Raw genomic sequence first — 56,717 nt, 5'->3', positions numbered from 1 at the left:
GCCGCCGGTGGAAGAACAGCCCCGCGCGCGACAGCGCTATGCCGGGCCGCGCGAGGCTGCTCCGCAATATGGCTACCGGCAGCAGCAGCAACAGCTATATTACTATGACGGCTACCGGTGGCAGCCCCATCAGGGGCAGACTTATTATCGCCCCCAACCGCAGCCCTATGCCGGTGGCTATGCGCCGCCTCAATATTATTATCAGCCGCGCTATTATTACGATTGAGCGCGCCTGACGGTCCCGCCGCCGTTGCGTCTTGATCGCATGGTGGCGATGCCGCAGGCTGCTGCCCTGGCCGGGAGAGACCCATGAACATTCTGGATATTCTGTTGGGCGGCGGCGCCGCGCGTGGTGGCGGACGCGGCGGCGCGTCGAGCGGCGGCGGCAACATGACGAAGATCGGCATGGCGCTGATCGCGTATATGCTGTGGCGCTGGTACCAGAATTCACGCGGCGGCGCCGAGCCCGCTCCGATGCCTTCACCCGGGGGAGGCGCACGCCTGCCGCGTCAGGAACTGCCGCCGGCCGAACTGCCGCATGGCGACCCGATGCAAATTCCCCAGCCGCGGTCCGGCTCTCCCGACGACAGTGACTTCGGTCCGCTGGTCGAATCCACGCGCCGCATGCCCGAGGCTCCCCGCAGCGGCCGGCGCGGCCGCCCCATGGATGACGACGAAGACATGGATAGCGGGGGAATGGGCGGTGGAGGAATGGGTGGCGGCCTTGGCGATATCCTTGGCGAGATCCTGCGGGGCGGCCGCGGCGGACCGGACGGCGACCCGCGTGGCGGTGGCTTCCCGCGCGATCCACGCGGCGGGGGCCGTGGCGGCGGACTGGAGGATATCCTGGGCGACATCCTGGGCGGCGGGCGCGGTGGCGCCTTTCCCGGTTCGCGCGTCGCGGGTCCGCAGGGCGACCCGCTCAGCGCGCTTCTGCAAGGCGCCGGCATCGGCGGACTTGGCGGACTGCTCGCCGGAGGCGCCGGCGGCGGCATGCTCGGCGACCTGATGCGGCAATTCGATCAAAGCGGTGCGGGCGACGCCGCACGTTCCTGGATCTCCCAGGGCGACAACATGCCGGTGACACCGGGTCAGATCGAACGCACCTTCGGCCCCGACATCATCAACCAGCTCGCGGACCAGTTCGGCCTCGGCAAGAACGAATTGCTGCAGGGCTTGAGCGAAACACTGCCGGACGTGGTCAATCAGCTTACGCCGGACGGGCGGCTTCCGACCGAAGAAGACATTTCACGCTGGAAGTGACGCGAACGAAAAAGGCCCGGCGCGAAGCCGGGCCAGTTGCGCATGCGGAGCGACACGACGTGACCCGGGTCCTCCGCCACGGGAAACCGCCACGGATGGCGATCCCATCAAGGCTAGGCCAAACCCGGTCGCTGCCACTTGATCCGGATCAAACAGGACGCCGGCGCTATTTCGGTCCTTGCGGCGCTGCCGGCCACCTGCGTTCGATCCAGCGCAGCATGCGCGCGAGCGGCGGTTGCAGAGCGGGCAGGTCTACCGCGAGCAGCACAAGGCCGAGCGGCACCATCCAGAATCCGAGGATGGGGAGAAAGCCGAGGAAGCCCCCGAAAATCAGCAGACCGGCCGCGGGGATGCGCCACATGCGCGCGTGAGGTTCGCGCAGGGCTCGCGACTTGCGCGCAATCCACTCCGGCAACCGCTGCTCGAAGCGATGCAGAAGTGTTTCGAAATCAGCCCGATGCGGCATCACGATGGTCCGAGTGTGGCATGGTGGCCCGTTGTCGATGTCCGGGTCAATGCCCAACCCCCAGAGCCGGTTCACCTCGATCGAGAATGAGCGGCACGATCAGGTCTTCCTCGTCGTCGAGATGGCGGGTCAGGCTGCGCAGCAGCACGTCCCCCGACTGCAGATGCGCCGTCGCGGCCGGCGCGATATTGCCGGATGGTCCGTGAATCGCGCGCAGGAAATCGTTGGCCGTTGTCACCGAATTCTCGATCGCGGCGGCCAGCGCCTCATGGTCGCTCTCCAGCATGTCGAACCCGCGCACCAAACGCGCGTCGGCCCTTCGAAAGATCGGGAAATAGTAATCGTCCTCGATGTGATGATGCGCGTGCAATTGCTGCAGGAAGAATTGCAGGCGCGGGGCGAACAATCCGGCAAACTGGTGCGCGTCGATTCCGCCGTCGCGGAAGCGCGTGGCAACCTCGTCGAGCATTGCTCCGAGTTCACGGAACATCGCGTGTCGCGAGAGCCAGAAGCGCGCCATGTCGCCGAGATTGGAATGGCCGTCCCAGATCTCTCGCGGATAGCGAGCAACCAGAAACGTAAGGTCGTCGGGTAGCCTCGCCCGGGTCGCAAGCGCAAGGTCGGCCGCGGGCATCGCCGCAACCGCCGGCTTCGTAAAGCTGGTCATTTCTTTTCCAGAAGCAGCTTGCCGTTCTTCTGGAGAAATCCCTGCACGTTGTCCGCAAATTTCTGCAGCAGCCAGGGAAGCGTGATCTCGATGCGGACCGAGTCGTCCGCCACGTCGACACTGCCGGCCACGGTCTGCGCGAGAGCACGCACTCGGAACGTCATGCGGTCACCGGACCATATTTCCTCGTCGACTTTGATCACGGGAATCGCCTTTGCGGCACCCGTCAGACCCGGCTTCAGGCGGCGCAGCGCCTCCTCCTTGCCGAGGGAATGCGGAATGGAAACGGTGACTGGCTTCGACATGGCATCTCTCAGCTACAAGCCCGCCCAGGCAGGACCGGCGCAGTTTGGAGCCCCGAATGTAGGTATCCCTTCTTCGTCGGCCAATCCTTGATTGGCGCTCGGCTTGTCAAACCTGGCCGGTCCGTATCCCGGCTGGCGGCGGACGAAAGGTCCGCCTCACAGCGCGCTACGCGGCGCTGTGGAAAAATGCGGGGAAAACGACGGCGCTACGCGCCCGGATCGGCGTTCCGAGCCCCTTGCCACCTCCTGAGAGTGGTGCAAAGCGTGTGCATCACGGCCAATGGACGCCCCGCACGGGCGTCCGCGCCGGCTGTGAGTTCCCGCCTGTGAAGTGCGGGTCCTTTGGCTTGCCGAGCACCGACATGTCCGCATCTGCCCCGCGTTTTGAGACACGGCTCGCACGGATTTCAATGGAGCGGCCGGCCGCGCACCGGCTGGCGGATGCGCTTGCCGCGCGGCTCGATCCCGAAACCTGCGCCGTGTCGATGTTCGAAAGCGGCGAACGCTGGACCGTCGAGGCGGCCTATTGCGACGAGGCGGACCGCACGCTGATTTCGCAGACCGTCGTGCACATGGCCGGCGCGGATGCGGCGAACGAACTGGCTTTCACGGCCGTCGGCACCCGCGACTGGGTAGCGGCCAGTCTTGAGGGCCTTGCCCCGGTGCGCGCTGGCCGCTTCGTCGTTCACGGCGCACATGACCGCGCTGAGGTCCGGCTCAACCAGATCGGGATCGAGATCGAGGCCGCGCTGGCCTTCGGCACCGGACATCACGGCACCACGCGCGGCTGTCTGCTCGCCTTCGAGACACTGTGCAAGTCCACGCCTGCGGCGCGGCACCGGCGCATCCTGGATGTCGGAACCGGTACGGGCCTGCTTGCGATCGCCGCGGCCCGCCGGCTGCGGGTGCCGGTTCTGGCAAGCGATATCGACCCAATGGCGGTCGCCGTCGCTCGCGACAATGCAAGCCTCAACCATGTGACGCCGTGGTTTCGTGCATTGGCGGCGGACGGCGTCAGTGCCGGCTGGATCCGCCGCGGCGGTCCCTACGACCTGATCTTCGCCAATATCCTGGAAACGCCGCTGCGAAGAATGTCGGCGCCGCTCTCCGCCGTGCTCGCACCCGGCGGCCGGCTGGTCCTTTCGGGATTGCTACTTGCTCACGCGCCCGGCGTTATCGCCGCCTACCGGCGTCAGGGATTGCGCCTGCAAGCACGGCTGACGCTGGATGGCTGGGTCACGCTCACGATGCGACGTTGACAGCGGGACAAAAGCAAAGCGCCCCGAAATCCGGGGCGCTCGGCAATCCAGTCCGCTGCTCGCCTAGCGAACGAACGGCAGTTCCTTTTCGCTGCGCGGCGCAAGGCGCTCCCCGGCGGCCTGAAACTGGCCGGGCAGCAGGTGGCGATGAAGCGCAATCTCGCGCTCGGCCTGACGCATACGCGCTTCGACGAATGCGGCCCACAGGCGCGCAAACAGGCCGTTGCCCGCCAGATTGGCCTTCGCGACAGGCGCCTTCGCGACGGGGACCTTGGCGGAAAGAGTGGCGGCGGAGGAGCCGACGGTGATGGCGCTCATGGTGTCTCCTTACGATCCAACGGACACCCGGGATGATCCGGAATTTCTGCAACGCAACATAATGCAAGTTCCGCATTGTTGCAGTGCGAAGAATTCATGGCCGCCCCTCTAAGTATGCATAAACGCTTCATATTTCAGTAACGAATGGCGCGTTTCACAGCGATTGATAAAGGCTTCGGCAAGCTTGTTTGCGGCATTGCACAAATTTCCGCGCCGAGGCTTTTGACGATAGATAATGTCCGTCCGCGTACTCCCGCCGACCGATCGTTCGGCGGACGCGTCCTGGCGCAAAACCGGTACCCAATGTTCCGGCATGCAGGCTAAAATCGACGCGATGTTTTCAGCTAAATTCCAGACCTTCGACGAGACGGCCGACCCCGCCGCAAGTGCCCGGCGATTGGCCAGCCTTCGCCACAATTTGAAATGGGACGGGGTCGATGGCTTTGTGCTGCCACGCGCCGACCGCCATCAGAATGAATATGTGCCGGCGGGCGAGGAACGTCTGGCTTTCCTGACAGGCTTTACCGGTTCGGCAGGGTTTCTTCTTGTGCTCCCTGACAAAGCCGTCCTGTTCACCGACGGCCGCTATACGTTGCAGGCGCGCGAGCAGACCGATCCCACGCTCTTCACCCTCGTCAACAGCGTCGAAATCTCTCCCGCCAAGTGGTTTGAGCAGCAGACCGACCATCCCGGAACCCGCATCGGATACGATCCCTGGCTGCACACGGCTGAATCGATCGAACGTCTCGCCAAGGCGCTCGAAAAGCCGCGATGGGAACTGGTGCCGCTGACGGAGAACCCCGTCGACGAAATCTGGGCCGACCGGCCTGCAGCTCCGCTCGGGCCGGTCGTGCTGCATGACGTGCGCTTCGCCGGCGAAACCGCGGACGACAAGCTGAAGCGGATCGCGGCCGAGATCGGCAAGCAGCGCGCCGATGCGTTGGTCATCTCCGATCCGCACAATGTGGCCTGGACTTTCAACATCCGTGGCTCGGACGTGGCGCATACGCCGCTGCCGCTCGCCTTCGCGGTGGTCCCGAAGAACGGACGGCCCGCGCTTTATATCGATGGCCGCAAGCTCAGCAATGACGTACGCGACCGGTTGAGCGACCTCGTCGATATCCGCGAACCCGATGCGCTGACGAAGGACCTGTCGAAGCTAGCCGCCACGCAGGCAACCGTGCTGCTGGATCAGGCGACGGCGGCCGATGCGCTCGGAAAGGTCGTGGCGGAAGCCGGCGGTAAGGTGGTGCGCGTGGCCGATCCGGTCACCGCACTGAAGGCGATCAAGAACCCAACCGAAATCGCAGGGGCCCACGCGGCACAAGCACGGGACGGCGCCGCGATGGCGCGCTTCCTCGCCTGGTTCGACCGCGAGGCACCGCGCGGGCATCTCGACGAGATCGCAGCGGTCGAGGCGCTCGAAAGCTTTCGGCGCGAGAGCGGCCTGTTGAAGGATATCTCGTTTCCGAGCATCTCCGGCGCCGGTCCGAACGGCGCCATTGTGCATTACCGCGTGACGCAGCGCACCAACCGGCCGATCCGGCCGGGCGAATTGTTCCTGATCGATTCCGGCGGACAATACGAGGACGGCACCACCGACATCACCCGCACCATTGCGGTGGGAACCCCGACCGACGAAATGCGGAGCCGTTTCACGCAAGTGCTGAGAGGTCACATCGCTCTCGCGCGCGCGCTTTTTCCGGACGGAATTTCGGGCGCCCAGCTCGACACGCTGGCGCGGCAATATCTGTGGCAGGCCGGAGTCGATTTCGATCATGGAACCGGACACGGCGTCGGCAGCTATCTGTCGGTGCACGAAGGCCCGGCGCGCATATCAAAGCTTGGTACGGCGCCGCTGAAACGCGGCATGATCCTGTCCAACGAACCCGGCTATTACAAGGAAGGCGCGTTCGGCATCCGGATCGAAAATCTGGTGCTGGTGGTGGAGGCGCCGCACATTACGGGCGCAGAAAAGCCGATGAACGCGTTCGAGACCATCACGCTCGCACCAATCGACGCCCGTCTGATCGATGTCAGCCAGATGACGACGGACGAGATCGCCTGGCTCGATAGCTACCATGCGCGGGTTGCAGAGACGGTGGGCCCGCTTGTTGATAAGGACACGGCGAACTGGCTCGCGGCTGCGACCCGTCCGCTCCTGAACTCCTAGAGTCTTTCGTTCCGTGGATGCGCAAGCGCTCAAACCGCAGGCGGCTTCCGATCAGCGTACGGCGCCGATCGGCCTGATCGTCCTGCTGATGGCAATGAGCGCCATCGGCCCGGTTTCGCTCAATATCCTGGTGCCGGCGACGCCCGGCCTGGCGGTATTGTTCGACACCAAGGTCGAGACGGTTCAGCTCACACTGTCGCTCTATCTGTTCGGGCTTGCGCTTTCTCAACTCGTGCTCGGTCCGCTGTCCGACCGCTTCGGCCGCAAGCCGGTTCTGCTGGCCGGACTGTTCATCACGGCGGCTGCAAGTGTTGCGGCAATCTTCTCGACTTCGATCGGCATGCTGATTGTGTTCCGCACGCTGCAAGCGCTCGGCGCCTCGTCCGGCCTCGTGATCGGGCGCGCGATCATCCGCGATCTCTATTCGCGCGACCGCGCCGCCGCCATGATCGGCCTTGTCACCACTGTCATGGTGCTGGCGCCGATGGCGGCTCCCTTGATCGGAGGACTGCTCGATACCCATTTCGGCTGGGAATACACCTTCGTGCTGACCGGGGTGATGGCCGCCGCGGTGATGGCCTGGTCCTTTCTTGCATTGCCGGAAACCCGGCCCGATCACATCACCGGCGGCGGCGTGCGGTTCATCCTGCGCGAGAGCCGCGAATTGCTGTCCGACCGGAAATTCGTCGGCTATGTGCTGGTCTGCGCGATCGGAACCGCGACATTCTTTGCCTTTCTCGGCGGCGGCCCGCATGTCGTGGTCAGCATCATGGCGCGCACCTCAGCCGAATACGGCGTGTGGTTCATCGCGACGTCCGGCGGCTTCATGCTGGGCAACTTCATCACCTCCCGCAGTTCGCAGCGCTACGGCATTGATCGCATGATCGCCGTCGGGCTTTTGCTGCTGCTGATCGGCTCGGTGCTGACGGTCGCAACCGTCGCAGGCTTTCCGGATGGCGGCCCCTGGACGATATTTCTCCCGCAACTCGCGATCTCGGTCGGCAACGGAATATTCCTGCCGAACTGCGTCGCGGGCGCGGTGAGCGTGCGGCCGCAAGCGGCCGGTACCGCGTCCGGCATCACCGGCTTCGTGCAGATGTCGACCGGCGCGGTGGCCGCGCAGGCGATGAGCCACATCATCGCGACCGCGGACACGGCCATGCCGCTTGCGATCGCGATGGGAATATTGTCGACGGCGGCGGCGCTGGCGTTCTACGTCTTTCTCGGCAGACGCCGTTGAAGGTCCCGCTACTCTGCCTGGCCGTGCCGCGCCATGCAGGCACGATAGATTTCGAATTCCAGTGAACTCCAGGTCGTCTCCGGATAGCGGCCGGCTGCGACGCTGCATTCATGGATGGCGGCGGCACGCGTCCCACTCACGTGTTCCTGAGCCTGCGACGGGACCGCCGACGCCAGCATGGCGGCGCCGACAAGCATTGCGGTGAGGTAATGTTTCAGCATGATACTGCTCCTGTTCGGCCACCCCGTGCAGCCGGACATAGGAACGGCCCGCGCGCCGGTCGCCCGCGCCATCGGGAACGCAGCCATGCAGATTTGGACTCGCGGCGCTACTGCCCCACCATCGCCAGCCACTCGTCCTCGGTCAGCACCGTCACGCCAAGCGCCTGCGCCTCCGCGAGCTTGGAGCCCGCACCGGGACCGGCGACGACGTAATCGGTCTTTTTCGATACCGAGCCCGCGACCTTGGCGCCGAGCCGCTCCGCCTGCGCCTTCGCTTCGTTGCGGGTCATTTTCTCCAGCGAACCGGTGAACACAACGGTCTTTCCGGCGATGGCGGAGTCGGACTTTACCCTCTCCATCGGCTCAACGGTGATCTGCGCGAGCAACCGCTCGAGTGCTTCGCGGTTCTTCTCCTCCTTGAAAAATTCAACGACGGCGTCAGCCACCACCTCGCCGATGCCGCCGATATTGTTGAGTTCCTGATAAGCCTCGCTGTCCGGCCCCTTGCCGGCGGCCTTCATGCCGTCCAGGAAAGCGTCGACGTCGTGATAATGACGCGCGATCAGCCTCGCATTGGTCTCGCCGATATGACGGATGCCGAGCGCGTAGATCAGCTTGTTGAGCGGGATCATGCGCCGCTCCTCGATCGCGGCGAACAGGTTGCGCACCGACGTCTCGCCATAGCCCTCTCTGTCGGCGAGCTTCTTCGTCTCCCGCCGGTCGCGCGCAGCCAGCGTGAAGATGTCGGCCGGCTCCATCACGATGCCGTCGGCGTAGAAAGCCTGCACCTGCTTTTCGCCCAATCCCTCGATGTCGAACGCGTCGCGCGACACGAAATGGCGCAGCCGTTCGACCTGCTGGGCGGGACAAATGAGACCGCCGGTGCAACGCCGCACCGCCTCCCCCTCCTCGCGCACGGCATGGCTGCCGCAGACCGGGCAGGTTTCTGGAAACTTGTACGGCCTGGCGCTTCTCGGCCGCTTATCCAGCACGACATCCAGCACCTGCGGGATCACGTCGCCCGCGCGCTGGATCACCACGGTATCGCCGATCCGGATATCCATCCCGCCGCGGATCGGATTGCCGTCGTTGCCGATGCCCTTGATGTAATCCTCGTTATGCAGCGTGGCATTCTGCACCACGACGCCACCGACGGTAACCGGCTCGAGCTTCGCCACCGGAGTCAGCGCGCCGGTGCGGCCGACCTGGATGTCGATATCATTGACCACCGTGGTCGCCTTCTCGGCGGGAAATTTATGCGCGATGGCCCAGCGAGGCGAGCGCGACACGAAGCCCAGCCGCTGCTGCCAGTCCAGCCGGTTCAGCTTGTAGACGACGCCGTCGATGTCGTAACCAAGCTTTGCGCGCTTCAGTTCGATGTCGCGGTACATCGCAATCATCGCATCCACCGACTTGCATAGCCGGAACAGCGGGTTGACCGTGAAACCGCGTTCGCCGATCCATTCCACCATGCCGGCCTGCGTATCCGCCGGCATCGCGCTCATCTCGCCCCATGCATAGGCGAAGAATTTCAGCTTGCGGGATGCCGTGATCGTTGCGTCCTTCTGGCGAAGCGATCCGGCCGCGGAATTGCGCGGATTGGCATAAACCGGCTCTTCCGCCGCGGCCTGCCGCTTGTTGAGTGCCAAAAAATCGTCGTGGGTCATGTAGACTTCGCCACGGATTTCGACGACTTCGGGGACATTGCGGCCCTTCAGCTTCTCCGGAATGTCGTCCAGCGTCCTGACATTGGCGGTGACGTCCTCGCCTTCGGCGCCGTCGCCGCGGGTCGCGCCGGTGACCAGCGTGCCACCCTCATAACGCAGCGATAATGACAAGCCATCGATCTTGGGCTCTGCGGTGAAGGCGGGCGCCTCGTCGAGCTTCAGAAAACGGACCACGCGATCGATGAATTCGGTCACATCCGCGTCGCTGAACGCATTATCGAGCGAGAGCATCGGCACCGCATGCCGCACCTTCCTGAAGCGGCCGGTCGGCGTGGCGCCAACTTTCTGAGAGGGCGAATCCTTGCGGATCAGTTCCGGAAAACGCGCCTCGATCTCGTTGTTGCGCTGGCGCAGCGCATCGTATTCCGCATCCGAAATGGTCGGCGCGTCTTTCTGGTAGTAGCGCGCGTCATGCTCGGCGATAAGCTTTGCCAGCCGCGCGAGTTCGCCCGCGGCCTGTTCCTCGGTCAGCTTGTCGGTCGGGGTGAGCGGTGATCCGGTCGCGCGTCTGGCCATGGTATTGTCTGTGGCAATTATTCCCGGTCATTCCGGGGCGCACGCGAAGCGTGCGAACCCGGAATCCAGCCCCGTTCGAGGCGGTCAAGTTTTACGTCTATCTGATGGCATCGCGCAAACAGGGCACTCTGCATCTTGGCGTCACCAACAATCTTGTTCGTCGGGCATACGAGCACAAGAACAGGGTGACGAAAGGATTCACAGCCAATACGGCGTCGACCGGCTGGTGTGGTTCGAATGCTACGATGATCCAACAAAATGCAATCGAGCGCGAAATGGAGATCAAGAAATGGCGGCGCGCATGGAAGTTCCAACTGATTGAAACCGGCAACCCGGACTGGACGGACTTATATCCGGAGATCACATGCTGAGCTTGCCGCTGGATTCCGGGTTCGCGCCTTCGGCACGCCCCGGAATGACGGGGAAAAAGAGCGCCCCGGAATGACCAGGACAGTGCAGGCCCCGGACCAAAATGGAGACTGCCCGCGAATGACGCGGATTACCCTGCCGCCTTGATCAGCCGCTCGGCAGCGGCGCGCGCTTCGTCGGTGATTTCCGCTCCCGCCAGCATGCGTGCGATCTCCTCGCGGCGGCGCTCGGCGGCAACCTCACTCACTCGTGTCGCCACTCGCCTGCCCTTGTCGAGCGCATCCTTGGCAATGACATAATGGCGGTCGGCGCGGGCTGCGACCTGCGGCGCATGGGTGACGGCAATCGCCTGCACCCGCGTTGCAAGTTTCGCGAGCCGCACTCCGATCGCGTCGGCAACCGCGCCGCCGACGCCGGTGTCGATCTCGTCGAACACCAGCGTCGGCGCCGAGCCCTTGTCCGCCAGCACCACCTTGAGCGCCAGCAGGAAGCGCGCAAGCTCGCCACCCGACGCGACCTTCATCAGCGGGCCCGGCCGCGTGCCGGGATTGGTCTGTACCCAGAATTCCACACGGTCGAATCCATGCGGGCCGGCCGCTTCAGCGTCGGCCGCGATCGCGGTGGAGAATACCGCGCGATCAAGCTTGAGCGGCTTGATCTCGGCATTCACCGCCTTGTCGAGCTTCAGGGCGGCCTTCTTGCGCGCTTCGGCAAGCGCGCTCGCGGACTTGCGGAAACGAGCCTCTGTTTCGGCCGCTGTCTTTTCCAGCCTGGCAAGCTGTTCCGCGCCGGCATCGATCAGCGCGAGATCGCCGGCATAGCGCGCGGCAAGCGCAGCGAGGCTGTCGACCGGTGTATTGTATTTTCGGGCCGCTGCGCGGAGCGAAAACAGCCGCTCTTCGATGCGCTCCAGCTCGGCCGGATCGTAATTGGCCGCCCGCAACGCGCTCTCCAGATGCGCCCGCGCTTCCTCGATGGCAGTCAGCGCGATGTCAAGCGCTTTGATCGCAGGATCCGCCAGGCCCGGGGCCTGCGTCGCGCGACGCTCAAGCCTGCGGACTGCCGACGCAAAGCCCGGTACCGGAGATGCATTGCCGGCCACGACCTCATAGGCATCGCTGAGGTCGCCCGCGATCTTTTCCGCCTGCATCATGGCCGTGCGGCGCTCCGCAAGCACGGTCTCCTCGCCGGCTTCAGGGCGAAGCTTCTCGAGTTCCTCGACGGCGTGGCGAAGGTAGCCTGCCTCGCGCTCCGCGCGCTCGACCTCAACGCGATGCCGCTCGACCGCCTGAGCGGCCTCGCGGCGCGCCTCCCACAATTGCGCGACGGCGGCGGCCGCCTCTTCGAGGCCGGCATAGGCGTCGAGCAGCGTGCGATGGGTCGCCGCATCGACGAGAGCGCGGTCGTCATGCTGGCCGTGTATCTCGACCAGCGCCGCCCCGAGACTCTTCAGCATCTGCACCGAAACCGGCTGATCGTTGACAAAAGCCCGGGTCTTGCCATCGACCGACTGAATGCGGCGCAGGATCAGGTCATCCTCCACCTCGATTCCCTGCGCCTTCAGGACCGCGCGCGCAGGGTGCCGCGCGGGCATGTCGAACACCGCAGTGACCTGCCCCTGTTCGGTCCCTTGACGCACAAGCCCGGCGTCGCCCCGCGCGCCCAGCGCGAGCGCGAAGGCATCAAGCAGAATCGACTTGCCGGCGCCGGTTTCGCCGGTCAGCACGGCGAGCCCCTCGGCAAACTCCAGATCAAGTTTGTCGATCAGCACGATGTCGCGAATGGACAGACGGACCAGCATGGAGAAGCGCTCAACCTCAATCGACCTCATCCTGAGGAGGCGGCCATCAGCGCGTTTACGCGCGTCTTCGACGCGCTATGGCCGCCGTCTCGAAGGATGGGCCGCCCTCGCTCCTTCGAGACGCCCGCTTCGCGGGCTCCTCAGGATGAGCGCGGATTTAATTCCGAGCAAGTACGCAATGTAGCGACCGACTCAGCCTCGATGGAAAGAAATATTTGATTCGGAACCGGACTGAAGGGGCGTGGTCAGGCGGTGGTCACCGCACGACCGGCGTGCCGATCTGCACCTCGCCCGCCGGCTTGCGCTGGAACAGCTTGCTGATCCAGGATTGCTTGTTCTCGGCCGGTTCCAGCCCGCCGCCCTGCACAAGCTTGTACGCGTTCTGGTACCACTGGCTGTCCGGGAAATTGTGCCCAAGCACGGCTGCCGCAGTCTGCGCCTCCTGCACGATGCCAAGCGCCATATAGGCCTCGGTGAGCCGCATCAGCGCCTCCTCGACATGGCGGGTGGTCTGATATTGCGTCACCACCACCTTGAAGCGGTTGATGGCGCCGGAAAAGTCCTTCTTGTTCAGATAGAATCGCCCGATCATCATTTCCTTGCCGGCCAGCTGGTCGCGCGCGATATCGAGCTTCTTCTTGGCGCTCGACGCATATTCCGTGTTCGGATAGCGTCGCATCACCTGTTCCAGCTCCTGCATGGCCTTTTCGGTCCGCTGCTGGTCGCGCGTGACGTCCGGGATCACCTCGTAATAGGACGAGCCGATCAGGTATTGCGCATAGGCGGCATCCGGACTGCCGGGATGCAGAGCGACATAACGCTTGGCCGCGCTGATCGTGTCGTCGTATTCCCGCGCCTCGTAATAAGAATAGGCCTGCATCAGCAGCGCCTTGCGGGCCCAGTCCGAATACGGGTGCTGGCGGTCGACCTCCTCGAATTTCTTGGCGGCTTCCTTGTATTCGCGCTTCTGCTGCAGAAGATAGAGACCTTCATTGTAGAGCTTGTCGGCCGGCTCGTCGGGGATCACCAGATCCTTGTCGCTCGTGCATGCGGCGATCGCCAGCCCGGCGACCACAAGAACCAGAACACGGGACAGCAAGCCGCCCGCCCGCCCGACACCCGGCAGACGTTTCGCGATTGCCGCGACGATGCCGAAGCCCGCTGTCATGCTCGCGCAACGATCCTTCCAACGGGGGATTGTGTGGCCATCGACCGCAAGGCCCGTTCCCGCCCTTGTAGCGAGAAAGGTGCGGCTCCCCCAAGTCATCCACCTCGGGTTTCTTACGATATTGGGCCGGGATTAAGGCGACGGTTAACGCGTCTGACGCGCTGCGCCGTCACCCACGGGTCAGGACACGTCCGGGCCGTAAGCCGGCGCAACCATGCCGGCAGCCTCGGCGTGACCGCGCACCCGGCGGGGCTCGCCAGCCTCCACCACCGCATAAGCCGATGGATCCGACATCAGCGCGACCAGCACGGCATGGTTCAGCCGATGGCCGCCGCGGATCGAGCGATAGGCACCGATGATCGGCGCGCCAGCCAAGGCGAGATCGCCAACGGCGTCGAGCGCCTTGTGGCGCACGAATTCGTCCGGATAGCGTAGGCCTTCGCTGTTGAGAATGCGGTTCTCGCTCAGCACCAGAGTGTTTTCGAACGAGGCGCCAAGCGCCTTGCCCGCGCTCCAGAGCGCCGAAACGTCCTTCATGAAGCCAAAGGTGCGGGCGCGCGACAATTCGCGGCGGAAGGTTTCGGCGGTGACATCGAGGGCGATCGACTGGCGGCCGATCAGCACGGAATCGAACTTGATTTCGATATCGAGGCGGAAGCCAGTGTCGGCCGGGCGCAATTCGCCGAAGGATTCACCCTTGGCGACCGAGACCGGCTTCAACACCTTGATGTAACGGCGGGCCTTGGACAGGGTCTTGATGCCGACCTGGTCGATCGCTGCGACGAAAGGTGCGGCGCTCCCATCCATGATCGGCACTTCCGGGCCGTCGATTTCGACCAGCGCGTTGTCGACGCCAAGCCCACGGAGCGCGGCGAGAATATGCTCGGCGGTCGAGCACAGGACGCCCGATTCATCGCCCAGAACGGTTGCAAGGTCGGTAGCGGTCACAGCGCGGAAGTCAGCGCGTACTTCGCGCTCTGCGCCTTCCGCGTCGGTGCGGGAGAACACGATCCCGGTATCTGCATCCGCAGGATTGAGTGTAAGATTTACGGGTAACCCGGAATGGACCCCAATCCCGGAAACCGTAACCTGTTCACGCAGCGTGGTCTGCCTTGCGGCTCTCATACGCTCGCTTCCGTCCGTTTTTCGGCTGAACGCCGCGCGATATGGTGCGCAGCGCAATCCCCCGAAGTGACCCCACACGACAGATTTCTGCCTCGAACTCTTCCGGCAGGTAGTCTCTTGGACTATCCCCCCTGCCCGAATCTGCTGAGACGAAAACCTTCGTCGCATTCAGAGCTTAGCCCCAGGTCCTCAGTGTCCAAAGTCACGCTTTTTTACGCTTTGTTACCTTGATCCGGCCGTATTCGAGCCAGTGACCTGCCTTATTTTTCGAGCGAGCGTTGTAGTTTTGCAACATTGTTGGCATGCAAGCAACGGCTCGACCTATAGCCGCTTTTTGCAACGCACAAACTTTTATGAAAAATCAGTAAGTTAGCGATCTCACAGACGATTTTGGCCGAGATGCAGGGAGCCCCGGCCGAGGCGACCGGGGCTCCCTGAAGATCGATCCGAGGTCGTTCAGTTGGCCTGGCGACGAAGGAACGCCGGGATTTCGAGTTGATCGTCCTCGGAAGAATTATTCACAGGGGCCTGTCGGCCATGCATGTCGAGACCTTGCGGGGCCTGCGGCGCGCGGCGCGCATATTCGGATACCGGATCGCCGGCCGGACGCGACGGCGGCCGCTGGGGCATGCGTGGCGGCATCGGGGGAGCCAACATGTGACGCGGTTCCTGCCGCATCTCCGGCTCTTCGGTTTCCTGCTTCAGACCAAGGCCTGCGGATGCCAACCGCTTGAGTAGCGACATGCGCTGCTTTTCCGGTTCCGGCGACCCGAGTTCCCCCCGCTGAGCCGCGTGAATCTCGCGCTGCGCCTGCGGCGGCAACTCGTCGATTCGGGGCATGCGCGGGCGCTGGGGGACGCGTTCCGGATGCGGCGGGATGAAGTTCCCATAATTTTGCTGCGGCGCAACCGGCTGCGGCGCAGCCGGCTCGACAAATAGCGTCGGCTTCGGCGGTGTCGGACGAATCGTCACATCGTCGAAGGCCATTTCCTGCGCCAGGGCAGCGGCCACCGCAGCCGTGGCAGCAGCATCGATCGACGCCGTGCTGTGAGCCGCAGCCGGCGTGGGAATGGGGGCATGGACGGGCGGGGTTGCGGCCAGCGGTGCGGCGGCAACCGGCGTGGCACGTTCCACGGTGCGCGGAAGCTCCATGGTCGTCCGTTTCACGTTCTCGGCCGGTTTGGCGACCGCCGGCCGGTCGACCCCGGTCGCAACGACGGCGACGCGAATGATCCCTTCGAGACTGTCGTCGAAAGTGGCACCGACGATGATATTGGCATCCTTGTCCACCTCTTCGCGGATGCGGGTCGCGGCCTCGTCGACCTCGTAAAGAGTGAGATCCTTGCCGCCCGTGATAGAGATCAGGAGGCCCTTGGCACCCTTCATGGTATTGTCGTCGATCAGCGGGTTCGCGATCGCCGCTTCCGCAGCGGTGATCGCACGCTTCTCGCCGGAGGCCTCGCCGGTTCCCATCATCGCCTTGCCCATCTCACGCATCACGGCGCGGACGTCGGCGAAGTCGAGATTGATCAGGCCTTCCTTCACCATCAGGTCGGTGACACAGGCAACGCCGGAATAGAGCACGCGGTCCGCCATCGCAAAGGCGTCGGCGAACGTGGTCTTCTCGTTGGCGACCCGGAACAGATTTTGGTTCGGGATGATCAGCAGCGTGTCGACATTCTTCTGCAGTTCGGTGATGCCGCCCTCGGCGTAGCGCATGCGCCGATCGCCTTCGAACTGGAACGGCTTGGTCACCACGCCGACCGTAAGGATGCCCATGTCGCGCGCCACCTTGGCGACCACAGGCGCCGCACCGGTGCCGGTACCGCCGCCCATGCCGGCGGTGACGAACACCATATGCGCACCGTTCAGGTGGTCGCGGATCTCGTCGATCACCTCTTCGGCCGCGGCCTTGCCGACCTCGGGCTGAGAGCCTGCGCCGAGCCCCTCGGTAACCTGCACACCCATCTGTATCTTGCGCGGCGCTCTTGACGAGCCCAGCGCCTGCGCGTCGGTGTTGGCGACGACGAATTCGACGCCTTGCAGGCCGGCGGCGATCATGTTGTTGACCGCGTTGCCGCCGGCCCCGCCCACCCCGAAAACGGTGATCCTGGGCCTCAACTCGCGGATATCCGGAGCTGTGAGATTCACTGTCATGGCTGCCTCTTCCAAACGCGGGCGTGGATAACGTCCCCGCAAGGACCGGTCCGCCGCCGGCCGTCCCGGAGATCCTGCAATCGGGTCATCAGAAGCTCTCTCTCAGCCATTGACCGACCCTCGCGAAATAGCCGCCTGTCCCTGTCATCATCTGCCGCGTTTTCCGCGGTTCGAAATGTTCCAAATGCGCCGCCTGCGGATACACCAGAAGCCCCGCAGCGACCGCGAATGCCGGCCCCTTTGCCGCCTCCGGCAGGCCCGACACGCCGAGCGGCCTGCCGACCCGAACCTGACGTCCGAGAATGCGCGACGCGATGTCCGGCAGCCCCGCAAGCTGACTGGCACCACCGGTCAGGACCACCGTTCCCTGCGGCTCGGCTGCGAACGGGGACGCCAAAAGCCGGTCGCGGATCATCTCGACGATTTCCTCGACGCGCGGCCGGATGAAGGGGACCAGCGCGGCGCGTGAGACGACCTGCGGCGGCTCTCGCGAATCCGAGCTCACAGCGGGCACCGGGATCATATCGCGTTCGTCGCTCATTCCGGACACAACAGTGCCATAGAACGTCTTGATTCGCTCGGCATCCGCGAACCTCGCATTGAGGCCGCGCGCCAGGTCCATGGTGACGTGATACCCGCCGACCGCGAAGCCATCGGCATGGATGAAGCGACCGCCGGAAAACACCGCGAGCGTGGTGGTTCCCGCTCCCATATCCACGACGGCGGCACCGAGATCGGCCTCGTCGTCGGCGAGTGCCGAAAGACCCGCCATATACGGGCCCGCGACCATCGCCTCGACCGAAAGCTGGCCGCGCTCGATCGCGAGCATCAGGTTGCGCGGCGCCGCGGTATCGGCGGTCACGACATGCATGTCGAGGCCGAAATTGCGCGCCAGCATGCCGCGCGGATCGCGGATGCCATGGACCCCGTCGATGGCGTAGCCGAGCGGCAGCGAGTGCAGGACGATGCGGCCTTCGCGTCCGGAATGACGGCTGCCGGCCTGCAGCAGGCGGGCGATGTCGCCATCGCGGATCGACGGACCGGCGACGTCCACCGACGCCGTGAAGCGCTCGCTCGCGAGCCGGCCGGCCGAAACCGAAACGGCCACCGATTCAAGATGCAGGCCCGCGGCCTGTTCGGCGATCTCGACCGCCTGCCGGATCGCGCGATCGGCGGCGTCGAGGTCGGTGATGCTCCCCGCCTTCACGCCATGCGCCTCGGTATGGCCAAATCCGATGACCTCGATCGCATGGCTGCGGCGGCGCAAAACGTCGCGCGCAACGCCCGGCTCCAGTCTTGCGATCAGGCACACCACCTTGCTGGTGCCGATATCCAGCGCCGCGACCAGCGCCGCCCGCCTGGGCGGGATCGGCTTCATCTTGGGCGCGACGCCGAATTGCAGGAGGCTCATGCGTCGCCTCCTAGCCGAAGGCCCCGTACCTTCGGCAGCGATTGAGTGAGACGCCTCCGATCATGCATCGAACAAGCTCGTCGAACCCCGGCGCCGGCAGAACCTCGTGGCAGTTCGGGCGACGGTTTTCCCATGTGCGGACAAGAATCGAACTCCAGACATGCAAGCTCCCAACCTTTCCGTTGCGCGGCAGAAAATCGCGCAGCGTCGCGTCGTGGTCGCCACCGATCTCGGTTTGCGTGAGACCCGCACTGTTGGTGCGCAAGTCGGAACAGCCGACTTGCGGTGGCAGCCTAGAGCGCATCGCGCCCGGTGCCGTCAGTCTTCGGCCGGTTTGGTAAAGTTTTGGTAAAAGTCTAACGGATAGGCCATCCGCTAAAAGAACTGGGCGGTTTGCGGACAGCCGACTTCCGGGTAAAGGTTCCGGCGAACCTTTAGGCGACATCAGGCATCACCATCGGCCGCCCACCATCGCAAAAGCTGTCATGAATGCAGTATCGGTAGAACTACGGCTGGCATCTACCTCGCAATTCGATGCATTCGAGCCGTGGCATGCCTCGTTATCTTCGCAGTTCTTCGATGCCTCACTCATCGGCGAGAATGCGCGTCGCCGGTTCCACGGCAGCGTCACGGGATTCCATCTGGGTGAAGGGCTGATTTTCCGGAGCGCTTCGGTGGCGCATCACCTGCGTCGCGATTCCGCCCTGGTGCGCCGCAGTGGCATCGATCACATCTTGATCGAGCATCAGACCGTGGGGCGACGCAGCGGTGAATTCGGCGGCCACAACGTCGACATCCGGCCCGGCGATGTCAGCATCATCGATCTGGGCCGCCCTGTGGTCGCGCGGGATCGGGACTTTGCCCGCACCAGCCTGATCGTTCCGCGCGACCAGCTACCGCGGCACATCCGCGATCGCGATCTGCACGGCCTCGTGTTCAACGAAGCGCGTCGCGAAACTCAGATGCTTGCTGCGTTGCTGGAGCGCATGATGCAGCGTTCCGCCCAGGCGGATTCGAGCGATATGGATAGTTCCATGCAGGCCGTCTTCACGCTCGTGGACGCGGCAGCCGGCAGCGCACAAACCCGTCTGGCGGAGGCCCTGCGTGGCGCTGGACCTGTACTCTTTCAGATAGCGCAAGGTTACATCGATGCCCGGCTGACGAGCCGCACACTGACCGCAGAGACAGTGGCGAATGCAATGAATCTCTCGCGTGCGACGCTCTATCGGTTGTTTGAAAATCACGGCGGCGTTCGAACCTATATCACCGCACGCCGCCTCGACCGCTGCTTTGAAATCTTTCGCCGGACGCGCGGGCCTGTGTCGATCGGCGAGATCGCCTTTGCACATGGCTTCAACAGCGAAGCACATTTCAGCCGCGCGTTTCGGTTCCGCTTTGGAATGACGCCCCGGGACGCAGTCCAACTCGCCGGAAGTGACGCGCCGCCGGAAGAGAACCTTCTCGGGCCGCTTACGATCATGCCGGACTGGATCCGGCAAATCGGTAGGCGCGCCGCGTAGCAAATTTGCCACAGCCTGCAAATCCGGCTCGCCTCGCCGACTTTGAGACACTGGATCAAATGCTTCCGTACCCGCCCTGCTAGGCTCGGCCGCTGGGCCGTGGGGGCGTGGGAGAATGGTCGGTTCAAGCCTGGGTGGGGTATTGCGCGGGATATTACTGGTCTTCGTCTGGATCGCCCTCCAATTGCCGATCGGCGCGGTCGCAGTCGCGCAGGTGTCTGAAAATAGCGCCACAGCGCTGAGCGCTGCGCCAAGCGCGATTGCTGTCGGACAAACGGTCACACTCACGGCGGCCGTGACCAACCTCGACGCATCCTTTCTTCCTACAGCAACGGTCGTCTTCACCGACCTCAGCACCGGTACGGTTCTGGGCTCGGTGTTTCAGGTTGGTGCGCCTGAGCCGAATACCTATTCGCTGAATGTCACGACGCTCGCGGCCGGCAACCATTCAATCCAGGCCAGCTATAGCGGAGGCAATTACGTCGACGCCGGCGGCATAAACAAAACGGTGCAGCCCAGCGATTCAAATGTCGTAATCGTAACGGTCACCGCGCCGCCGGCGAGCGTTGCGCTGTCCTCCTCGCAAAATCCCAGCCAGGTCGGGCAAGCAGTTACTTTCACCGCCACCGTGACCGGCTTGTCCCCCACCGGCTCCGTCACCTTCCGCGATGGCGCAACCGTGCTCGGGACCGTCGCGCTCAGCGGCGGCCAGGCGAACCTCAGCACCTCCGCACTAGCTGCCGGCAGCCACAGCATCACCGCCGAATATGGCGGCGACGCCAACAATGCCGGCTCGACCTCCGCGCCGCTGAACCAGCAGGTCAACCAGGCCGGCAGCGGCGTGTCGCTCGCCTCCTCGGTCAATCCAAGCATTGTCGGGCAAGCGGTGACATTCACCGCCACGGTGACCGGGGCGTCCCCCACCGGCTCCGTCACCTTCCGCGATGGCGCAACCGTGCTCGGGACCGTCGCGCTCAGCGGCGGCCAGGCGAACCTCAGCACCTCCGCACTAGCTGCCGGCAGCCACGGCATCACCGCCGAATATGGCGGCGACGCCAACAATGCCGGCTCGACCTCCGCGCCGCTGAACCAGCAGGTCAATCAAAAGGTCGCAACCACCGTCGCGCTGTCCTCGTCCAGCAATCCGAGCAAGCCCCGAGAGGCGGTGACATTTACGGCGAGAGTCACCGGAAACGCACCAACGGGAACGGTGACCTTCCGCGATGGCGCTGAGGTGCTCGGCACAGTGACGCTGAATGGCGGCCGCGCGATCTTCACGACATCGTCTCTCGCCACCGGCACACACGCAATGACCGCCTCATATAGCGGCGATGCGGGCAACAATGCGGGCGTCTCGCCCGTCCTGCAACAAGTTGTCTCCATTCCAGCCGACAGCGTGAAACTCCAATCCTTGCAAAACGCTGCAACAAAGCTGGTGGCGCAGACTTCAGGCCAGGCAATCTCCGGCGCGATTCAGGGAGCGATCGCCGACGGCTTTTCCGACGACGCAACGCCGGTGGTAGCGAACGAGAACGGCATGCGGTTCAACTTCGCAGCCGAACCGCGCGCGGAGCAGCGTGTCGGCGGCGCATTCCGGGCGCTGGCTTACGCGAAACCCGGAGCCGACAACGCTTTCAAAGCGCCGCAGCTCCGTCCGCAGGCGAAAGAATGGCTGCCATGGATCGACGTGCGCGGCAGCTTCTGGAAGACGGACAATTGGGCCGATCTCCGGGGCGACCAGATGAACGCCACGGCCGGACTAACACGCCGGATCACACCGGACTTCCTGATCGGCGCCTTCGGCGGCCATGAGTCTTTCGACTATACATCGCAATCGTTAGACGGACGCCTGAAGGGCGACGGCTGGACTGCGGGCGCCTATCTCGGATGGCGCTTTTCGCCGGGACTTCGGATCGAGGCTGCCGCGGCCCGTTCGAATATCGACTATGACGGCGTTGCGGGAACGGCGAGCGGCGTGTTTTCCGGCGAGCGCTGGCTTACCACGGGCGCATTGGTCGGAACCTACCGAATACAGGAATGGAAAATCGAGCCTTCCGCGCGTGTATATGCGCTTTGGGAAAAGGAAGGCGCCTATCTTGACAGCCTCGGCACCCTTCATCCGGAGCGATCTTTTTCGACCGGCCGCGCCAGTGCGGGGTTCAAGATCGGAAAAGAACTACCGTGGTGGCCGGGACTGACGCTGACTCCTCATATCGGTGTCTATGGCGACTACTACTTCGACAACGACGATGCGAACACGCTGGGAGCCGGAATCCTGACGCCGTCGCAGGTCGTAAATGGCTGGTCGGCCCGGGTGATGTCGGGCCTGAGCATGGCAACGCCCGGAGGGGCGAGGCTTTCCCTCGACAGCGAATTTGGCGGTCTGGGTGGTGATCACATACTGGGAATCGTGCGGGGACGGCTGTCGGTTCCGTTCTGAATCCACCTGTCAATCATGCATCCTTGATCACCCAGCCCAGCAGCAACCGCGGTCCAAGCGCGGGCCGCAACGCCAGCAACGCGCGACGCTTCGGCGAAGCCGGAATGGTGTTGATCTCAAGTCAAGCGAGATAGACGCTTGCTATGGATGGAGGAACAGCGAGCCGACGCGGCAGGGAAACGCGTCATGCGTCGCCTCCCTTGCGCTTGCCCGTCTTGTCCTTCAGCGCCTCCGCCCGCGCCGCGGCGGCCTCGTCCGACAGGCGGACGGTGACCCGGTCGCGAATGCGCAGATCGATCGCAACGATATCGCGGGTCAGCAGCTTGCGGTCCCGGTCGAGCGCCATCAGCGCCTCGATCGCCTGAACCGGCTCCGCTTCCGGCAGGCGGATGTCGATGCCGCTCTTCAGACGCAGATTCCAGCGCCGGTCGGCGACCCGCACATAGGCATGAACCTGATCCCGCAACTCCGGATAATTGTTCATCGCGGCGAGAAAGTCCGCGGCCTTCTTGTTGGCGCCGTCGCCGACCATGAGCGGGAGATGCGCGACATGGGGCGCCGCGAAGCGTTCCACGACCGCGCCGTCGCGCGAGATCACCCTGACCCGTCCATTCTTCTGCCAGAGCGCGAAAGCGCGCCGCTCGGTCACGGCGATATGCAACCGGTCCGGAAACAGCTTCAGGATGGTCGCATCCGCGATCCAGGGGTTGGCCTTCAGCCGCGCCCGCGCCTCGTCCGCATCCAGGAATAGCAGCGAGGCACGGCCCGAAATTCCGGCGATGTTGAGAATGTCCTCACGCGAAAGCTGCTTCTCGCCGGTCAGCGCAATGGAGGCGATCTGAAACCCCGCGGCATTGGCCGCGGCGTCGCGAATGTCGGCGAGTTCCGCGCCGACTGCATCCGCATGCCCGCCCTTGACAATACCGTAGGTCACGCTTGCAAGAACCATGACGAACACCGCGAGCGTACCGGCGCCCCGCGGCAGCCGCTCGATCGCGGTCGACAGGCGCCGCCACCAGCGGCGGCCGCGCCGCGCATCGGTGCGTCGTGTCCCGGGCCGGGTGATGCGGTCGCGATCGGCCATCGCCATCAACCCCTGCGCCGGGGTTCGCCGCGCGCTGCAAGGCGCGGGGCGTCAATGTCACGCCGGCGATGGTGTCGCCCCAAAGACACGAAAAGACCTCCGTCCCCCTCGCTGTCGTCCAGCGAAATCCGTGCGCATCGCGCGCAGCGCCATTGGCAGCCTAGAACGCGATGCACCTGCCGGGTCAGTCTTCGGCCGGTCTGGTAAAGCTTTGGTAAAAGTTTAACGGATGGTGTTGCGGCGATCGAAAAGTGGTGCCGAGATGCCCGCTGAGGCGCTTCTGCGCCGACGGCGAGCGCTGGCGCGGTGGGGGCAAAGTTCCCAAGCAGGATGTTCGAAGGCCTCATCTGACGGGCGGGCGGCGGCTCGCCTGAGCGGCTCGACGCTGGTCTGGGCGGTGACGGAGCTGACAGGCTGTGCGTGGCAGGGGCCGCGGATATGGGCGCTGTGAGGCAGCGTGCCCCGGACGCGGTGCAGCACGAAGCGAAGCGAAGTGATGCGCCGCAGAGCCGGGGCCTATCGTCACGATGGGTCCGGTTCAGCAGCGTACCGCTTTCACGCTGCGCTGCGCCCGGGACATGAGAGCTCACCGGTTCAGCGACGCGTCCTCGATCATCCAGCTGATCAGGTCCTCGAACGACATGCCGGCATGGGCGGCAAGCTCGGGCACCAGCGAGGTCTGCGTCATGCCCGGTATGGTGTTGACCTCGAGGCAGACCAGTCCGTCGACACCGCGAGAATCGTCAAAACGGAAATCGGCGCGGGTCACGCCGCGGCAGCCGAGCGCGTCATTCGCCATCACGGTGTAGCGCTGCACCGCGCGCGTGACGTCATCGGGGATCTGCGCCGGCAGCACATGCTCGGAGCCGCCCGGCGCATATTTGGCCTCGTAATCGTAGAACTTCACTTTCGGCACGATCTCGATCACCCCGGTGGCCTGCCCCTTCACCACCGCGCAGGTGAGCTCCTTGCCGGGGATGTAGGTTTCGCACAGCACGATCTCGCCGAACGCCCAGTCCTCGCGGAACAATTCCTGCGGAGGGTGTTCGTGCTTGTCGGTGACGATGAATACGCCGACGCTTGAGCCTTCCGCGATCGGCTTGATCACGTAGGGCCGCGGCAATGCATGCGCCTTGCCGGCCGCAAAGCGTGAGATCGCCATGCCCTGCGGCACCGGCACGCCGGCGGCGGCGAGCATGACTTTTGCCGCATCCTTCTTCATCGCCAGCGACGAGGCCTGCACGCCGGAATGGGTGTAGGGGATGCCGAGGATTTCGAGGATGCCCTGGATGGTGCCGTCCTCGCCCGGCCGCCCGTGCAGGATGTTGAAGGCGACATCGGGCTTCAGTTCGTCGAGCACGGTCGCGATGTTGCGCGCGACGTCGACGCGAGTGACGCGATAGCCGGCGCGTTCGGCGGCATCGGCGCAGGCGTTGCCGGACCACAGCGATACCTCGCGCTCCGACGACCAGCCGCCCATCAGGAATGCAACATGCTTTGTCATGCGGCCTCTTTCTTTGCGGGAAGTTGGAAGCCGTCATAGAGCCAGGCGACGCAGTCGAACATCTCCTGCTCGGTCTTCTTCTCCCAGGTCTCGCGCATGACTTCGCGCTCGAGCCCGCCGACGTGATACCAGTTGTCCCAGTAATAGCGCGATTCGTATTGCACCCGCGCGGTGCGCAGATAGCGCGCGTTCACATACCGGGTGAACGCGGCCTCGATCTGATTGCCGGATGTGCCGTCGAGCAGTTCGGCAAGACACACCGCGTCCTCGATCGCCATGCAGGCGCCCTGCGCGAGACTCTGCAATGTCGGATGCGCGGCGTCGCCGAGCAGCGTGACGCGGCCGCGGCTCCAGTGCCGGATCGGGTCGCGATCATGGGAAACCCAGCCACGCCGCGACAGATCCATCATCCCCCACAGCTTCTTCATGGTCGGATGCGAATCGCGATAGACGCGCGCCAAGTCCGGATGCGGGCTGTCGGTATCGGTCGGCGCCATGTCCAGCGTCCTGAACACGGTGACGACATTGAACAGCGTGTGCTCGCGCAGCGGATAATGGACGATGTGAAATCCGTCCCCCGACCACATCACCACATTGTCGGTATCGACGTCGAAATTGACCTCGCCCATCGGCACGATGGTGCGGTGCGCGACATAGCCGAGCGTGCGCGGCGGGCCTTCGTCGGTCATCTGCTGGCGGATGGTGGAGCGGATGCCGTCGGCGCCGATCAGCGCCGCGCCCTCGAACCGACGCCCGTCCGCAAGTTCGACGCGCACGCGGTCGCCGATATCCTCGAACGACCTGACCGCGCTGTTGGAAAGCATCCGGACATTGGGCAGCGCGCGGCACGCATCCAGCAGCACCTGATGCAGGTCAACGCGATGGATCACGACATACGGCTTCTTGAAACGTCGAAGAAAGGAATCCCCGGTCGGAATGCGGGTTATCACGCCGCCGTCGATCCAGTCATACATCACCAGCGACTTCGGCCGCAGCGCAACCGCCAGAACCGCATCGGCGACACCCAGCCGGTCCAGCATCCAGAACACGTTGGGGCCGAGCTGAATGCCGAAGCCGATCACTCCGAATTCCTCTGCCTCTTCCAGCACGAGGACATCGAAGCCCTTGCGTCCCAGCGCCAGCGCGGTCATGGCGCCGCCCAGTCCGGCCCCGACGACGATGATGGGCTCATTCATCCCGCCACTCCAATCCGCTTGATTTCCCAGTCGAGCGTCACGCCGGACATCTCTTTCACGCGCTTGCGCACGGTCTCGCCCAGCGTCTCGATGTCGGACGCGGTCGCATTACCGCGATTGATCAGAAAGTTGCAATGCATCTCGGAGACCTGCGCACCCCCCACCACGAGTCCGCGGCAGCCGGCGCCGTCGATCAATTGCCACGCTTTCCGGCCGGGCGGGTTCTTGAAGGTCGATCCGCCGGTGCGGCTCTTGATCGGCTGCGTCGCCTCCCGCGACTCGGTGATCGTGTCCATTTCGGCGGCGATCGTGTCGCGGTCGCCGGGCTGGCCTTCGAACAGCGCCTGCGTGAAGATCACATCATCCGGCGCGCCGCAATGGCGGTAGGTGTAATGCATGTCGGCATTGCCGTAGACGCGGATATTGCCCTGCCGGTCGACGCCGCGGGCCTCGACCAGCGCGTCCCTTGTCTCGCGGCCATAGGCGCCGCCGTTCATCCGCAGCGCGCCCCCGATCCCACCGGGAATTCCGCGATAGAACGACAGTCCCGAAAGACCGGCCTCCTGCGCCGCGCGCGCGACTTTGACGTCGGGCACCGCGGTGCCGGTGCGGATGCGCATGCCCTCCACCGTCACCTCGCTGAAGCCGCGACCGAGCCGGATCACGACCCCCGGCACACCACCATCACGGACGATCAGGTTCGAGCCGAGACCGATGACGATGACGGGAATCTCGGCGGGCAACTCACTGAGAAAATACGCGAGATCGCTTTCGTCCTCCGGCATGAACAGCACCTGCGCGGGTCCGCCGACCCGAAACCAGGTGAGTTCGGCGAGCGGCTGGTTGGCCAGCAGCCGCCCGCGCAGGTCCGGCATGCGCGATTTCAGGTCAGGCGTGACGTCAAGAAAGGTCATGGCTTGATGCGATTACGCCATTCTGAAGGGTTGCGGCGGCCGTGAAAACAAGAAGCGATCACAACTGTGCCCGGTGCGGTCCAGTACAGGAGGCCGTGCGGAAAACGCGTCAAGGGCGCACGTCGCAAATCTCCATCGACGACCTGATACTGAAGAGGATTGTTGCCCAGTTTCACGATAGCCGCTTCATTGGCATCGTTGAATCGCTTCGCGACTTGAGGATTTTCTTTCGCGTACCAAGCCGCCGCTTCCGACAGTTCTACTTCGGCGTCCGGAAGAAGGACAACAGTCCGACTCATCCAAAGCGAGCCCGAAGCCGCTCAAGAACACTTTCAGCCGGGATCGCAATCGCAGGATTGCGACGATATTCCTCAAGACGTCTCCGAGCTTCTGCCAATTGCTCCGGAGTCGGCATCCAGTCGACGTCTTCAATGATACTGATCCGCAAATCCTCGCCCAGCTTCACCCGTTCGTCGGGTGGCAGACGCAACACTTCCGCTCTGAACGCGTCCTTATTCATGTCGTCTTCTCCGCCGACGCCGCGAAAAGTAAGACTTTCGATCGCGCACGGCAACCTCTGAAAGCATCTCTCTCACCCCAGCGCCTGCAACTCGCCCGGCAGCGCATAAGCCCATTGCGTGATGTTGCCGGCGCCGAGACACACGACCATGTCGCCCGGCTTCGCGATGCCGCGGATCATGGTCGCAAGCCGCTCCGAACTTTCCAGCGCGGAGACGTTGCGGTGGCCGCGTGCGCGGATGCCCATCATCAGATGATCGCGATCGATATCCTTGATCGGCAGTTCGCCCGCCGAATACACATCGGCGACGATCACCGCGTCGGCGTCGTTGAAACAGGTGCAGAACTGCTCGAACAATTCCTTCAGCCGGGTGTAGCGATGCGGCTGTACCACCGCGATGATGCGTCCTTCGTTCGACTCGCGTGCGGCACGCAGCACGGCCGCGATCTCCACCGGGTGATGCCCGTAATCGTCGATGACGGTGACGCCGTTCCATTCGCCCGTGCGGGTGAATCTTCGCTTGACCCCGCCGAAGGATGCGATCGCGTTGCGGATCGTGTCGTCCGGCACCAGCAATTCGTGCGCGACCGCGATCGCCGCGGTGGCATTGAGCGCGTTGTGACGGCCCGGCATCGGCAGCGTCAATCCATCAATGACGTGCTCGACCTGCGCGTCGCGGCCCCGGAACGCCACGGAAAAATGGGAAACACCGCCCTTGTGACTGAGCCCGACCAGCCGCGCATCGGCTTGCGGATTTTCGCCATAGGTGATGATGCGCCGGTCCTCGATGCGTCCCACCAGCGCCTGGACCTGCGCATGATCCGTGCACATCACGGCAAAGCCATAGAACGGCACGTTTTCCACAAAGGCCTTGAACGCCTCCTTCACGGCATCGAAGGTCTTGAAGTGATCGAGATGCTCGGGATCGACATTGGTCACGATCGCGACGTCGGCCGGCAGCTTCAGGAAGGTGCCGTCGGATTCATCGGCCTCGACCACCATCCAGTCGCCGGCGCCGAGCCGCGCGTTGGTGCCGTAGGCATTGATGATGCCGCCATTGATCACGGTCGGATCGAGCCCGCCGGCATCGAGCAAGGTTGCGACCATCGAGGTGGTGGTGGTCTTGCCGTGGGTACCGGCAATCGCCACGGCCGATTTCAGGCGCATCAGTTCGGCAAGCATCTCGGCACGGCGCACGATCGGCAGGCGCTTGGCGCGGGCCGCGATCAATTCGGGATTGTCGCGCTTGATCGCTGACGATACCACAACCACGCTAGCGCCATCGACATTCTTGGCATCATGACCGACCGCGACCTTGATGTTCTTGTCGCGCAGCCGCCTGACATTGGCGCTCTCGGAGACATCGGACCCGGTCACCGTGTAATCGAGATTTGCCAGCACCTCGGCAATGCCGCTCATGCCAATGCCCCCGATCCCGACGAAATGGATCGAGCCAAGATCGCGCGGCAATTTCATGAATGGGCCCCCGGATTGCAGTTCGTCAGTCTTCCGCTCATTCCCGCAAAAGCGGGAATCCAGCACATTGCAAGGTCTGGGTCCCCGCCTTCGCGGGGACGAGCGACCTCTCCCCTCGCAGCAAAATCCCTAAGCCGCAACCCGGGCAACCTTCAACACCAGATCGGCCAGCCGGTCGGCGGCGTCAAGCACCCCGATGCCCCTGGAGCGAGCCGCCATGGTGGCGAGCCGGTCCGGATCGGCCGCCAGCGCATCGATGTCGGAGGCCAAGCGGTCCGGCGTGAAGTCCTTCTGCAGGATCCGGATGGCACCGCCGGCCTTCTCCAGCACCGAAGCGTTCGCCGCCTGATCCTGATCGAGCGCATGCGGCAGCGGCACGAGAATGCCCGGCCGCCCGATGGCACTGAGTTCCGCCACGGTCCCCGCGCCCGAGCGCGACACCACGAGGTGGCTCGCCGCCATGCGCGCGGGAAGGTCCGTGAAAAAGGGCGCGATCTCATGGGCCACCTGCGCGCGCGCATAGATATCGCGGACACGTGACATGTCCTCCTCGCGGACCTGCTGCACGATCTTCAGCCGCATCTGCAGATGCGGCGGAAGCTTCGCCACCGCCGGCGGCACGATATCGGCCATGATGCTTGCGCCCTGGCTGCCGCCGAACACCAGAATGCGAAGCGGGCCATTGGGCTCCACCGGCGCGAACGGGGTATCGGCCGCCGCGATCACCGCCGGTCGCAGCGGATTGCCGATGCAGGTGGTCTTGATCGCCAGCGCCTTGTCCTTGTCGGTGACGCCGGCGAAGCCGGTGGCAATGGCGCTGACGCGCGCGGCGAGGAACCGGTTGGCGCGGCCCATCACCGCGTTCTGCTCATGCAGGACAGTCGGTATCTTCAAGAGGGTCGCGGCGAAGACCGGCGGCACCGAGGGATAGCCGCCGAAGCCGACCACCACCGACGGTTTCACCTTGCGCACGATCATCAATGCCCTGAACATCCCGTGGGCCAACGTCGCTCCGGTGCGCAGGATCGAGATCGGGTCGCGACCGCGAAAGGTTGCGCTCGGCACCACGACCATCGACTTGAAATGCTCGCCGTATTTCGCGGCGCGGTTGTCGGTCGCAAGCATTGTGGCGATGCCGCGCCTGGCGAGCGCGGCGCTCAGCGACTCGGCGGGAAACAGGTGTCCGCCGGTGCCGCCGGCGGCGACCATGACGAGGGGAGATGTCGGGGAAATGTCCTGGCCTTGGGTCATGCCGCTACTTTAGGGGGCGATGCGCGAAGCACCAAGCTCCACTCATTCAGGCCGCCCGCGGCGCCGGCACCATCCCGCCGCGGCGGCCGAATTGCTCTGCCTGCGGCCGCTCGCGGGTGAGCGCCAGCACCATCCCCATGCCATAGGCGAGCGACAGCAGCGATGAGCCGCCATAGGAGATGAACGGCAATGTCATGCCCTTGGCCGGGATCAGGTGCAGATTCACCGCCATGTTGATCGCGGACTGGGTGCCGAACAGGATCGCGAGTCCCGCCGCGGCATAGCGTACGAATGCATCCTGCGCAGCCATCGCATGCGACAAGACCCGGATCACGATGAAGGCGAACAATCCGACCACGATCAGGCACAGGACGATGCCGAATTCCTCGGCTGCCACCGCGAAGATGAAGTCGGCATGGCTGTCCGGCAGGATGCGCTTCACCGTGCCCTCGCCGGGCCCCTGCCCGAACCAGCCGCCCCGCATGAACGACTCCACCGCATTGTCGACCTGGAAGGTATCGCCGGAGGACGGGTCCACGAACCGCTTCAGGCGGCGCGCCACATGCGGCACCGTGAGATAGGCGGCCCCAAGCCCCGCGATCGCGGTACCGGCAAGGCCGGCGACCCAGATCAGGCGCATGCCCGCCATGAAGAACAGCGAGCCCCAGACCATCGCGATCAGCATGGTCTGGCCGACATCCGGCTGTAGCATCAGCAGGGTGACGACGCAGCCGAGCAAGGCGAGCGCCAGGGTATTGGCCGGCATGTCGGGCTTGCGCGCGGATTCGGCGAACAGCCAGGCGATCAGGACCACGAAGGCGGGCTTGACGAACTCGGAGGGCTGGATGTTGACGCCGAGCAGCACGATCCAGCGCCGCGCGCCCTTGATCTCGGTGCCGAAGACGAGCGTCCCCGCCAGCAGCACCATGCTGACGACGAACACCACCAGGGCCAGCCGCCGGATCTGATGCGGCGACAGCAGCGAGGTGCCGAGCATGATGGCGATGGCCGGCAGCAGATAGAGAATCTGCCGGTTCACGAAATGGAACGGGTCGAGCCCGAGCTTGGTGGCGACCGGCGAACTCGCGCCCAGCAGGAGAATGATCCCGGCCAGCATCAGCGCACCCAGCGCCGCCAGCATCAGCCGGTCGATGGTCCACCACCAGACCGCAAAAGGCGTCAGCTGCGTGCGCGAGATCATGAGGGCCCCCGAAGGATCAAAGTCACCCGTCGAGGTTTAGGTTTGATTAATGCTGTCGCCCGCGCGAAGGCGGGGGGCCCATAACCACGCCTCTGGAATATGGGTCCCGCTTTCGCGGGGACGACACAGCGAGCGAGCCGGGGTGGCTGACGGCTATAGCAGCCCCTGCACCAGTTCGCGGAACCGATTGCCGCGCACCTCGAAATTCGGGAACTGGTCGAACGAGGCGCAGGCCGGCGACAGCAGCACCACCGCCGGCTTGCCCGCAGCGGCTGCATCGCGTGCCGCATGATCGAGCGCAACGTCCAGCGTTTCGGCGATGTCGCAAGGCACCTTCCCGCTCAGGGTTTGGGCGAAGTCCGGCGCAGCCCTGCCGATCAGATAGGCTTTCGCGATGCGCGGGAAGAATTCGGCCAGCCCGGCAATGCCGCCTTCCTTGGGCAGCCCGCCGGCAATCCAGTAGATGTTGTCGAACGAGGCCAGCGCCTTTGCCGCGGAATCGGCGTTGGTGGCCTTGGAATCGTTGATGAACAGCACCGCGCCCTTCCGCCCGATCTCCTCCATGCGATGCGCGAGACCGGGAAACGTGCGCAGGCCCTGCCGCAGCGTCTCGTCGTCGACGCCGAGCGCCGAACACGAAGCGAAGGCCGCGACCGCATTCTGCATGTTGTGGCTGCCGCGCAGCGAGCCGATGCCGGTGAGATCGGCGATATCCTCGGCCTCGGATGCGCCGGTGCGGTAGATGTTGCGCTCGCCGCCGACATAGCCGTGGGGGACGATGCGGTTGATCGAGATCGGCACGACCTCGCGCTGCATCGCGGCGAGATTTTTCGCCATGCCGCGTCCGTATTCGTCGTCAACGCCGATGATGCGCACCTTGGCGCGGCCGAGAATGCGGCTCTTGACTGCCGCATAGTGTTCGATGGTGCCGTGCCGGTCGATATGGTCGGGCGTGACATTGAGCATGATGCCAATGGTCGGATCGATCGAGGGCGCGAGGTCAAGCTGATAGGACGAGCATTCGATCACGTAGTGGCGCGCGGCTGCGGGCGGTTCTAGCTGCAGCACCGGGACGCCGATATTGCCGCCCATCTGCACGTCGCGGCCGGCATGGCGGAGAAGATGCGCAATGAGTGCGGTGGTGGTCGACTTGCCGTTGGTCCCGGTGATGGCGACGAACGGCGCATCGGGCGCATGCGCGCGCCGCTCGCGGCAGAACAATTCGACATCGCCGATGATTTCGACGCCTGCGTTGGTTGCAAGCTTTGCCGACCAGTGCGGATCGGGATGCGTCAGCGGCACGCCCGGTGTCAGGACCAGCGCCGATATCCCGGACCAGTCGATGCCGCGCAGGTCCGCGGTGCCGACCCTCGCCTGCGTTGCCTGCGCCACCTTGTTGGCGTCATCATCGAACGCGATGACATCGGCGCCGCCGGCGATCAGCGCCTGGCAGGTGGCGAGTCCCGATCCGCCGAGGCCGAAGACGGCGACCGTCTTGCCGGCGAAGGTGGTGACGGGGATCATGACATCGCGCTCCGCACACGCGGTGTGCTCCCTCCCCCCTTGCTGGGGAGGGTTGGGGAGGGGGGTAAGCGGCAAGCACCGGCGTTGGGGCTTACCCCCCTCCCGACCGCCCCCGCTCGCGCTTTGGCGGTCGACCTCCCCCGCAAGGGGGGAGGTGAAGACCGAGCGTGCGGCGAGGACGGCGCAAAGAAAATCATCGCAGCTTCAAGGTCGACAGCCCGATCAACGCCAGCATGATCGAAATGATCCAGAACCGGATCACGATCTGCGGCTCGGTCCAGCCCTTCTGCTCGTAGTGATGATGGATCGGCGCCATGCGAAACACGCGCTTTCCGAACAGCCGGAAAGACAATACCTGCACGATCACCGACACCGCCTCCAGCACGAACAGCCCGCCGATGATCGCCAGCGCAACCTCGTGCTTGGTCGCGACCGCGACCGTGCCGATCAGCCCGCCGAGCGCCAGCGAGCCGGTGTCGCCCATGAAGATCGAGGCCGGCGGCGCGTTGTACCACAGAAAGCCGATCCCCGCCCCGATCACCGCGCCACACAGCACCGCGAGTTCGCCGGTGCCGGCGACATAATGAATCTGCAGATAGTCCGCGAACAGCGCGTTGCCGGCGAGATAGGAGATCATGCCGAAGCTGAGGGCTGCGATGATCACCGGCACGATCGCGAGGCCGTCGAGACCGTCGGTGAGATTCACCGCATTGCCGGCGCCGACGATGATGAAGGCACCGAACACGATGAAAAACCAGCCGAGATCGACGATCAGGTCCTTGAAGAACGGAAAGGCCAGCGAGGTCGCGAAGGCGGGCCGGCCGAGTTGCGAGATCGCAAGACAGGCCAGCACCGCGACGATGGTTTCGGCGGTGATGCGCAGCTTGCCGGAGAACGCCGTATAGGCCTGCTGCTTCGTCACCTTCAGATAATCGTCATAGAAGCCGATCATCCCGAATGCGACCGTGACGCCGAGCACGATCCAGACATAGGGATTGTAGACATTGGCCCACAGAATGGTGGAAACCGTGACCGCGAAGATGATCATCAGCCCGCCCATCGTCGGCGTGCCGATCTTGCTCTTGAGATGCGATTGCGGCCCGTCCTCGCGGATCGGCTGGCCGCGGCCCTGCGCGGCACGCAGCCAGTCGATGATCGGCGAACCGGCGATGAACATGAACAATGCCGCCGTCATCAATGCGCCGCCGGTGCGAAAGGTGATGTAGCGGAAAATGTTGAAGGCCGGGAATGTGTCGGAATAGTCGGCAAGCCAGGTGAGCATGCGGCGGTCAACCTTGCGCTGCATCCATCGCCGCACCGGGCGCAAATTTGCGCTGAAGCGCCTTGACGATGGGTGTCATTCTCGAGCCGAAGGAGCCCTTGATCATGATGGCGTCGCCGCCCGAGACCGCGTCGAGCACCTGCGGTTCGAGGGCCATGGAGTCGTCTGCATAGCCGCCCCGGCGGTTCGAGGGAAGCGCCTCCCACAGATTTCGCATGCCGGGACCGGCGCAGAACACCAGATCGACGGCATGATCCACGATCGGACCCGCAAGGCCGCGGTGCAATGCCCCCGATTGTTCGCCCAGTTCGAGCATGTCGCCCAGCACCGCGATGCGCCGCCCGCGTGGCCCGGGTTCGGCCTGCCCGAGAAGTGCGATCGCGGCGGCCATGGATACCGGATTGGCGTTGTAGCTCTCGTCGATCAGCAGCGCCCGGCCGCCGCGCACATCGAGCACGATGCGGGTCCCGCGCCCGCTGGCGGGCTGCAGATCGGCCAGAGCAATGGCGGAGAGCGCGAGGTCGGCGCCTGCCAGTTTCGCGGCCGCCAGCACGGCCAGCGAATTCATCACCAGGTGCTTTCCGGGAGCGCCGAGCTTGTAGGTCACGTCGTTGCCGAGAATGCCGGCCTGCACCGTGGAAAAATCCGGCTGCAGCACGCATTTGATCATCCGCGCCTCGGCGTCCGCCTGTTCGCCGAAAGACACGATGCGCGACACGCGCATATCGCGCGCGCGACCGGCGAGACGGGCGAACTGCGCATTGTCGCGATTGAGGATCGCGATGCCACCTTCGACGAGACCTTCGAATATCTCGGCCTTGGCATCGGCGATGGCCTCGACGGATGAAAAATATTCCAGATGCACCGGCGCAATCGTGGTGATGATGGCGATGTCCGGCTGGACCATTCGCGACAACGGTCCGATTTCGCCGGCGTGGTTCATGCCGAGTTCGAAGACCGCAAAGCGTGCCTGCGCGGGACAGCGCGCAAGCGACAGCGGAACGCCCCAGTGATTGTTGTAGGACGCGGCAGATGCATGGGTCTCGCCCTCCCGCGCAAGCACCAGACGCAGCGCTTCCTTGGTCGAGGTCTTGCCCACGGAGCCGGTTACGGCGATGACCTTGCCGGCAAAGCGTGCCCGCGCCGCGCGCGCGAGATCGCGCAACCCTTCCAGCACATCATCAACCACCAGCAGCGGCGCATCGGCCGGAAGCGTGTCGCGCTTTGCACTGGACACCACGGCAAGGCCGGCGCCCGCTCCAAGCGCGGCCTCGACGAAATCGTGACCGTCGCGGTTGTCGCCTGCAATCGCGAAAAAGGCGTCGCCAGCGCCAAGCGTGCGGCTGTCGATGGAAATGCCTTCGATCGAAGCGGGCAATGCACCCCCGCGGCCGGCCCGCATCGCCGCGGCCATCGCATCGACGGTCCACAACGCTTTCTCGCTCATCACTTCCGTCCCCCCAATGCTGTTGCGACCGCGTCGTGATCGCTGAACGGCAAGTTCCGGTCGCCAACGATCTGGCCCGTTTCGTGGCCTTTGCCCGCGATCACCAGGACGTCACCGTTCTCAAGCCCGGCGATCGCGCGCCGGATCGCCTCTCCGCGATCGGGAATTTCAAGCGCGCCGGGTGCGGCCTTCAGGATTTCGGCGCGAATCGCAGCCGGATCCTCGTTGCGCGGATTGTCGTCGGTGACGATCACGCGCTCGGCCTTTTCGGCTGCGATGGCGCCCATCATCGGCCGCTTGCCGGCATCGCGGTTTCCGCCGCAGCCGAACAGCACGACCAGCCGCCGTCTCACATAGGGACGCAGCGCTTCAAGCGTCTTGGCCAGCGCATCCGGCTTATGGGCGTAGTCGATGAAAATCGGCGCGCTACCGTGGCGGCCGACAAATTCCAGACGGCCCTTGGCGCCTTCGAGGTCTTCCATGGCTTCGAACACCGCATCCGGCGGCGTACCGGTGACAATGGCAAGGCCCGCGGCAACCAGCGCGTTCTCGATCTGGAACTCGCCAACCAGCGGCAGATGCAATTCGTGTCGCCGCTGGTCGAATTGCAGCGTGATCTTTTGCGCATAACCGTCGAGCCGGCTCTTCACGACATGAAGATCGTCGCCGTCCCTTCCGACCGTGAACACGCGCAATTTCCGTTTGGCGGCCGCTTCGATCACGTGGCGCGCCTCTGCATGATCCGCGGCAATGACCGCAGCGCCACCGGGCGCGATGAGGTCCTCGAACAGGCGGAGCTTGGCACGCAGATAGGATTCGAGATCGGGATGGTAATCGAGATGATCGCGGCTGAGATTGGTGAAACCGCCGGCCGCAACGCGCACGCCGTCAAGCCGGTACTGGTCCAGACCGTGCGAGGAAGCTTCCATGACAAGATGCGTCACGCCTTCACCCACCAGTTGATCGAGCGTGCGATGCAACGCCACCGGATCGGGCGTGGTCAGCGATCCGTATGTCTCGCCGCTGGGCGATACCACGCCGATGGTGCCGATGCTTGCGGCGGCATAACCCGTGCTCTGCCAAATCTGACGGGTGAAGGCTGCAACCGAGGTCTTGCCGCTGGTGCCGGTGATCGCCGCGATCGTGTGCGGCTGGCGGGGATGAAGTCTGGCCGCCGCGAGCGACAGCGCGCGCCGTGCATTGGGAACCGCAATCACCGGGATTCCCGCCGCGACATCGGTTCGCTCGGCGACGATCGCCGCGGCGCCCATTTTTGCGGCGTTTTCCGCGAAACGCAGTCCGTCGGCCTTGGCTCCTGCGATCGCGACAAACAGATCGCCCGGACGGAGCGTGCGGCTGTCGGCTGCGATGCCGGAGATTTCGATGGCACCGAGCACGGGATCGATGGTGGCGAGACCGGAAAGGATTTCGGAGAGCTTCATCGCCGCGATGTTTCATGCCCCGGCCGGTGGGGCAAGGGGTCAGAAAAAGAAACAAGGCATGTGTCCCGGCCTTCCTGTGGCAAGACCTTCCTGTGACAAGACCTTCCTGTGACACGGCGTGGACGGCCGGCGCCCATGCCGGGCTCCCGCCGCACCCGTGCCGCGTGCCGCAATCGTCATGGAAAGGGCGAAGCCGCCTATCGCGCCCGCGCCGACGCGGTCGCCGCGAGAATCTGCCTGTCCGCTGTCGGCAGATCGAAGCGCGGTTCAATCCCCAGCATCGGTGCGATCCTGGCGATCACATTGGCGGCCGTGGGCGCGGCGTTCCAGCCCGAGGTGGCATAGCCCTTGGTCTCGGCCAGTGGCTGCGGTTCGTCCAGCATGATGAGAACGAGATAGCGTGGCTTGTCGGCCGGCAGCACGGCGGTGAAGCTGGTCAAGAGCTTCGACTTGGAATAGCGCCCGTTGATCACCTTCTCGGAGGTACCGGTCTTGCCGCCGACATAGAACCCCCTGACCTCGGCACGGCTGGCGGAACCTTTCTCCGCATTGAGCCGCATCAGATAGCGCATGCGCTCGGATGTTTCCGGCTTCACCACCTGGCGCGCCAGCTTCGCTGCCTCCGCTTCGCTGCGCTTGAGGAAGGTCGGCGGAATGAGCCTGCCGCCATTCATCAGCGCCCCGATCCCCATGACCGCCTGCAGCGGAGCGACCGACAAACCGTGTCCGAATGCGATCGTGACCGTGTTGATTTCACCCCAGCGCTTTGGAACCAGCGGCTCGGCGCTTTCGGGAATTTCGGTCCGCAGCCGGTCGAGCTGGCCCATCTTCTTCAGGAAGGCCTTGTGATGCTCGACGCCGAGCCCGAGCGCCATCCGCGCCGTGCCGATATTCGACGAATAGGTGAACACCTCCGGCAGCGTCAGCACGCGGCGTTGCGCGTGGAAATCGTTGATCCGAAACCGGCCATATTGCAGCGGCGCCCGCGCATCGAGCGACGAGCCGAGCGTGAACTTGCCGGAATCGAGCGCCATCGCCAGCGTCAGCGCCTTGAAGGTCGAGCCCATCTCATAGACGCCGGTGGTCAGGCGGTTGATCCGGTCCTTGTCGAGCGCCTCGCGCGGGTCATTGGGGTCGTAATCGGGCACCGACACCATCGCGACGATTTCCCCGGTATTGACGTCGGTGACCAGACCGGCGGCCGCCTTGGCCTTGAATTTCTGACGCGCAGTGAGGAGCTCGCTTCGCATCGCATGCTGCACGCGCAGATCGACCGCAAGCTCGACCGGCTTCTGCTGGCGGTCATTGGCAAATCCGAGCGAATGCAGGTCGGCCAGCCCGCTGCGGTCGAGCCATTTCTCGATGCCGGCGATGCCCTGATTGTCGATATTCACGTGTCCGATCAGATGAGACACCGAGGCGCCGTTCGGATAGACCCGCTTGTTCTCGGCGCGGAAACCGATGCCGGGAAGCCCCAGCCTGTGAATCTGCTCGCGCTGCGCTTTTGTGATCTCGCGCTTGAGCCAGACAAAGCCCTTCTTCGAAGACAGCCGTTCCCGCAATTCGGTGGCATCGAGATCGGGCATCGTCGCGGTCAGCAATTCCACCGCCTCGTCGACGTCGATGATCCGGCGCGGCTCGCCGAACAGGGAGGGCATGCGCACGTCGGTCGCCAGAACCTCGCCGTTGCGGTCAAGGATGTCGGGACGCGCGGTCGCGACGATGTCGCCGCCGCCGCGCCTGAAATTCTGGCCGTCGGAGGTCGCGGCGAGGTAGACGAGCCGCCCGGAAATGACCGCATACAGGCAGGCGAAGGCCACGATCACGAGCCCCACCCGGGCCCGGCTCTTGACCTCCCGGTCGACGCCCTGGCCGTAGAGCAACCGCTGGATCAGCCGCCGTGCGGGCGCGGCACCTGGTTGCGACGCCTGCGTCATTGGCCGCTCCGCGCGGCGACGGAACCGGTTGACATGGAATCGCCGTCACCGATCAATGCGGCGATCGGATCGGAAGGAGGCTCCGGCTGCGGCGGTTTTTTCCGCTCGGGCAGAGCAGCGAGCCGGTCGATCTGAAGCGCGTCGAGCGATTTCAGCGACAGGTGGCGCTGCGCGAGTTCCTGGATGCGGGCGGGAGAGTCGAGCCTGGCCCATTCCGCGCGCAGCGCGGCGATCGCGTCGCGTTCGCGCCGGATCTCGCCGCGCACCCTGGACAGCTGTTCGGCCTGCATCGTGGCCTCGAACTTGATGTCATAGACATAGGCCGCCGCCAGGATCAGCGCGACAATGACAAAGAGATGCAGGACGCGCATGCTCATCGGCCGCTCATCGCCTCTGCAAGGGTTGGAACGCCGCGCACGATGTCGTCCGGCCCGTCAGCGCGGGAAGGCACGGCATTGCGCTCGGCGGCGCGCAGCTTCGCGGAACGGGCGCGCGGATTTGCGGCCATCTCGTCTTCGCCCGGCAGGACCGGCTTTTTCGTCAGCAGCGTGAAGGTCGGCTGCGGGCCGCGCGCTTCGGGCGCGTGACGCGAACCGGAGACCGGCCGGCTGCGCCCGGCGAGGAAGGTCTTGACGATACGGTCTTCCAGCGAATGAAACGACACCACCACCAGCCGCCCGCCGGGCCTCAAAATGCGCTCGGCCGCGGCGAGGGCGTCCAAAAGTTCGGTGAGCTCCTCGTTGATGAAGATGCGCAGCGCCTGGAAAGTCCGGGTGGCGGGATGGATCTGGCCCGGCCGGGCGTGGACCACCCGCTCGACGATCGCCGACAATTGCCGCGTGGTGGTGATGGCGGCCTCGTCACGGGCGCGGACGATGGCGCGCGCCACCGGCCGGGCGAAGCGTTCCTCGCCGAGCCGCGCGATGATGGCTGCGAGATCGCGCTCCGAGACCATCGCGATCAGGTCGGCCGCGCTTGGGCCAGTGCCGCTCATGCGCATGTCGAGCGGGCCATCGAGACGGAAGGAGAACCCGCGTCCGGCCTCGTCGAGCTGCATCGACGACACGCCGACATCGAGCACGACGCCATCGACGGCGTCATGGCCTGCGCTTTCGGCCACGGCGTCGAGACCGGAAAAACGGTCCTCGACCAGCGTCAGGCGCCCGCCCGCGCTGGCAGCCAGCGCGGCGCCGCGCGCAATCGCGCTCGGGTCGCGGTCGATGCCGATGACCCGGCAATCCGCCGCGCCGAGGATCGCGCGGCTATAGCCGCCGGCACCGAAGGTCCCGTCGACATAGATGCCGCCATCGCGGACGCTGAGAAAGCGCAGCACCTCGGAGGCGAGCACGGGAATGTGCCGGACCAGTCCGCCATCGACAGCGTTTCCGCCGTCGCGGTCCGTCATCATTCCCGTGCCCCTTGCGGGTTCGCCGCACGCTCGGAGCCAAGCCGCTTGCGCAGCGCACGCATCGTTCCGGTGGCCTCGGAAAGACGTGCGCTGAAGCGGTCGGGCGCCCAGATCTGAAATTTGTGACCAAGTCCCACGAACGCGACCGCATCCATGATCCCGGCATGGTCCTTCAGGTGGTCGGTGAGTACGATACGGCCCTCCCCGTCGATCCTGAGGGTCTCGCTGGTCCCGTAGAGCGCTGTGGCGAACTGCTCGCGCTCGTCCGAAAACGGCGGAAAGCCCGCGATCAGTCCCTCGATTTCCGCGATCAAACTGCGTCCGCCGGCCTCCACCGCCGGCCGGTCGGGTGCCGGGCAGCAGAACAGCCCTTCCGCCCCCTCGCGCGCCAGCACCGCACGAAAGGAGGCGGGCACCGAGACGCGCCCCTTGGCGTCCAGCCGCAGAATGAAATGGGAAAAGAATCTGTCCACGGACGGTTCCCGATTCGGGTCGTTCGGACCATCCCTGCGGCCCGCAGCACCAGACTGGGATGATTTGGGCTATCATGGGACAAGATGGGCGTCAATGGAACCGGGCGCGCAATGCGCCCGCGCATTCAGCCCGCTTAAGCTTAAGGAAGGTTAAAGCCGGACGCGAAAGCCGCGACCACGGCGCCTGTCGCCGGTTCCCTCAGAGCAGCCATGCCGGGGCTGCCGGCGGCCGGGCTGGTGGCGAGAGGCAAAGGAACGCCGGTTCTTAGCATGCGTTGTGTGGTCAGCACGCTTTCGCGCAAGCCTGCGCGAAAAGCGGATGACGCGAAAACGCGGATGTCATCCGGGCCCATGTAATCTGGATAGAAGGAGGCGACGCATGTTGAAGACAATCATGATCACGACTGCCCTGGGCGGGCTGATGCTCGGAGGCGCCGTGGCGCAAACCACCCAGCCGGTTTCGCCCGGCGTGAAGGAAGCCGAGCGTCAGGCCAATTCGAGCCCCTCGGCAGGCGATGCCAAATTCATCAATGCGCAGGGTTCCGACCAATGGCTGTCGTCGAGCTTCATCGGCGTGGATGTGGTCGGTCCCGACAACGAGAAGATCGGCGACGTGGCCGATATCCTGTTCCAGAAGGACGGCAGCGTGGTCGGCTATGTGGTCGGCGTCGGCGGCTTCCTCGGCATCGGTGCGAAGAATGTCGCACTCGCACCGTCCTCCTTCCAGGTGGTGCCGGCCAACCCGGAGCGGGCCACGACCGGGTCCGCGTCAACCGCGGCGAACGCCGACGACATCAAGCTGAAGCTGAGCATGACCAAGGATCAGCTGAAGCAGGCGGCGTCCTTTGAATCGAAGCGCGAGCAGGAGGCGAAAGCGCGTTCGGCGGAGCGCCCCGCTCCCGGCGGCGGCATGACCCGTCCGCAACCCGGTAGCGCAACCAGATAGCGCGACCAAGTTTGCGCAACCCAGGCAGCGCGAAGCGGCCGGCCGATGTCTCGGCCGGCCGTTTTCATGCGCGACGTGGCCGATATGCAACTGGCGCCGCGCATCGTGCGCTGTCGCTTGTGACATGGCCGGACGCGACAATATAGTCGCCACAACAGGGTCGCGACATCGTCGCGTCGCTGGCTCCAGACGCTTGCAGTCCAAGACCTTGCAATGACCCCTTTCGAACCGGACACCATGCTCGTACACGAGGTGGTGCCCTCCCCGAACCATGGTCCGCGCGCCGGCGACCGGCTGCCGGACATGATCCTGCTTCACTACACCGGCATGCCCGATTCCAGTCAGGCGCTGGCCCGGCTGTGTTCGCCCGACAGCGAGGTGTCCTGCCACTATTTCATTACGGAAGACGGGCGCATCATCCAATGCGTGCCGGAGGTGCTGCGCGCATGGCATGCGGGAGAAGGCAGCTGGTCCGGCGAAACCGACGTCAACTCATGCTCGATCGGTATCGAATTGGCCAATCCCGGGCACGAGCACGGCTATCCGGATTTCCCGAAACGGCAGATTGCCGCGGTCACCGCCTTGTGCCGCGCCATCATGCGGCGGCGCTATGTCCGGCCCGAACGGGTTCTGGCGCATTCCGACACGGCACCTTCGCGCAAGCAGGATCCCGGCGAAAAGTTTCCCTGGATGATTCTGCACCGCGCCGGAGTCGGACAATGGGTCAATCCCGCGCCGATCGTTTCCGGACCAAGCTTCGAGTTCGGCGACAGCGGCAATGCCATCAAGAGCTTCCAGACCGCGCTGCGCGACTACGGCTACGGCATCCCGGTCGATGGCAATTTCGATCAGGCGACGCGCGATGTGGTGACCGCGTTCCAGCGGCATTTCCGGCCCGCCTTGTGCGACGGCAGGTTCGATTCCTCGACATTCGTCACGCTGCGATCCCTCTTCGACGCGGCGAGAATCACGCGGACACCGCAGGCCGGCTCGGCGGCTGACGCATCGTCCGCAACGCAGGCTTGACGGCGGCGCCATTCATCCCCACCACACGGGTGTCAGTCGGCCGGACGGCCGCTCCGCCAAAATCCTGAAAGGGTGACCCCGAAAGGGCGGCGGGGAGGAAAGTCCGGGCTCCACGGACGAACGGTGCCGGATAACGTCCGGCGGGGGCAACCCCAGGGAAAGTGCCACAGAAAAGCAGACCGCCTGCTTTCCGTCCCGCTCGCGGGAACGGAAAGCAGGCAAGGGTGAAACGGTGCGGCAAGAGCGCACCGCGTTTCCGGCAACGGAAGCGGCACGGTAAACCCCACCGGGAGCAAGACCGAATAGGAGCGGTGCTGGGCCATGTCCCGGGGTCCGTCCGGACCAGCCGCTCGGGTAGGTTGCTTGAGGCGCCGGGTAACCGGCGTCCCAGACGAATGGCCGTCACGTCCGCCGCATCAGTGGCGGGCCATACAGAACCCGGCTTACAGGCTGGCTGACGCTTACGAAGAGGGTCCGGCGCGGAAACGCTCCGGGCCCTCGCCACATCGCCCCCGGACTTGAAAATTACTCGCCCGCGAATAAGCTAGATCGTCAGCTAGCTGGTAATGACATGGTCGAGATTGGCGCCTTTGAGGCGAAGAACAAGCTGTCCGAGTTACTGGATCGGGTAGAGCGCGGCGAGCGGATCGTCATCACCCGCCGTGGGCGAGCGGTGGCCGAACTTGGTCCGGTCGTTGTCAGCGAAGAGCGCCGTCAGCGAGCGCGCGAAGCCATGACGCGCATGCGCGAACGCGCGAAGGCCGCCAAGTTAGGCCCGTTCGATTGGACCGAATGGAAATCCTACCGTGATGAAGGGCGGGAATGAGTCTGGTGCTCGATGCCTCCATCGCGCTGGCATGGGCGCTGCCGGACGAAGACAGCGCGCTTGCGCAGCATGTGTTCGAGATTATTGAAGGCGACGGAGGCTGGGTCCCCGACATCTGGCGGCTGGAAGTCGCCAACGGTCTTCAGATTGGCGTCCGGCGCGGCCGCATTGACATCGGCCTGCGTGGCGGCATCCTCGCTGATCTCGCTGACTTTCCGGTCCGCGTCGATGGCGAGACTGATCGACATGCGTGGGGCGGGACGCTCACACTCGCCAGCCGCCTTGACCTTACACTCTACGACGCCTGCTATCTTGAACTCGCGCTGCGCCGCCACTTGCCTCTGGCGACGCTCGACCGCAATCTCCGCGACGCCGCGGCAAAGGCAGGCGTCGGCGTGATCGACGCGTAGGCATCGGCCGCAACGGCGTCGCGCGCATGGTTCGGGTGCGGGGATTGCACTGGATGTCGATCGCACGCGCCAATACTTTGCGCGCGCTTCACTCCGTTCGGATCCTCCCCCTTTCCAGATGTTCGCCAACCGCCAGAATCTCGGCCTGCTGCTCGGCGTGCTGGGCGTGATGGTGTTCGCCGGCAGCCTGCCGGCGTCACGCATCGCGGTGACCGAGGTCGATGCGTATTTCCTGACCGCGATGCGCGCGACGCTGGCGGGTCTTGGCGGGCTTGTGATGCTCGCGCTGACGCGCCGAAAGCTGCCGCCACGCCAGGCGTGGTGGCCGCTCGTCGCCTGCGCATTCACCATCGTGCTCGGGTTTCCGCTTCTGTCCGCGCTGGCAATGGTGACGGTCCCGTCATCGCAGGGCGGCGTCATTCTCGGCATCATGCCGCTGATGACGACGGCCGCGGCGGCGGCAATCGAGGGCGAGCGGCCAAGCACGGGATTCTGGATCGCCGCCGTCATTGGTTCGGCGCTGGTGATGGGCTTCGCGCTCCATCGCAGCGGCGGCTACACGCTGTCGGCGGGCGATCTGCTGCTGCTGGCCGCCGTGATTTGCGGCGGTGTCGGCTACACCTATTCCGGCCGCCTGGCAGGGCTGATGCCGGGATGGGAAGTGATTTCCTGGGCGGTGGCGATTTCGCTCCCGATCTCGCTTCTTGCCCTGATTCTGACATGGCCGGCGGATGCCGGCGCCATCTCGGCGCGAGTCTGGACCGCGATCCTCTATGCCGGGCTGATGGCTCAGTTTTTCGGCTTCTTCCTCTGGAATGCGGCGATGGGCATGGCCGGCATTTCCCGCATCGGCCAGATCGGCTTGCTGCAACCGTTCTTCGTGGTGCTGATCGCGGCCCTGTTCGCGCGCGAGCCGATTGACCCGCTGACGATCCTGTTCGCCACGGCAGTCGTGGTGACGGTCGCCATCGGCACGCGGATGCGCGTCGGCCGCCCCCGCCCGCAATGAGGCTCACGCCACCAGATAGATCGGACTCGACCAGGCCTGGTTGCCGTCGGATTGCGTGACCCGAATGTAAACCGGCAGGTCGGCGCCGCCGGGAAAGGTCACCTCATGCGTGAGCGAGACATGCCGGCTCCAGTCGTCGTCGGGCAGCCGGTAAATCATGAGCTTGCGTCCGAGGCCGCCGCCATCGAACACCAACGGCTCGGCGCCGAGCGCTGCCAGATCGACGCTGCCCGAAACGACATTGGTGTCGACACGCAGCGTTCCGGTCTCCGCCTCATCGAGCCACAGATCGAGGCCCGCGATATTGCCGGTCGTCACCGACGTCCAGGTGAGCGCGCGGCCGGGCTCGGTCTCCTCCACCTTGCGTTCCGGGTTGAGGAAATTGACCGGCGCGAAACGCGCGATGCGGTTGCCGTCGAGCGACAATTCGCCCTGCCAGATCGTCTCCCGCCCGCGCCCGCGATATTCCGCGCCTTCCCAGCGCACGCGGATGCGACGGCCGAGATCGGCCGCCGCATAGGGAAGGACGCTTGCGGCGACGACCTTGCCATGCAGCACATCCACCCGTTCGATCGGCGCGGCGCCGATGATCTCGGCGGTGAGCGTCATCGGCGTCGGGCCCGGCGCAACGATGTCGCCCATCGCCGCCTCGGTCGCAGCGCGCGTCTGCGCCGGACCGAGCTTCGGATCGTCCGAGTACACGGTCACCGGCGAAGCGAAATGCGCACGCACATCCATGAACAGGCGCGGGCCGGTGGTGCCGTAGTGACGCCGCTTGCGCAAGGCGTCGAACAGCGCGTCGCGCGACAGTCCCGGCATCAGATAGCAGGTCAGTCCACCGAGCGCGCCGAAGGTCGAGGCGCCGGGCCGCGTCGCGCCGGGCCGGCCCTTGTGGTCGTCGCTGTGGCATACCACGCCGACGCGATAACCGCTGTCGAAGGCGTCGTGCAGGATCCATTCGAAGGTGCCCCAGCTCGAATGCACTTCGACCGAACGTTCCAGCTTGCCGTCATGCGCGAAAGTAATGTCCGCGTAACGCCCGCCGACATGGGCGATCACCACCGCATCCTCGTCGCGGATGGCATCGAACAGGTCATGCGCGGTGTGGCACGCCTCGGTGCTGGTTTCGCCGATGGTGAGGATATGCGACGAGCGGTGGATCGGCCGTCCCTCGCGCCGGTAGAAGATGTTGCGGTCGCCACCCATGCCGGTATTGCCCGACCATTCGTAACCCGGCACGCACACGAATTTCCCCGGCCGGTCGAACGATGCGGTGAGGCGGTTGAGTTCGGCCCAGAACGCATCGGTGATCTGGAAGTCGTTGCCCTGATGCCCGACGATATCGACGAAGGCCCTGTCGCGGGCATAGCGGAAATAGCTTTCCGCCGGATTGGTGCCGACGGTCTCGCCGCTCTGGGCGTGCAGGTCACCCCAATAGCGCCGCAGTGGTGCCTCGCTGACCACGCGGATCGGATTGGCGCGCGCGAGTTCCGTGCCGCTGGCATCGCACAATCGCAGCGCAAGATCGCCTTGCGCTTCCGCGATCAGGTTGTCGATCACCAGCGGACCGTCGTCCGCCTTTGCATCGATGTGTTCCGGCAAATTCCGCACCGGCAGCGATGCGGCCAGCTTCAGCCGCCGCTCGCCAAATGTCGCCGGATTGCCCCACATGTCTTCCGCGACGATCGCCAGGCGAAACGGCTCGCCAGCGACCACGAGCGAGGGCGCGATCGCTTTCCAGCTCGCGGGGGGACCGGCGATCAGCTCGAATGCGGGCGATGATGGCAGTTCGGTGAATTCGTAAGTCGCGAATGCATCGACATAGGTCTTCAGTTCGAATTTTTCCTCACAATTGGTCTGCAGCCGGATGCCCGGCGATCCCTGCCGGCGATCGCCGAAGCGCACAACGATGACGTCGCCCTTGCGCAGATAGCCGCGTCCGACGCGGATCAGCAGCGTGTTCACCCAGGGCCGCACATTCAGCCGCTCGAACCAGTATTCGAGCTTGGCGCCATTGCTGGCCTCGACGCTGGTGTAGTTCGGCGCCGAAGGGTCGCGGAATTGAGGCTTGGCCATGTCCGAGGTGGTGCGCCAGGAGATTTTCAGCATGCCGGTGTCGTCGATGCCGAAGGTGCCCGCGGTATAGGTCAGCGTCAGTTCGGCACAGGACCCCGCGACCTGCGGACCGGCCGGGCTGAGGACCGCGGTACCCATATGTTCGGGCAGATAATCGGCAAAAGGCATGAGGATCACCGCGGACCATGGCGTCGAAATCGGCGCACCGCCCACCGGATGCGCTTGATAAGATGTTATAGGACGACTTAGACTGGCGGCAACGTCAGAATGGAGCCGTCCCTTGCGTCCCGGACCGTCCAGACCGAGCGTCGCGCTGAATCGCGGGAGCCCCGAGCCACTCTACCGTCAGCTCGCGGCGCAGCTGGAATCCGCCATTCGCGAAGGGGCGCTGCGGCCGGGCGACCGGATCGAGTCCGAAGCCGCACTGAGCGCGCATTATGGCGTCAGCCGCATCACGTTGCGGCAGGCGGTCGAGGACCTCGTGCGCAAGCAATTGCTGGTGCGCAAGCAGGGCAAGGGCACGTTCGTGACGACGCTCCCGGTTCGTCACGATCTCAGCCGCCGGCACGGCTTGCTGGCCTCGCTGTTCGCGCAGGCCGACGACGCCAGCGCACAGCTGCTGCGCTACGGGCTGATCAGGCCGCCGGCCGATGTCGCAACGTCGATGGGCCTGAAGCCGGGCGAACCCGCGCTCGCGGTCGACCGCCTCTACATGATCGGCGGCAAGCCGGTGGTGCTGGCATTCGGCTGGCTGGCGCGGGCTGCCGCGAAGATTCCGCGCGCCAAGGCGCAGCTGATCGCAACCGCGGACATGATGCGCGAGGCAGGGCTAGAGGTCGCCTCCTCGCATGTCACGCTGCGGGCGCAATCGGCCGGACACGCCATCGGAAAATTGCTGCAGGTATCGGCGCGCACGCCCCTCCTCCTGCTGCAGCGCAGGACCACCGGGCCGGACGGCGCGATCAATGAATTCGGCCGCATCTATTTCTGCTCGGATCGCTACGAAATCGTGCTCTCGCATCACGAGGCCGGACTGTTCGGCATCCAGCAGGTGCAAGCGCATGCGCAAGCGAAGTGACGTGACGTGACGTGACGTGACGTGACGATGTGAATTTTGCCGGTTCGAGGGGAGTAAGTCCGATGATGATGATCCGTCTCTGCACGATAGTGATCGCCGCCATGCTTGCGTCCGCACCGCCGGCGCAGGCGCAAGCCTACCCGACCAAGCCGATCCACGTGATCGTGCCGTTCGCCGCGGGCGGATCCACCGATGTCGCCGCCCGGCTCATCGGCCAGCATCTGTCGAAGGCGTTCGGCCAGCAGGTGGTGATCGAGAACCGCACCGGCGCCAACGGCAATGTCGGCACCGAGGCCGCGGCCAAGGCGGAGCCGGACGGCTATACGCTACTGGTCGCTCCGGACTCGGTCGCCGCCAATCCGCATGTCTACAAGGTGTCCTATGACGCGCTGAAGGACTTCGTTCCGGTCATCCAGCTTTCGGTGCAACCGATCGTGATGGCGGCGCATCCCGATCTCGGCGCCAAGACCGTCGCCGAGCTCATCGCACTGGCCAAGAAGCAGCCGGGCATCCGCTTCGCCACCGGCAGCGGCATCGGTTCGGCGCAGCACATGGCGACCGCGTGGTTCGCGCAGATCGCCGGCATCGACCTGACGCAGGTGCCCTATCGCGGCGGTGGCCAGGCGATCAACGATCTGATCGCGGGGCATATCACGCTCGGCACGCTCGGCTCGACGCCGCTGATTCCGCATTACAAGGCGGGCAAGCTGCTGATGCTGGCGCAGACCACGGCGACGCGCTCCAAGAGCCTGCCGGACGTGCCGACCTTCCAGGAAGCCGGCATCAAGGGGCTGGTGATGGATCAGTGGCTCGGGGTGTTCGTACCGGCCGGAACGCCGCCGGACATCGTCAGGAAGCTCAACGCCGAGATCAATCTCGCGCTGAAGGACAAGGCGCTGCTCGACAATTTCGACAAGTCGGCGCTCGAAGTGGTCGGCGGCAGTTCCGAACAATTCGCCAGCCGCGTGCGCGAGGACTTTTCAAAATACCAGAAGATCGCCAAGGACCTCAACATCAAGGCGCAGTAGGGATCACTCCGCCGCCTGACGCGCCTGCTGCTCCTCCTCGTGCAGACGCGAGAGAATGCGGCGCGCCTGGATGCCGCCGGCGTCGGCATGGATGTCGACCTGCGACTGCGTGGTGTCGCTGTCGATCACGCGCTGCTGCGCCTCGAACACCTCCTTGTCCTCGAGAAAGGCGATCTTGACCTGCTCGAAGATCATGTCGGTGAGTTTCTCGTTCTTCACATCGAAATCGTGCGCCTGCGCCCAGAAATAATGGGAGGTCGTTTCGGTTTCCGGCGTGATCGCATTCAGGTTGCGCATGTTGATGCCGCCTATGAACTGACCTTCCGGCGCGCCGGTGCCGGTCGGCGTCGCGCCGACCGACAGCCGCAGATAGGCCGGCGGCAGGAAGTCGATGAACTGCCAGCGGTCGACATTGGTGGTGAAACCGCCGGCCTTGACGTAGGTCGGCGGCGCCGGCTTGTCGATCATCCAGCGCGTCACCAATACGCCGTCCGGCGTGCGCTTGACGCGAACTTCGGCATTCTCCGCGACGGCCGCATTGCCGATGGTGGATTCATGCACGAAGGCGAGATGGGTGAGATCGAGCAGGTTGTCGACGATCAGCTGCCAGTTCGCCCTGACGTGGATATAGGTGCCCTTGGCGCCCCAGTCGGGTGAATCGAGATAGTGATAATCGGGGATGGTCGCAGGATCGGCCTGCGCCGGATCGCCCATCCACACCCAGATCCAGCGATGGCGCTCGGCCACTGGATACGCCTTCACCTTCGCGGTCTCTGGAATCGATTCCTGCCCAGGGATCCGCACGCATTTGCCGGAGCGATCGAAGCGCAGCCCGTGATAGTGGCATTGCAGCAGATTGCCTTCGACCACCTTGCCCATCGACAGCGGCACGCGGCGGTGCGGGCACTTGTCTTCCAGCGCAATCGCCTTGCCTTCGGCGTCCCGAAACAGCACCACCGGCTCGTTCAGGATGGTGCGCCCGACCGGCCTGTCGCCAAGCTCGTGGTTCCAGGCGGCGACGTACCAATAGTTCTTCAGGAACATCGACGGGTCTCCTCTCCTGTGGCACGTCTTGGTGCACGCCTACAACATTTCCTTGATCGCCTTGATCACACGGCGGTCCACGCTGATCAGATCGCTGCCGGGCGGAACCTTGAAATGTGCACGCTCGTCCTCCGAGACCGAGCGGCCCTGCAGCAGCACGCGGCCATCCGAGGTCAGATAGATCGACGGCGCGTCGTCCTGCGCGTCATCCTGCCAGACCAGTTCCACACGGAAATGCAAGCAGTTCTCCCTCGCAGCAGGCTTGAATTGTCCAGAGTGAGTATACCCCAACCGCCATCCTTTGAAGTGCGAAAGAAACACGCCCGCTGGCAGAGCTCACCGGTCGAACATGGTCGACGGCAGCCACAGCGCGATCTGCGGGAATGTCGCGAGCAGCGCAACCGCGACGCACATCAGCACGAAGAACGGCGCGGTGTGGCGCGCGATGGTGAAGATGTTGCGGCCGGTGAGGCTCTGCAGAACATAGAGGTTGAACCCGACCGGCGGCGTGATCTGCGCCATCTCGACCACCAGCACGACATAGATGCCGAACCAGATCAGGTCGAAGCCCGCTCTTTCCACCAGCGGGATGATGATCGAGGTGGTGAGCACCACCATCGAGATGCCGTCGAGGAAGCAGCCCAGCAGGATGTAGAAGGCCGTCAGCGCGGTCAGCAATTGCCACTGCGTCAGACCGAGCCCGGAAATCCACTCGGCGAGATTGCGCGGGATGCCGGTGAACCCCATCGCGGTCGTGAGGAAGGCCGCACCCGCGAGGATGAAGGCGATCATGCAGCTGGTGCGGGTCGCGCCAAGCAGCGCCGCCGAGAAATTCTCGCGTGTCAGCGATCCCATCCACCATGACAGGATGAGCGCGAGTGCGACGCCGACCACGGCGGCTTCGGTTGCCGACGCAAGTCCGCCATAGATCGAGCCGATCACGCCCGCGATCAACAGCGTGACCGGGATCAGCCGCCGCGACGCCGCGATCCGCCGCATGAACGACATCGGCAATTCCGCCGCAGGCATGTGCTGCTTGTTGAACAGCGCCCACAACGCGATGAAGCCCATGAACAAGACGATCAGCATGATTCCCGGCACCACGCCGGCGATGAACAGCCGCGCGATCGACTGGTCGGTCGCGGTGGCGTAGACGATCATGATGATGGATGGCGGGATCAGCAGCCCGAGCGTGCCGGACCCCGCCAGCGTGCCGATCGCCAGTCCCTCGTCGTAGCCGCGCCGCTTCAGTTCCGGCAGCGAGATGCGTCCGATGGTGGCGCAGGTTGCAGCCGACGAGCCGGAGACCGCGGCGAAGATGCCGCAGCCAACGACATTCACATGCAGCAGGCGGCCGGGCAGCCGCTGCATCCAAGGCGCCAGCGCTTCGAACATGTCGTCGGACAGCTTGGTGCGGAACAGGATTTCGCCCATCCAGATGAACATCGGCAGCGCGGTCAGGTCCCAGGAATTGGAGGCCTGCCACATCGAGGCTGCGAGCGCCTGACCCGGCGGCGTCGAGACCGTCATCGCCATCGCGACAAAGCCTATCGCGGCCAGCGCAAGCGCGATCCAGATTCCGGACGCGAGCAGCACGAGCAGGAGCGAAATCAGAACCAGTGAGAGTTCGACGACGCCCATCACTCCGCCTTCCCGAGCGTGATCGCATCCTCGTTCGCCTGAAAGCTCGGCCCACCCGTGCGTCGTACCGTCAGGAATTCATCGATCAGGGCGATGGTGAGGATGATGGCGCCCAAGGCCATTGCGGTCTGCGGAATCGCGAGCGGAAAGCGCACAACGCCGGGAGAGACTTCATCATACTGGAACGACACATAGGCGAAGGTCGCGAGCTGCCAGGCGATATAGCCGGAGAACATCGCGGCGGCGCCGAAGGTCCACAATTCGAGCCCGTAGCGGAGACGCGGCGGAAGCACCTGCATCAGCATGGTGATACGGATATGGGCGCCGGCTTTGAGCGTCCCCGCGAGCGCGAGAAAGCTCGCGGCGGCGAGCAGCGAGCCGGACAATTCCGCAAGCGAGAGGATCACGATGCCGACCGGCTCGGCGCCCAGAAGGCGCAGCGATCCGTCGATCAGGCGCCCGCCAAGCTGGGCGCCGACCAGAAGTGCGATCGACACCAGGCACGCCGCCGAGAGCCACAGGGCGACTGCGTAAAGCCGGTCGAGTGCCGCGCGCATGGCGCAAACATCGCTCGGCGCTCCGCCATCGAGCGGAGCGCCGCAGCCGCTTATTTCTTGAAATCCTGGAGCATCTTCTGACCGTCCGGACCGGCCTTGGCCGCCCATTCGGTGGCGATGGTCTCGCCGATCTTCGTCAGGCCGGCCTTCAGCTCGGCGCTTGGCGGCATGACGACGATCTTGGCATCCTGCAGCGCCTTGGTCTTGATCGCCATTTCCTCCTGCGAGGCTTTCCAGCCGCGATCTTCCGCGACCTTGGCGGCGTCGAGCAGAGCCTTCTGCTCGTTCGGCTTCAGCTTGTCGAACGCCGCCTTGTTGACGAACACGATATTGCGCGGCAGCCAAGCCTGGGTATCGATGTAATGCGTCAGGTAATCCTGCGCCTTGGTGTCAACGCCGGTCGAGGCCGAGGTGATCATGACATCGACGCGGCCGGTGGCGAAGGCGGTCGGCAGATCCGGAACCTCGATCTGGGTCGGGATTGCGCCGGCGAGCGAGGCGATGCGGCCGATGGTCGGGTTATAGGTGCGGAATTTCACGCCCTTCAGGTCGTTGACCGAATTGATCTCGCGCTTGGCGTAGAGTCCCTGAGGCGGCCACGGCACCGCGTAAAGCAGCATCAGGCCTTCCGAGGCGAGCTGCTTTTCCAGATAGGGCTTCTGCACGTCGTAGAGCTTCTTGGCCGCGTCATAACCGGTAGCGAGGAACGGCAGCGAGTCCGCCGCATAGACCGGAGCTTCATTGCCGGCGAGCGATTGCAGAATCTCGCCGATCGGCGCCGTCCCCTGCCGGACCGAACGCTTGATCTCCGGATGCTTGAACAGCGAGCCTGCGGAATGGATCTTGATCTTCAGTGACCCGCCGGTCGCCTTGTCCACATCCGCGGCAAACTGCGCGGCGTTGCGGGTGTGGAAATTGCCGTCCGGATAGGGGGTCGGCATATCCCATGAGGTCTGGGCCTGCCCTGCGCCGGCCATTGCGACGGAAAGCAGGGCGACAGCAACCACGCGCGTCCACGACATCATCTGACTCTCCTGAAAGCAGCCGGCATCAACCCGGTAGCAACAATGCAAGCATCGCGCCTAAAGCTGCCGCCTTGCAAGGGGGGCTGCCGGCTCGCGCCTGCGACACTGAACATTGCCACATTTCAACAGGTTCCGTGCAGTGCCGCATGTCTTTTTGCCCCGGGCATGCTAACCGCGTGCCGTCACCGTCCGGAAGGGTGCGGATACCATTGGCCAAGAGCGTACTGGACAAGGACCTGAAAAAGGTCGTCCGGATCGAACACGCGACGCAGGACCTCACCCGTTCGCTGACCACGCCGGGACTCCTGATCCTGTTCCTGATGGGGACGGTGGCGCTGGCCAGCCTCTCCATCGCCGACGGTCCGCTCAGCTATCTGGTCGTGATCGCAGCCCTGATCGCCGCCTATATGGCGCTCGGCGTCGGTGCCAACGACGTCGCCAACAATATGGGTCCGGCGGTCGGCAGCCGCGCCCTGACCATGACCAGCGCGCTCGTCATCGCGGCGATCTGCGAGGCCGCGGGCGCGCTGATCGCCGGAGGCGACGTCGTGCGCACCATATCCCGCGACCTGCTGCGGCCGGATGCGAATCTGCCGCCCCTGAATTTCGTGCTGGTGATGTCGGCGGCCCTGCTCGCCGCGGCGGCATGGATCCATCTTGCGACGTTTCTGGGTGCGCCCGTTTCCACAACCCATTCGGTGATCGGCGGGGTGATGGGCGCGGGCGTTGCCGCAGCCGGGATCAACATGGTGGTCTGGCCGGTGATGGGCGCGATCGCCGCCAGCTGGGTGATCTCGCCGGTGATGGGCGGCCTGATCGCGGCTGCCCTGCTCGGCTTCATCAAATGGGGCATCCTGTTTCGCACCGACAAGGTCACGGCGGCACGCCGCTGGGTGCCGCACATCATCGCGCTGATGGCGGGCGTGTTCGCCATGTATCTGATCACCAAGGGCCTGAGCCGGGTCTGGAAGCCGCCATTCTACGCGACGGCCGGTTTAGGCATCGCCGCCTTTGCCGCCGGATATTTCGCGGCGCGACCCTGGGTGAACCGGCGGGCGCATCGCATGGACAACCGCCGCAAGGACGTCAGCGCATTGTTCACCCTGCCGCTGATCTGCTCCGCGGCCCTTCTGTCTTTCGCGCATGGCGCCAACGACGTGGCCAATGCCGTCGGGCCGCTGGCCGCGATCGTCTCGACCGCCACCACCGGCGTGACGTCGCCGGACAATGTCCAATTGCCGTTCTGGGTGCTGCTGATCGGCGCGATCGGCATCGCCGTCGGTCTGGCGCTGTTCGGGCCGAAACTGATCCGCACCGTCGGCGAGAAGATCACCAAGATGGACGCGATCCGCGCTTTTTGCGTCGCGCTGGCGGCGGCCATCACGGTCCTGGTCGCATCGGCTTTCGGGATGCCGATCTCCTCGACCCATACCGCGATCGGGGCGATTTTCGGCGTCGGCTATCTGCGCGAATTCCTGACCAACAAGGGCGTCCCCAATCCGGCGGTGCGGCCGCGCTCGCTGTTCCTGGAGCCCTCGCGGCTCAACAGGACGCCGGAACAGGCCCTGACCAATTACCGCAAGCGCGAGAAACGAAAGCTGGTGCGCCGCCAGCATGTGATCGGGATCGCCGCCGCCTGGGTCATCAGCGTTCCGGCGACGGCCATGCTGGCCGGCGTCCTCTATGCCGTGATGGCGGCCTTCTCCGGCTGAGCGGCCTGCAGCGCGCGGGCATGGACGCGCGACGCCATCTCCACAAGCTGGGGATCCGACAACAGCCGCCGGGCTTCGGCGAGTATCACCCAATGGCGGTGCCGGCTGTCCTTTTCCGGCCATTCCTCGAGCTGCCGAACGACCCGCAACGGAAACATCCGCACTTCGATCGGGGCGGTCCGCAGGCTGCCCTTCAGCCCCCGATGGATCCCGATCGGCAGCGTATCCACTTCGCCCTCGACGCCTGCTTCCTCGAACGCTTCGCGCGCGGCCACCTGCCAGAGCTGATAACCTTTGATCGGCGCGCCCTTCGGAAAGATCCAGCGGCCGGTGCCACGCGAGGTGATGAGCAGGAATACCGGCGTGCCGCGGACGATCGTGTAGGGAATGGCGCCGGCCTGCAATGCCGGCTCGATGCCGTGGTGGCCGAGCCGCATGCCGATCCATTCTCGAATGCGTCGCGTCAGCGCCAATGCGGTCATCTCCCTGCGTCGATCATGCCTTGCGCCAGTTTGCATCAACCGTCAAACACCGCACCGCCGAATTTGTTCGCATCCGGGTTGCGACGATGCAGCCCATACGAGCATGATGCCCCGCCTCCCTTCGCTCCCGACATGGCCGCATGACCCGCAACAGCACCCGTTCTTCACCCGAATCCTGGGATTTCTGGATCGACCGTGGCGGCACCTTCACCGATGTGGTCGGGCGAAGGCCCGACGGTCATCTGGTCGCGCACAAGCTGCTGTCGGAAAATCCCGAGGCCTATCGCGACGCTGCGGTGCAGGGCATCCGCGAGTTGCTCGGTTTGGAACCTGGCCAGCCGATCCCGCCGGGGCGGATCGGCGCGGTGAAGATGGGAACGACGGTCGCGACCAACGCGCTGCTCGAGCGCAAGGGCGACCGTACGCTGCTGATCACCACCAAAGGATTCCGGGACGCCTTGCGCATCGGCTATCAGGCACGGCCGAAAATCTTCGCCAGGGAGATCATCAAGCCGGACATGCTGTTCGAGCGGGTGATCGAGGTTGCCGAACGCGTTCGCGCCGACGGCACGGTGGAGCAGGCGCCCGATCTGGCGGCGCTCGAGCCGGAGCTGCAGCGCGCCCATGACGACGGCATCCGCGCCGCCGCGATCGTGTTCATGCATGCCTATCGCTATCCCGAGCATGAGAAGCAAGTCGCGGAGCTGGCGCGGCGAATCTTCCCGCAGGTCTCGGTCAGCTACGAAGTCTCGCCACTGATCAAGCTGGTCGGCCGCGGCGACACCACGGTGGTGGATGCGTATCTGTCGCCGATCCTGCGGCGCTATGTGGAACAGGTGGCAGGTGAGTTGGAGTCTGGCGCTTCTCCCCTCCCCCCGCGAAGCGGTGGGGAGGGGTCGGGGGTGGGGGGCGCCTCACCATCGGATATCCTCGTCGACACCCCCCACCCCAACCCACCCCACCATGCGGCGCATGGGGGGAGGGAGCGCAGCCGAGCAAGCGGAGTAGTCAGCAATCCCCGCCTCTTGTTCAGGATGTCGTCCGGCGGACTG

52 protein-coding genes and 1 other RNA gene (1 of these 53 running past the window's edge) are annotated in these 56,717 nt (G+C 64.8%); 18 read left to right on the top strand and 35 right to left on the bottom strand.

The features are described 5' to 3' along the window. Positions 1–226 carry the end of a L,D-transpeptidase gene (locus AB7F49_RS00265; protein WP_428519093.1) on the top strand. Its footprint begins 512 nt before the window's first position, so 226 of the gene's 738 nt are visible here — the last part of the coding sequence; its start codon lies beyond the left edge, outside the window; it ends in the stop codon at positions 224–226. 83 nt (positions 227–309) lie between these two features. After that, positions 310–1,263 carry a YidB family protein gene (locus tag AB7F49_RS00260; protein WP_428519091.1) on the top strand — a complete coding sequence of 318 codons (954 nt, stop codon included), beginning with the start codon at positions 310–312 and terminating at the stop codon, positions 1,261–1,263. A gap of 166 nt (positions 1,264–1,429) precedes the next feature. Here AB7F49_RS00260 and AB7F49_RS00255 read toward each other — a convergent pair whose 3' ends face one another. The 3 genes from AB7F49_RS00255 to AB7F49_RS00245 are packed head-to-tail and all read right to left on the bottom strand — an operon-like array spanning position 1,430 to position 2,701. Continuing rightward, positions 1,430–1,729 carry a hypothetical protein gene (locus AB7F49_RS00255; RefSeq protein ID WP_428519089.1) on the bottom strand — a complete coding sequence of 100 codons (300 nt, stop codon included), beginning with the start codon at positions 1,727–1,729 and terminating at the stop codon, positions 1,430–1,432. Positions 1,730–1,775: 46 nt separating this feature from the next. After that, a complete protein-coding gene (locus tag AB7F49_RS00250; RefSeq protein ID WP_428519087.1) occupies positions 1,776–2,396 on the bottom strand; it encodes a hemerythrin domain-containing protein in 621 nt (206 codons plus the stop codon). Beyond that, positions 2,393–2,701: a polyhydroxyalkanoic acid system family protein gene (locus tag AB7F49_RS00245; protein WP_428519085.1), complete on the bottom strand. Its 309-nt coding sequence runs from the start codon at positions 2,699–2,701 to the stop codon at positions 2,393–2,395. The genes AB7F49_RS00250 and AB7F49_RS00245 overlap by 4 nt, the downstream gene beginning before the upstream one ends. Positions 2,702–3,063: 362 nt before the next feature. Between AB7F49_RS00245 and AB7F49_RS00240 the strand changes: the two genes are divergently transcribed. Beyond that, positions 3,064–3,960: a 50S ribosomal protein L11 methyltransferase gene (locus AB7F49_RS00240; RefSeq protein WP_428519083.1), complete on the top strand. Its 897-nt coding sequence runs from the start codon at positions 3,064–3,066 to the stop codon at positions 3,958–3,960. Positions 3,961–4,023: 63 nt separating this feature from the next. On the opposite strand, the gene AB7F49_RS00235 is transcribed toward AB7F49_RS00240, so the two are convergent. After that, entirely contained in the window at positions 4,024–4,278 is a 255-nt protein-coding gene (locus AB7F49_RS00235; RefSeq protein WP_428519081.1) for a hypothetical protein, read from the bottom strand. 334 nt (positions 4,279–4,612) lie between these two features. Here AB7F49_RS00235 and AB7F49_RS00230 point away from each other — a divergent pair, with 334 nt between their 5' ends. Further along, positions 4,613–6,451: an aminopeptidase P family protein gene (locus AB7F49_RS00230; protein ID WP_428519456.1), complete on the top strand. Its 1,839-nt coding sequence runs from the start codon at positions 4,613–4,615 to the stop codon at positions 6,449–6,451. 13 nt (positions 6,452–6,464) lie between these two features. After that, complete coding sequence (locus AB7F49_RS00225; protein WP_428519079.1) at positions 6,465–7,691, top strand: multidrug effflux MFS transporter; 1,227 nt, start codon at positions 6,465–6,467, stop codon at positions 7,689–7,691. 8 nt (positions 7,692–7,699) lie between these two features. On the opposite strand, the gene AB7F49_RS00220 is transcribed toward AB7F49_RS00225, so the two are convergent. Both AB7F49_RS00220 and ligA read right to left on the bottom strand, forming a co-directional pair. Further along, positions 7,700–7,912 carry a hypothetical protein gene (locus tag AB7F49_RS00220; protein WP_428519077.1) on the bottom strand — a complete coding sequence of 71 codons (213 nt, stop codon included), beginning with the start codon at positions 7,910–7,912 and terminating at the stop codon, positions 7,700–7,702. A 107-nt stretch (positions 7,913–8,019) separates the two neighbouring features. Continuing rightward, positions 8,020–10,155, bottom strand: coding sequence for an NAD-dependent DNA ligase LigA (ligA, locus tag AB7F49_RS00215; protein WP_428519075.1), 2,136 nt, complete (start codon positions 10,153–10,155; stop codon positions 8,020–8,022). Between ligA and AB7F49_RS00210 the strand changes: the two genes are divergently transcribed. Next, on the top strand, positions 10,131–10,526 hold the full coding sequence (locus AB7F49_RS00210) for a GIY-YIG nuclease family protein (RefSeq protein ID WP_428519073.1): 396 nt from the start codon (positions 10,131–10,133) through the stop codon (positions 10,524–10,526). The genes ligA and AB7F49_RS00210 overlap by 25 nt on opposite strands. A 128-nt stretch (positions 10,527–10,654) precedes the next feature. On the opposite strand, the gene recN is transcribed toward AB7F49_RS00210, so the two are convergent. The 5 genes from recN to ftsA all read right to left on the bottom strand — a co-directional run bounded on the left by recN (position 10,655) and on the right by ftsA (position 18,186). Then, positions 10,655–12,325, bottom strand: a complete 1,671-nt coding sequence (recN, locus tag AB7F49_RS00205) for a DNA repair protein RecN (protein WP_428519071.1) — start codon at positions 12,323–12,325, stop codon at positions 10,655–10,657. Positions 12,326–12,581: 256 nt separating this feature from the next. Further along, positions 12,582–13,493 carry an outer membrane protein assembly factor BamD gene (locus AB7F49_RS00200; protein ID WP_428519069.1) on the bottom strand — a complete coding sequence of 304 codons (912 nt, stop codon included), beginning with the start codon at positions 13,491–13,493 and terminating at the stop codon, positions 12,582–12,584. A 180-nt stretch (positions 13,494–13,673) separates the two neighbouring features. Continuing rightward, entirely contained in the window at positions 13,674–14,618 is a 945-nt protein-coding gene (gene lpxC, locus AB7F49_RS00195) for a UDP-3-O-acyl-N-acetylglucosamine deacetylase (protein WP_428519067.1), read from the bottom strand. A 456-nt stretch (positions 14,619–15,074) separates the two neighbouring features. Beyond that, positions 15,075–16,775 (bottom strand): cell division protein FtsZ, encoded by a 1,701-nt coding sequence (ftsZ, locus tag AB7F49_RS00190; protein WP_428519065.1) that lies wholly within the window; start codon positions 16,773–16,775, stop codon positions 15,075–15,077. 88 nt (positions 16,776–16,863) lie between these two features. Continuing rightward, complete coding sequence (gene ftsA, locus AB7F49_RS00185) at positions 16,864–18,186, bottom strand: cell division protein FtsA (RefSeq protein ID WP_428519063.1); 1,323 nt, start codon at positions 18,184–18,186, stop codon at positions 16,864–16,866. Positions 18,187–18,671: 485 nt separating this feature from the next. On the opposite strand from ftsA, the gene AB7F49_RS00180 reads away from it, so the two are divergent. Together AB7F49_RS00180 and AB7F49_RS00175 are read left to right on the top strand one after the other, a co-directional pair. Next, entirely contained in the window at positions 18,672–19,706 is a 1,035-nt protein-coding gene (locus AB7F49_RS00180) for a helix-turn-helix domain-containing protein (protein ID WP_428519061.1), read from the top strand. A gap of 115 nt (positions 19,707–19,821) precedes the next feature. Continuing rightward, positions 19,822–22,146 (top strand): Ig-like domain repeat protein, encoded by a 2,325-nt coding sequence (locus AB7F49_RS00175; protein ID WP_428519059.1) that lies wholly within the window; start codon positions 19,822–19,824, stop codon positions 22,144–22,146. A gap of 184 nt (positions 22,147–22,330) precedes the next feature. Here AB7F49_RS00175 and AB7F49_RS00170 read toward each other — a convergent pair whose 3' ends face one another. The 17 genes from AB7F49_RS00170 to AB7F49_RS00090 all read right to left on the bottom strand — a co-directional run bounded on the left by AB7F49_RS00170 (position 22,331) and on the right by AB7F49_RS00090 (position 40,805). Next, positions 22,331–23,236, bottom strand: coding sequence for a cell division protein FtsQ/DivIB (locus tag AB7F49_RS00170; RefSeq protein ID WP_428519057.1), 906 nt, complete (start codon positions 23,234–23,236; stop codon positions 22,331–22,333). A 580-nt stretch (positions 23,237–23,816) separates the two neighbouring features. After that, on the bottom strand, positions 23,817–24,734 hold the full coding sequence (locus AB7F49_RS00165; protein ID WP_428519055.1) for a D-alanine--D-alanine ligase: 918 nt from the start codon (positions 24,732–24,734) through the stop codon (positions 23,817–23,819). After that, on the bottom strand, positions 24,731–25,930 hold the full coding sequence (locus AB7F49_RS00160) for an FAD-dependent monooxygenase (RefSeq protein WP_428519054.1): 1,200 nt from the start codon (positions 25,928–25,930) through the stop codon (positions 24,731–24,733). The genes AB7F49_RS00165 and AB7F49_RS00160 overlap by 4 nt, the downstream gene beginning before the upstream one ends. Beyond that, the gene (murB, locus tag AB7F49_RS00155) at positions 25,927–26,844 is read right to left on the bottom strand and encodes a UDP-N-acetylmuramate dehydrogenase (protein WP_428519052.1); all 918 of its coding nucleotides are present in this window, start codon (positions 26,842–26,844) and stop codon (positions 25,927–25,929) included. Before murB ends, AB7F49_RS00160 begins: the two co-directional genes overlap by 4 nt. Beyond that, entirely contained in the window at positions 26,841–27,143 is a 303-nt protein-coding gene (locus AB7F49_RS00150) for a type II toxin-antitoxin system RelE/ParE family toxin (RefSeq protein WP_428519050.1), read from the bottom strand. The genes murB and AB7F49_RS00150 overlap by 4 nt, the downstream gene beginning before the upstream one ends. Continuing rightward, entirely contained in the window at positions 27,140–27,364 is a 225-nt protein-coding gene (locus AB7F49_RS00145; RefSeq protein WP_428519048.1) for an addiction module protein, read from the bottom strand. Before AB7F49_RS00145 ends, AB7F49_RS00150 begins: the two co-directional genes overlap by 4 nt. Before the next feature lie 72 nt (positions 27,365–27,436). Next, positions 27,437–28,840 carry a UDP-N-acetylmuramate--L-alanine ligase gene (murC, locus tag AB7F49_RS00140; protein ID WP_428519046.1) on the bottom strand — a complete coding sequence of 468 codons (1,404 nt, stop codon included), beginning with the start codon at positions 28,838–28,840 and terminating at the stop codon, positions 27,437–27,439. Positions 28,841–28,969: 129 nt separating this feature from the next. Continuing rightward, a complete protein-coding gene (gene murG, locus AB7F49_RS00135) occupies positions 28,970–30,091 on the bottom strand; it encodes an undecaprenyldiphospho-muramoylpentapeptide beta-N-acetylglucosaminyltransferase (RefSeq protein WP_428519044.1) in 1,122 nt (373 codons plus the stop codon). Between the two features lie 46 nt (positions 30,092–30,137). Further along, entirely contained in the window at positions 30,138–31,292 is a 1,155-nt protein-coding gene (gene ftsW / locus AB7F49_RS00130) for a putative lipid II flippase FtsW (RefSeq protein ID WP_428519042.1), read from the bottom strand. A 153-nt stretch (positions 31,293–31,445) separates the two neighbouring features. After that, positions 31,446–32,816, bottom strand: coding sequence for a UDP-N-acetylmuramoyl-L-alanine--D-glutamate ligase (gene murD / locus AB7F49_RS00125; protein ID WP_428519040.1), 1,371 nt, complete (start codon positions 32,814–32,816; stop codon positions 31,446–31,448). Between the two features lie 193 nt (positions 32,817–33,009). Beyond that, positions 33,010–34,098 (bottom strand): phospho-N-acetylmuramoyl-pentapeptide-transferase, encoded by a 1,089-nt coding sequence (mraY, locus tag AB7F49_RS00120; RefSeq protein ID WP_428519454.1) that lies wholly within the window; start codon positions 34,096–34,098, stop codon positions 33,010–33,012. 7 nt (positions 34,099–34,105) lie between these two features. Then, positions 34,106–35,545, bottom strand: coding sequence for a UDP-N-acetylmuramoylalanyl-D-glutamyl-2,6-diaminopimelate--D-alanyl-D-alanine ligase (locus AB7F49_RS00115; RefSeq protein ID WP_428519038.1), 1,440 nt, complete (start codon positions 35,543–35,545; stop codon positions 34,106–34,108). Next, positions 35,545–36,987 (bottom strand): UDP-N-acetylmuramoyl-L-alanyl-D-glutamate--2,6-diaminopimelate ligase, encoded by a 1,443-nt coding sequence (locus tag AB7F49_RS00110; RefSeq protein WP_428519035.1) that lies wholly within the window; start codon positions 36,985–36,987, stop codon positions 35,545–35,547. Before AB7F49_RS00110 ends, AB7F49_RS00115 begins: the two co-directional genes overlap by 1 nt. Positions 36,988–37,184: 197 nt before the next feature. Further along, on the bottom strand, positions 37,185–38,924 hold the full coding sequence (locus AB7F49_RS00105; RefSeq protein ID WP_428519033.1) for a peptidoglycan D,D-transpeptidase FtsI family protein: 1,740 nt from the start codon (positions 38,922–38,924) through the stop codon (positions 37,185–37,187). After that, positions 38,921–39,301, bottom strand: coding sequence for a cell division protein FtsL (ftsL, locus tag AB7F49_RS00100; protein ID WP_428519031.1), 381 nt, complete (start codon positions 39,299–39,301; stop codon positions 38,921–38,923). The genes AB7F49_RS00105 and ftsL overlap by 4 nt, the downstream gene beginning before the upstream one ends. Further along, entirely contained in the window at positions 39,298–40,329 is a 1,032-nt protein-coding gene (gene rsmH, locus AB7F49_RS00095) for a 16S rRNA (cytosine(1402)-N(4))-methyltransferase RsmH (RefSeq protein ID WP_428519452.1), read from the bottom strand. Before rsmH ends, ftsL begins: the two co-directional genes overlap by 4 nt. Next, positions 40,329–40,805 (bottom strand): division/cell wall cluster transcriptional repressor MraZ, encoded by a 477-nt coding sequence (locus tag AB7F49_RS00090; RefSeq protein ID WP_428519029.1) that lies wholly within the window; start codon positions 40,803–40,805, stop codon positions 40,329–40,331. The genes rsmH and AB7F49_RS00090 overlap by 1 nt, the downstream gene beginning before the upstream one ends. A 379-nt stretch (positions 40,806–41,184) precedes the next feature. Between AB7F49_RS00090 and AB7F49_RS00085 the strand changes: the two genes are divergently transcribed. The 6 genes from AB7F49_RS00085 (at position 41,185) to AB7F49_RS00060 (ending at position 45,022) form a co-directional block, all read left to right on the top strand. Then, positions 41,185–41,751 carry a PRC-barrel domain-containing protein gene (locus AB7F49_RS00085; protein WP_428519027.1) on the top strand — a complete coding sequence of 189 codons (567 nt, stop codon included), beginning with the start codon at positions 41,185–41,187 and terminating at the stop codon, positions 41,749–41,751. Positions 41,752–41,964: 213 nt separating this feature from the next. After that, a complete protein-coding gene (locus tag AB7F49_RS00080) occupies positions 41,965–42,777 on the top strand; it encodes a peptidoglycan recognition protein family protein (protein WP_428519025.1) in 813 nt (270 codons plus the stop codon). A 32-nt stretch (positions 42,778–42,809) separates the two neighbouring features. Then, an RNA gene (rnpB, locus tag AB7F49_RS00075) (RNase P RNA component class A) lies at positions 42,810–43,239 on the top strand. A 109-nt stretch (positions 43,240–43,348) separates the two neighbouring features. Beyond that, positions 43,349–43,603, top strand: coding sequence for a type II toxin-antitoxin system Phd/YefM family antitoxin (locus AB7F49_RS00070; RefSeq protein ID WP_428519023.1), 255 nt, complete (start codon positions 43,349–43,351; stop codon positions 43,601–43,603). After that, a complete protein-coding gene (locus tag AB7F49_RS00065) occupies positions 43,600–44,013 on the top strand; it encodes a type II toxin-antitoxin system VapC family toxin (RefSeq protein ID WP_428519021.1) in 414 nt (137 codons plus the stop codon). The genes AB7F49_RS00070 and AB7F49_RS00065 overlap by 4 nt, the downstream gene beginning before the upstream one ends. A gap of 118 nt (positions 44,014–44,131) precedes the next feature. After that, positions 44,132–45,022: a DMT family transporter gene (locus AB7F49_RS00060; RefSeq protein ID WP_428519019.1), complete on the top strand. Its 891-nt coding sequence runs from the start codon at positions 44,132–44,134 to the stop codon at positions 45,020–45,022. 3 nt (positions 45,023–45,025) lie between these two features. Here the strand turns inward: AB7F49_RS00060 and AB7F49_RS00055 are convergent, their stop codons facing one another. Next, complete coding sequence (locus tag AB7F49_RS00055) at positions 45,026–47,266, bottom strand: DUF3604 domain-containing protein (RefSeq protein WP_428519017.1); 2,241 nt, start codon at positions 47,264–47,266, stop codon at positions 45,026–45,028. Positions 47,267–47,378: 112 nt separating this feature from the next. Between AB7F49_RS00055 and AB7F49_RS00050 the strand changes: the two genes are divergently transcribed. Both AB7F49_RS00050 and AB7F49_RS00045 read left to right on the top strand, forming a co-directional pair. Further along, complete coding sequence (locus AB7F49_RS00050; protein ID WP_428519015.1) at positions 47,379–48,176, top strand: GntR family transcriptional regulator; 798 nt, start codon at positions 47,379–47,381, stop codon at positions 48,174–48,176. A gap of 62 nt (positions 48,177–48,238) precedes the next feature. After that, on the top strand, positions 48,239–49,204 hold the full coding sequence (locus AB7F49_RS00045) for a Bug family tripartite tricarboxylate transporter substrate binding protein (protein ID WP_428519013.1): 966 nt from the start codon (positions 48,239–48,241) through the stop codon (positions 49,202–49,204). A 3-nt stretch (positions 49,205–49,207) separates the two neighbouring features. Here the strand turns inward: AB7F49_RS00045 and AB7F49_RS00040 are convergent, their stop codons facing one another. From AB7F49_RS00040 to AB7F49_RS00020, 5 genes are all read right to left on the bottom strand, one after another. Next, the gene (locus tag AB7F49_RS00040; RefSeq protein WP_428519011.1) at positions 49,208–50,248 is read right to left on the bottom strand and encodes a Rieske 2Fe-2S domain-containing protein; all 1,041 of its coding nucleotides are present in this window, start codon (positions 50,246–50,248) and stop codon (positions 49,208–49,210) included. 39 nt (positions 50,249–50,287) lie between these two features. Beyond that, positions 50,288–50,488, bottom strand: coding sequence for a hypothetical protein (locus AB7F49_RS00035; protein WP_428519009.1), 201 nt, complete (start codon positions 50,486–50,488; stop codon positions 50,288–50,290). A gap of 96 nt (positions 50,489–50,584) precedes the next feature. Continuing rightward, positions 50,585–51,889: a TRAP transporter large permease gene (locus tag AB7F49_RS00030; RefSeq protein WP_428519007.1), complete on the bottom strand. Its 1,305-nt coding sequence runs from the start codon at positions 51,887–51,889 to the stop codon at positions 50,585–50,587. Next, positions 51,889–52,446: a TRAP transporter small permease gene (locus AB7F49_RS00025; RefSeq protein ID WP_428519005.1), complete on the bottom strand. Its 558-nt coding sequence runs from the start codon at positions 52,444–52,446 to the stop codon at positions 51,889–51,891. Before AB7F49_RS00025 ends, AB7F49_RS00030 begins: the two co-directional genes overlap by 1 nt. 50 nt (positions 52,447–52,496) lie before the next feature. Further along, positions 52,497–53,471 (bottom strand): TRAP transporter substrate-binding protein, encoded by a 975-nt coding sequence (locus AB7F49_RS00020; RefSeq protein ID WP_428519004.1) that lies wholly within the window; start codon positions 53,469–53,471, stop codon positions 52,497–52,499. A gap of 209 nt (positions 53,472–53,680) precedes the next feature. Between AB7F49_RS00020 and AB7F49_RS00015 the strand changes: the two genes are divergently transcribed. Continuing rightward, complete coding sequence (locus AB7F49_RS00015) at positions 53,681–55,183, top strand: inorganic phosphate transporter (RefSeq protein ID WP_428519002.1); 1,503 nt, start codon at positions 53,681–53,683, stop codon at positions 55,181–55,183. On the opposite strand, the gene AB7F49_RS00010 is transcribed toward AB7F49_RS00015, so the two are convergent. Then, positions 55,153–55,665 carry an NUDIX hydrolase gene (locus AB7F49_RS00010; RefSeq protein ID WP_428519000.1) on the bottom strand — a complete coding sequence of 171 codons (513 nt, stop codon included), beginning with the start codon at positions 55,663–55,665 and terminating at the stop codon, positions 55,153–55,155. The two genes, AB7F49_RS00015 and AB7F49_RS00010, sit on opposite strands and share 31 nt — an antisense overlap. Before the next feature lie 140 nt (positions 55,666–55,805). Between AB7F49_RS00010 and AB7F49_RS00005 the strand changes: the two genes are divergently transcribed. After that, a partial coding sequence (locus AB7F49_RS00005) for a hydantoinase/oxoprolinase N-terminal domain-containing protein (RefSeq protein ID WP_428518998.1) occupies positions 55,806–56,717 on the top strand: 912 nt, incomplete at its 3' end.

It is taken from the genome of Pseudorhodoplanes sp., assembly GCF_050250235.1.
Classification (GTDB): Bacteria; Pseudomonadota; Alphaproteobacteria; order Rhizobiales; family Xanthobacteraceae; genus Pseudorhodoplanes.
The sequence above is the reverse complement of the archived record's forward strand: the minus strand, read 5'-3'. Positions and strand labels throughout refer to the sequence as shown.

Excerpts from the sequence above, each read along its gene's own strand:
- AB7F49_RS00260 (WP_428519091.1), top strand. The coding sequence starts at position 310 with ATGAACATTCTGGATATTCTGTTGGGCGGCGGCGCCGCGCGTGGTGGC.
- AB7F49_RS00255 (WP_428519089.1), bottom strand. The coding sequence starts at position 1,729 with ATGCCGCATCGGGCTGATTTCGAAACACTTCTGCATCGCTTCGAGCAG.
- AB7F49_RS00250 (WP_428519087.1), bottom strand. The coding sequence starts at position 2,396 with ATGACCAGCTTTACGAAGCCGGCGGTTGCGGCGATGCCCGCGGCCGAC.
- AB7F49_RS00245 (WP_428519085.1), bottom strand. The coding sequence starts at position 2,701 with ATGTCGAAGCCAGTCACCGTTTCCATTCCGCATTCCCTCGGCAAGGAG.
- AB7F49_RS00240 (WP_428519083.1), top strand. The coding sequence starts at position 3,064 with ATGTCCGCATCTGCCCCGCGTTTTGAGACACGGCTCGCACGGATTTCA.
- AB7F49_RS00235 (WP_428519081.1), bottom strand. The coding sequence starts at position 4,278 with ATGAGCGCCATCACCGTCGGCTCCTCCGCCGCCACTCTTTCCGCCAAG.
- AB7F49_RS00230 (WP_428519456.1), top strand. The coding sequence starts at position 4,613 with ATGTTTTCAGCTAAATTCCAGACCTTCGACGAGACGGCCGACCCCGCC.
- AB7F49_RS00220 (WP_428519077.1), bottom strand. The coding sequence starts at position 7,912 with ATGCTGAAACATTACCTCACCGCAATGCTTGTCGGCGCCGCCATGCTG.
- ligA (WP_428519075.1), bottom strand. The coding sequence starts at position 10,155 with ATGGCCAGACGCGCGACCGGATCACCGCTCACCCCGACCGACAAGCTG.
- recN (WP_428519071.1), bottom strand. The coding sequence starts at position 12,325 with ATGCTGGTCCGTCTGTCCATTCGCGACATCGTGCTGATCGACAAACTT.
- AB7F49_RS00200 (WP_428519069.1), bottom strand. The coding sequence starts at position 13,493 with ATGACAGCGGGCTTCGGCATCGTCGCGGCAATCGCGAAACGTCTGCCG.
- lpxC (WP_428519067.1), bottom strand. The coding sequence starts at position 14,618 with ATGAGAGCCGCAAGGCAGACCACGCTGCGTGAACAGGTTACGGTTTCC.
- ftsZ (WP_428519065.1), bottom strand. The coding sequence starts at position 16,775 with ATGACAGTGAATCTCACAGCTCCGGATATCCGCGAGTTGAGGCCCAGG.
- ftsA (WP_428519063.1), bottom strand. The coding sequence starts at position 18,186 with ATGAGCCTCCTGCAATTCGGCGTCGCGCCCAAGATGAAGCCGATCCCG.
- AB7F49_RS00180 (WP_428519061.1), top strand. The coding sequence starts at position 18,672 with ATGAATGCAGTATCGGTAGAACTACGGCTGGCATCTACCTCGCAATTC.
- AB7F49_RS00175 (WP_428519059.1), top strand. The coding sequence starts at position 19,822 with ATGGTCGGTTCAAGCCTGGGTGGGGTATTGCGCGGGATATTACTGGTC.
- AB7F49_RS00170 (WP_428519057.1), bottom strand. The coding sequence starts at position 23,236 with ATGGCGATGGCCGATCGCGACCGCATCACCCGGCCCGGGACACGACGC.
- AB7F49_RS00165 (WP_428519055.1), bottom strand. The coding sequence starts at position 24,734 with ATGACAAAGCATGTTGCATTCCTGATGGGCGGCTGGTCGTCGGAGCGC.
- AB7F49_RS00160 (WP_428519054.1), bottom strand. The coding sequence starts at position 25,930 with ATGAATGAGCCCATCATCGTCGTCGGGGCCGGACTGGGCGGCGCCATG.
- murB (WP_428519052.1), bottom strand. The coding sequence starts at position 26,844 with ATGACCTTTCTTGACGTCACGCCTGACCTGAAATCGCGCATGCCGGAC.
- AB7F49_RS00150 (WP_428519050.1), bottom strand. The coding sequence starts at position 27,143 with ATGAGTCGGACTGTTGTCCTTCTTCCGGACGCCGAAGTAGAACTGTCG.
- AB7F49_RS00145 (WP_428519048.1), bottom strand. The coding sequence starts at position 27,364 with ATGAATAAGGACGCGTTCAGAGCGGAAGTGTTGCGTCTGCCACCCGAC.
- murC (WP_428519046.1), bottom strand. The coding sequence starts at position 28,840 with ATGAAATTGCCGCGCGATCTTGGCTCGATCCATTTCGTCGGGATCGGG.
- murG (WP_428519044.1), bottom strand. The coding sequence starts at position 30,091 with ATGACCCAAGGCCAGGACATTTCCCCGACATCTCCCCTCGTCATGGTC.
- ftsW (WP_428519042.1), bottom strand. The coding sequence starts at position 31,292 with ATGATCTCGCGCACGCAGCTGACGCCTTTTGCGGTCTGGTGGTGGACC.
- murD (WP_428519040.1), bottom strand. The coding sequence starts at position 32,816 with ATGATCCCCGTCACCACCTTCGCCGGCAAGACGGTCGCCGTCTTCGGC.
- mraY (WP_428519454.1), bottom strand. The coding sequence starts at position 34,098 with ATGCTCACCTGGCTTGCCGACTATTCCGACACATTCCCGGCCTTCAAC.
- AB7F49_RS00115 (WP_428519038.1), bottom strand. The coding sequence starts at position 35,545 with ATGAGCGAGAAAGCGTTGTGGACCGTCGATGCGATGGCCGCGGCGATG.
- AB7F49_RS00110 (WP_428519035.1), bottom strand. The coding sequence starts at position 36,987 with ATGAAGCTCTCCGAAATCCTTTCCGGTCTCGCCACCATCGATCCCGTG.
- AB7F49_RS00105 (WP_428519033.1), bottom strand. The coding sequence starts at position 38,924 with ATGACGCAGGCGTCGCAACCAGGTGCCGCGCCCGCACGGCGGCTGATC.
- ftsL (WP_428519031.1), bottom strand. The coding sequence starts at position 39,301 with ATGAGCATGCGCGTCCTGCATCTCTTTGTCATTGTCGCGCTGATCCTG.
- rsmH (WP_428519452.1), bottom strand. The coding sequence starts at position 40,329 with ATGACGGACCGCGACGGCGGAAACGCTGTCGATGGCGGACTGGTCCGG.
- AB7F49_RS00085 (WP_428519027.1), top strand. The coding sequence starts at position 41,185 with ATGTTGAAGACAATCATGATCACGACTGCCCTGGGCGGGCTGATGCTC.
- AB7F49_RS00080 (WP_428519025.1), top strand. The coding sequence starts at position 41,965 with ATGACCCCTTTCGAACCGGACACCATGCTCGTACACGAGGTGGTGCCC.
- AB7F49_RS00070 (WP_428519023.1), top strand. The coding sequence starts at position 43,349 with ATGGTCGAGATTGGCGCCTTTGAGGCGAAGAACAAGCTGTCCGAGTTA.
- AB7F49_RS00065 (WP_428519021.1), top strand. The coding sequence starts at position 43,600 with ATGAGTCTGGTGCTCGATGCCTCCATCGCGCTGGCATGGGCGCTGCCG.
- AB7F49_RS00060 (WP_428519019.1), top strand. The coding sequence starts at position 44,132 with ATGTTCGCCAACCGCCAGAATCTCGGCCTGCTGCTCGGCGTGCTGGGC.
- AB7F49_RS00055 (WP_428519017.1), bottom strand. The coding sequence starts at position 47,266 with ATGCCTTTTGCCGATTATCTGCCCGAACATATGGGTACCGCGGTCCTC.
- AB7F49_RS00045 (WP_428519013.1), top strand. The coding sequence starts at position 48,239 with ATGATGATGATCCGTCTCTGCACGATAGTGATCGCCGCCATGCTTGCG.
- AB7F49_RS00040 (WP_428519011.1), bottom strand. The coding sequence starts at position 50,248 with ATGTTCCTGAAGAACTATTGGTACGTCGCCGCCTGGAACCACGAGCTT.
- AB7F49_RS00030 (WP_428519007.1), bottom strand. The coding sequence starts at position 51,889 with ATGGGCGTCGTCGAACTCTCACTGGTTCTGATTTCGCTCCTGCTCGTG.
- AB7F49_RS00025 (WP_428519005.1), bottom strand. The coding sequence starts at position 52,446 with ATGCGCGCGGCACTCGACCGGCTTTACGCAGTCGCCCTGTGGCTCTCG.
- AB7F49_RS00020 (WP_428519004.1), bottom strand. The coding sequence starts at position 53,471 with ATGATGTCGTGGACGCGCGTGGTTGCTGTCGCCCTGCTTTCCGTCGCA.
- AB7F49_RS00010 (WP_428519000.1), bottom strand. The coding sequence starts at position 55,665 with ATGACCGCATTGGCGCTGACGCGACGCATTCGAGAATGGATCGGCATG.